Origin of the sequence: Microcoleus sp. MOSTC5 (assembly GCF_036701825.1) — a bacterium.
GTDB classification, from domain to species: domain Bacteria; phylum Cyanobacteriota; class Cyanobacteriia; order Cyanobacteriales; family Microcoleaceae; genus Microcoleus; species Microcoleus asticus.
This window is the reverse complement of the sequence record NZ_JAUBRK010000055.1, coordinates 5678-52836: the sequence shown is the minus strand read 5'-3', so window position 1 is coordinate 52836 and position 47159 is coordinate 5678. Positions and strand designations below refer to the sequence as shown.

Annotated in this window: 47 protein-coding genes and 2 pseudogenes; 29 read left to right on the top strand and 20 right to left on the bottom strand. The window is 45.9% G+C overall.

Features of this window, described 5'->3' with window-relative positions:
* Positions 1-492: pseudogene (locus QUA54_RS25710) on the top strand (ISKra4 family transposase); the annotation flags it as partial.
* Between the two features lie 10 nt (positions 493-502).
* Here the strand turns inward: QUA54_RS25710 and QUA54_RS25705 are convergent.
* Together QUA54_RS25705 and QUA54_RS25700 are read right to left on the bottom strand one after the other, a co-directional pair.
* Positions 503-1609 carry an AAA family ATPase gene (locus QUA54_RS25705; protein WP_333416902.1) on the bottom strand — a complete coding sequence of 369 codons (1107 nt, stop codon included), beginning with the start codon at positions 1607-1609 and terminating at the stop codon, positions 503-505.
* Between the two features lie 154 nt (positions 1610-1763).
* A complete protein-coding gene (locus QUA54_RS25700) occupies positions 1764-1913 on the bottom strand; it encodes a hypothetical protein (RefSeq protein ID WP_333416900.1) in 150 nt (49 codons plus the stop codon).
* A gap of 208 nt (positions 1914-2121) precedes the next feature.
* Here QUA54_RS25700 and QUA54_RS25695 point away from each other — a divergent pair, with 208 nt between their 5' ends.
* Complete coding sequence (locus QUA54_RS25695; RefSeq protein WP_333416898.1) at positions 2122-2484, top strand: TRADD-N-associated membrane domain-containing protein; 363 nt, start codon at positions 2122-2124, stop codon at positions 2482-2484.
* 102 nt (positions 2485-2586) lie between these two features.
* Here QUA54_RS25695 and QUA54_RS25690 read toward each other — a convergent pair whose 3' ends face one another.
* Complete coding sequence (locus QUA54_RS25690; RefSeq protein ID WP_333416906.1) at positions 2587-3549, bottom strand: glycosyltransferase family 9 protein; 963 nt, start codon at positions 3547-3549, stop codon at positions 2587-2589.
* 172 nt (positions 3550-3721) lie between these two features.
* Here QUA54_RS25690 and ispD point away from each other — a divergent pair, with 172 nt between their 5' ends.
* Both ispD and QUA54_RS25680 read left to right on the top strand, forming a co-directional pair.
* Positions 3722-4405: a 2-C-methyl-D-erythritol 4-phosphate cytidylyltransferase gene (gene ispD / locus QUA54_RS25685; RefSeq protein ID WP_333416896.1), complete on the top strand. Its 684-nt coding sequence runs from the start codon at positions 3722-3724 to the stop codon at positions 4403-4405.
* A gap of 282 nt (positions 4406-4687) precedes the next feature.
* Positions 4688-5338, top strand: a complete 651-nt coding sequence (locus tag QUA54_RS25680; RefSeq protein WP_333416894.1) for a Uma2 family endonuclease — start codon at positions 4688-4690, stop codon at positions 5336-5338.
* A 75-nt stretch (positions 5339-5413) separates the two neighbouring features.
* Here QUA54_RS25680 and QUA54_RS25675 read toward each other — a convergent pair whose 3' ends face one another.
* Both QUA54_RS25675 and QUA54_RS25670 read right to left on the bottom strand, forming a co-directional pair.
* Entirely contained in the window at positions 5414-6151 is a 738-nt protein-coding gene (locus tag QUA54_RS25675) for an SDR family oxidoreductase (RefSeq protein ID WP_333189486.1), read from the bottom strand.
* A 33-nt stretch (positions 6152-6184) separates the two neighbouring features.
* On the bottom strand, positions 6185-6952 hold the full coding sequence (locus QUA54_RS25670) for an SDR family oxidoreductase (protein WP_333416892.1): 768 nt from the start codon (positions 6950-6952) through the stop codon (positions 6185-6187).
* A 176-nt stretch (positions 6953-7128) separates the two neighbouring features.
* Between QUA54_RS25670 and QUA54_RS25665 the strand changes: the two genes are divergently transcribed.
* Both QUA54_RS25665 and QUA54_RS25660 read left to right on the top strand, forming a co-directional pair.
* Positions 7129-8064, top strand: a complete 936-nt coding sequence (locus QUA54_RS25665; protein ID WP_333416890.1) for an AraC family transcriptional regulator — start codon at positions 7129-7131, stop codon at positions 8062-8064.
* A gap of 59 nt (positions 8065-8123) precedes the next feature.
* Positions 8124-8453 carry a hypothetical protein gene (locus QUA54_RS25660; RefSeq protein ID WP_333028516.1) on the top strand — a complete coding sequence of 110 codons (330 nt, stop codon included), beginning with the start codon at positions 8124-8126 and terminating at the stop codon, positions 8451-8453.
* A gap of 239 nt (positions 8454-8692) precedes the next feature.
* Here the strand turns inward: QUA54_RS25660 and QUA54_RS25655 are convergent, their stop codons facing one another.
* Positions 8693-9625 (bottom strand): LysR family transcriptional regulator, encoded by a 933-nt coding sequence (locus tag QUA54_RS25655; RefSeq protein ID WP_333197640.1) that lies wholly within the window; start codon positions 9623-9625, stop codon positions 8693-8695.
* A 261-nt stretch (positions 9626-9886) separates the two neighbouring features.
* Between QUA54_RS25655 and QUA54_RS25650 the strand changes: the two genes are divergently transcribed.
* From QUA54_RS25650 to QUA54_RS25625, 6 genes are all read left to right on the top strand, one after another.
* A complete protein-coding gene (locus tag QUA54_RS25650; protein WP_333302517.1) occupies positions 9887-10180 on the top strand; it encodes a hypothetical protein in 294 nt (97 codons plus the stop codon).
* Positions 10181-10343: 163 nt separating this feature from the next.
* Positions 10344-10628, top strand: coding sequence for a hypothetical protein (locus tag QUA54_RS25645; RefSeq protein WP_333416888.1), 285 nt, complete (start codon positions 10344-10346; stop codon positions 10626-10628).
* 81 nt (positions 10629-10709) lie between these two features.
* A complete protein-coding gene (locus tag QUA54_RS25640; RefSeq protein ID WP_333416887.1) occupies positions 10710-11774 on the top strand; it encodes a tetratricopeptide repeat protein in 1065 nt (354 codons plus the stop codon).
* Between the two features lie 175 nt (positions 11775-11949).
* Entirely contained in the window at positions 11950-12225 is a 276-nt protein-coding gene (locus tag QUA54_RS25635) for a hypothetical protein (protein WP_333189477.1), read from the top strand.
* The gene (locus QUA54_RS25630) at positions 12222-12587 is read left to right on the top strand and encodes a clan AA aspartic protease (RefSeq protein ID WP_172185093.1); all 366 of its coding nucleotides are present in this window, start codon (positions 12222-12224) and stop codon (positions 12585-12587) included. The genes QUA54_RS25635 and QUA54_RS25630 overlap by 4 nt, the downstream gene beginning before the upstream one ends.
* Positions 12588-12615: 28 nt before the next feature.
* Positions 12616-13125 (top strand): N-acetyltransferase, encoded by a 510-nt coding sequence (locus QUA54_RS25625; protein WP_333416885.1) that lies wholly within the window; start codon positions 12616-12618, stop codon positions 13123-13125.
* A gap of 140 nt (positions 13126-13265) precedes the next feature.
* Here the strand turns inward: QUA54_RS25625 and QUA54_RS25620 are convergent, their stop codons facing one another.
* On the bottom strand, positions 13266-14843 hold the full coding sequence (locus QUA54_RS25620) for an adenylate/guanylate cyclase domain-containing protein (RefSeq protein WP_333416883.1): 1578 nt from the start codon (positions 14841-14843) through the stop codon (positions 13266-13268).
* A gap of 88 nt (positions 14844-14931) precedes the next feature.
* Between QUA54_RS25620 and QUA54_RS25615 the strand changes: the two genes are divergently transcribed.
* The 10 genes from QUA54_RS25615 (at position 14932) to QUA54_RS25570 (ending at position 22900) form a co-directional block, all read left to right on the top strand.
* The gene (locus QUA54_RS25615) at positions 14932-15192 is read left to right on the top strand and encodes a hypothetical protein (protein WP_172185099.1); all 261 of its coding nucleotides are present in this window, start codon (positions 14932-14934) and stop codon (positions 15190-15192) included.
* A gap of 234 nt (positions 15193-15426) precedes the next feature.
* The gene (locus tag QUA54_RS25610; RefSeq protein WP_333416881.1) at positions 15427-16257 is read left to right on the top strand and encodes a prepilin peptidase; all 831 of its coding nucleotides are present in this window, start codon (positions 15427-15429) and stop codon (positions 16255-16257) included.
* Positions 16258-16319: 62 nt separating this feature from the next.
* Positions 16320-16541 (top strand): hypothetical protein, encoded by a 222-nt coding sequence (locus tag QUA54_RS25605; RefSeq protein WP_172185103.1) that lies wholly within the window; start codon positions 16320-16322, stop codon positions 16539-16541.
* A gap of 129 nt (positions 16542-16670) precedes the next feature.
* Entirely contained in the window at positions 16671-17621 is a 951-nt protein-coding gene (gene accD, locus QUA54_RS25600; protein WP_333189473.1) for an acetyl-CoA carboxylase, carboxyltransferase subunit beta, read from the top strand.
* A 381-nt stretch (positions 17622-18002) separates the two neighbouring features.
* Positions 18003-18194, top strand: coding sequence for a hypothetical protein (locus QUA54_RS25595; protein ID WP_006633443.1), 192 nt, complete (start codon positions 18003-18005; stop codon positions 18192-18194).
* Positions 18195-18339: 145 nt separating this feature from the next.
* Positions 18340-18828: a photosystem II cytochrome c-550 gene (gene psbV / locus QUA54_RS25590; RefSeq protein WP_172185108.1), complete on the top strand. Its 489-nt coding sequence runs from the start codon at positions 18340-18342 to the stop codon at positions 18826-18828.
* Between the two features lie 249 nt (positions 18829-19077).
* Positions 19078-19578, top strand: a complete 501-nt coding sequence (psbV2, locus tag QUA54_RS25585) for a photosystem II cytochrome PsbV2 (protein WP_333416879.1) — start codon at positions 19078-19080, stop codon at positions 19576-19578.
* A 125-nt stretch (positions 19579-19703) separates the two neighbouring features.
* Entirely contained in the window at positions 19704-20042 is a 339-nt protein-coding gene (gene petJ, locus QUA54_RS25580; protein ID WP_333189471.1) for a cytochrome c6 PetJ, read from the top strand.
* A 531-nt stretch (positions 20043-20573) separates the two neighbouring features.
* Positions 20574-21578: a CHAD domain-containing protein gene (locus QUA54_RS25575; protein ID WP_333416877.1), complete on the top strand. Its 1005-nt coding sequence runs from the start codon at positions 20574-20576 to the stop codon at positions 21576-21578.
* Positions 21579-22000: 422 nt separating this feature from the next.
* Entirely contained in the window at positions 22001-22900 is a 900-nt protein-coding gene (locus QUA54_RS25570; RefSeq protein ID WP_333416875.1) for a hypothetical protein, read from the top strand.
* Between the two features lie 189 nt (positions 22901-23089).
* Here the strand turns inward: QUA54_RS25570 and QUA54_RS25565 are convergent, their stop codons facing one another.
* Both QUA54_RS25565 and QUA54_RS25560 read right to left on the bottom strand, forming a co-directional pair.
* Positions 23090-23734 (bottom strand): 2TM domain-containing protein, encoded by a 645-nt coding sequence (locus QUA54_RS25565; RefSeq protein WP_333416873.1) that lies wholly within the window; start codon positions 23732-23734, stop codon positions 23090-23092.
* Positions 23731-25305, bottom strand: coding sequence for an outer membrane protein assembly factor BamB family protein (locus QUA54_RS25560; RefSeq protein WP_333416871.1), 1575 nt, complete (start codon positions 25303-25305; stop codon positions 23731-23733). Before QUA54_RS25560 ends, QUA54_RS25565 begins: the two co-directional genes overlap by 4 nt.
* A 127-nt stretch (positions 25306-25432) precedes the next feature.
* Here QUA54_RS25560 and QUA54_RS25555 point away from each other — a divergent pair, with 127 nt between their 5' ends.
* Positions 25433-27520 (top strand): thioredoxin domain-containing protein, encoded by a 2088-nt coding sequence (locus QUA54_RS25555; RefSeq protein WP_333416904.1) that lies wholly within the window; start codon positions 25433-25435, stop codon positions 27518-27520.
* 146 nt (positions 27521-27666) lie between these two features.
* Here QUA54_RS25555 and QUA54_RS25550 read toward each other — a convergent pair whose 3' ends face one another.
* Positions 27667-27879 carry a helix-turn-helix domain-containing protein gene (locus tag QUA54_RS25550; RefSeq protein WP_293334244.1) on the bottom strand — a complete coding sequence of 71 codons (213 nt, stop codon included), beginning with the start codon at positions 27877-27879 and terminating at the stop codon, positions 27667-27669.
* Between the two features lie 135 nt (positions 27880-28014).
* Here QUA54_RS25550 and QUA54_RS25545 point away from each other — a divergent pair, with 135 nt between their 5' ends.
* The 5 genes from QUA54_RS25545 to QUA54_RS25525 all read left to right on the top strand — a co-directional run bounded on the left by QUA54_RS25545 (position 28015) and on the right by QUA54_RS25525 (position 32620).
* Positions 28015-28233, top strand: a complete 219-nt coding sequence (locus QUA54_RS25545) for a hypothetical protein (RefSeq protein WP_333203956.1) — start codon at positions 28015-28017, stop codon at positions 28231-28233.
* A gap of 454 nt (positions 28234-28687) precedes the next feature.
* Positions 28688-30598 (top strand): 1-deoxy-D-xylulose-5-phosphate synthase, encoded by a 1911-nt coding sequence (gene dxs / locus QUA54_RS25540; protein ID WP_333416868.1) that lies wholly within the window; start codon positions 28688-28690, stop codon positions 30596-30598.
* 108 nt (positions 30599-30706) lie between these two features.
* Positions 30707-31024 carry a hypothetical protein gene (locus QUA54_RS25535; protein ID WP_333416866.1) on the top strand — a complete coding sequence of 106 codons (318 nt, stop codon included), beginning with the start codon at positions 30707-30709 and terminating at the stop codon, positions 31022-31024.
* Entirely contained in the window at positions 31021-31389 is a 369-nt protein-coding gene (locus tag QUA54_RS25530) for an aspartyl protease (RefSeq protein WP_333416864.1), read from the top strand. The genes QUA54_RS25535 and QUA54_RS25530 overlap by 4 nt, the downstream gene beginning before the upstream one ends.
* A gap of 7 nt (positions 31390-31396) precedes the next feature.
* Positions 31397-32620: an NAD(P)/FAD-dependent oxidoreductase gene (locus tag QUA54_RS25525; protein WP_333416862.1), complete on the top strand. Its 1224-nt coding sequence runs from the start codon at positions 31397-31399 to the stop codon at positions 32618-32620.
* Positions 32621-32676: 56 nt separating this feature from the next.
* Here QUA54_RS25525 and QUA54_RS25520 read toward each other — a convergent pair whose 3' ends face one another.
* The 8 genes and pseudogenes from QUA54_RS25520 to QUA54_RS25485 all read right to left on the bottom strand — a co-directional run bounded on the left by QUA54_RS25520 (position 32677) and on the right by QUA54_RS25485 (position 42841).
* Positions 32677-35103, bottom strand: coding sequence for a sulfotransferase (locus tag QUA54_RS25520; RefSeq protein WP_333416860.1), 2427 nt, complete (start codon positions 35101-35103; stop codon positions 32677-32679).
* A gap of 167 nt (positions 35104-35270) precedes the next feature.
* A complete protein-coding gene (locus QUA54_RS25515; RefSeq protein WP_333416858.1) occupies positions 35271-37343 on the bottom strand; it encodes a Wzt carbohydrate-binding domain-containing protein in 2073 nt (690 codons plus the stop codon).
* Complete coding sequence (locus tag QUA54_RS25510) at positions 37344-38135, bottom strand: ABC transporter permease (RefSeq protein WP_333189458.1); 792 nt, start codon at positions 38133-38135, stop codon at positions 37344-37346. It abuts the gene before it with no gap.
* Positions 38132-38662: a hypothetical protein gene (locus QUA54_RS25505; RefSeq protein ID WP_333416856.1), complete on the bottom strand. Its 531-nt coding sequence runs from the start codon at positions 38660-38662 to the stop codon at positions 38132-38134. The genes QUA54_RS25510 and QUA54_RS25505 overlap by 4 nt, the downstream gene beginning before the upstream one ends.
* A 30-nt stretch (positions 38663-38692) precedes the next feature.
* Positions 38693-40111 carry a glycosyltransferase family 2 protein gene (locus tag QUA54_RS25500; protein ID WP_333416855.1) on the bottom strand — a complete coding sequence of 473 codons (1419 nt, stop codon included), beginning with the start codon at positions 40109-40111 and terminating at the stop codon, positions 38693-38695.
* Positions 40112-40185: 74 nt separating this feature from the next.
* On the bottom strand, positions 40186-41376 hold the full coding sequence (locus tag QUA54_RS25495; protein ID WP_333416853.1) for a glycosyltransferase: 1191 nt from the start codon (positions 41374-41376) through the stop codon (positions 40186-40188).
* Between the two features lie 415 nt (positions 41377-41791).
* Positions 41792-42298 (bottom strand): annotated as a pseudogene (locus QUA54_RS25490) (transposase); the annotation flags it as partial.
* A gap of 213 nt (positions 42299-42511) precedes the next feature.
* Entirely contained in the window at positions 42512-42841 is a 330-nt protein-coding gene (locus QUA54_RS25485) for an IS110 family transposase (RefSeq protein ID WP_333416851.1), read from the bottom strand.
* A 1388-nt stretch (positions 42842-44229) separates the two neighbouring features.
* Here QUA54_RS25485 and QUA54_RS25480 point away from each other — a divergent pair.
* On the top strand, positions 44230-45852 hold the full coding sequence (locus QUA54_RS25480; protein ID WP_172185184.1) for an MBL fold metallo-hydrolase: 1623 nt from the start codon (positions 44230-44232) through the stop codon (positions 45850-45852).
* 323 nt (positions 45853-46175) lie between these two features.
* Here the strand turns inward: QUA54_RS25480 and QUA54_RS25475 are convergent, their stop codons facing one another.
* Both QUA54_RS25475 and QUA54_RS25470 read right to left on the bottom strand, forming a co-directional pair.
* On the bottom strand, positions 46176-46487 hold the full coding sequence (locus QUA54_RS25475; RefSeq protein ID WP_006633466.1) for a DUF6679 family protein: 312 nt from the start codon (positions 46485-46487) through the stop codon (positions 46176-46178).
* 189 nt (positions 46488-46676) lie between these two features.
* Positions 46677-46886, bottom strand: a complete 210-nt coding sequence (locus tag QUA54_RS25470; protein ID WP_333204355.1) for a hypothetical protein — start codon at positions 46884-46886, stop codon at positions 46677-46679.
* Between the last annotated feature and the right edge of the window lie 273 nt (positions 46887-47159).

The window sequence follows — 47159 nt, the reverse complement described above, 5'->3', positions numbered from 1 at the left end:
AATTGGGCAAATAAACAACCGCTAGCAAAACCTATAACTTGCTTGGGCGATGGACATGATGGAGTGTGGAATATATTTAAGGAAATCAGTTGTGAACAGAACAGAAGAGAAATTCTCGATTGGTATCATCTAAATCAAAATCTTCAGAAAGTAGGTGGTTCAATGAAGAGACTTAAGCAAGCAGAAGCATATTTGTGGAAAGGGAACGTAGAGAGCGCGGCAGCTCTATTTAGAAAGCTCAAGAAAAAATCAGCAGTGAATTTTTGCAAATATCTAGAAAAGCACAAAAAAAGGATTATCAACTATGAAATTTTCTCTATTGATGGCATCTGTTCAATTGGTTCAGGAGCGGTAGAATCAGGGATTAAGCAAATAGCCAGACGAATTAAAATATCAGGAGCTAGTTGGAAATCAGAACATGTGGGGCAAGTATTAGCTCATCGTTGTGCTTACTTGAACGGGTTAATTGGAAATCAGGGGAAAACTTCATAAGTATAATTACTCACTGCAAAAGTGACATGCTCCCTGGCTGAGCTTCCATCCTCATCCGCACCCAATGGTTTTGATAATACTCTTGCAGCCCGTCTGGTAATTCCTTTAAACTGAGGTCGTTGTAATCGCCATTAGCAATTGCTGGCAAAACATACCGCAAATACATAAAATTGTTTTCGCTTTTGTCGGCCAATTGCTCGACAAAAGTTGTATCGGGAATGCTACGGGTTTGAATCCAGTTTCTCAGTTTCTCTTTATACTGAGAATCGGTATATAGCAGATACCGAATATACTCTTTGATATCATCCTGATTGAAATTAACATACTTTCTGTCTCTTAAATCTAATTCTTTTACCGGAACTCCCGGAGATAAAGACAGCCTCTTTTGACCGAGGTTATGCGGTCGCCTCGTCAGCAAGAAATAAACCCCATCTGGCAGAGTGGTCGGTAAATGTAAAAGATTTTCTCCCGCTTCTTGTTCGACTTCATCCAGTGCATCTACTGCTATTACCAAACGCTCGCCCAAAGGGAGTTTTCCCGCCACCTTTGCCAGTAAAGTTGGTAAATCGGCATTTTCTGAATTTGGCAATTGATAGCGGTCAATTAATTGCTGGCGAATGCTCTTCAAAAACAATTCTGGTCTGTTGCGGCGTTCGACAAGAATATTGAAATAGCAGGGAGATTTATGTTCAGAGACGTATTTGGCAACGATCGAACTTTTGCCCATTCCCGCATCCCCGATAATTGTAAAATAACCGTGAGGCTTTTCCTTGATAAAGTCCTGAAAAGCCTTAAAAACAAATCGTCGGCCGCAAAAGGTTTTAATTTTTTCTGCTATGAGTGATTCAAACTCTGGCGGCAGCTTATTTTCGGCATTCCAATCTTTTGGGTCAACAATATCTGTGGGTTCTATTCCTAATGCTTTAGCTATCTTGGTAACTTGCCGTCTTTGTACACCCTTACTACATTTTTTTGTATCGAGTAAGCGCTTAATTGTGTCCTGGGAAACATTAGCTTTTGCTGCGAGTGTTTCTATCGTCAGGCTAGCTTGTTGGTATGAGTCTCTGAGCTTAATTTGTCCAGTTGCACTCGATTGAACTATATCGGATGGGCGCATAGTAGGTTTTTAGGTGGGGTTATTAGTTTTTTAGTTAATTCGATAATTCGATAATCCGACAGTCCGACAGTCCGACAGTCCGACAGGGAATGAATTCCCTGTCTCATAGCGAAAGTCCTCTTAAGAGGACTGAAAATTAGTATTTTAGTCGGTTTTAACCGAGTTTTGCTATTAGCCAGGGAATGAATTCCCTGGCGGATTTCGGGAGAGTCCGACAGTCCGACAGGGAATGAATTCCCTGGCGGATTTCGGGGGAATGAAACAGCATGGTGGCTAGCGGGAGCGAGATTTCATGATTATTCATCCGTAACTCCGATCGCACTCACATTCTATATTTAAATATTTCTGTCTGTCTAGGGCAGATAGGTTGTAATCTCCTGCCCTATCTGCCCCAAAAATTAGGGCATATCGCAAATTAAAACTCGCCCTATCTGCCCTCGACTCTCGCTGTTTGCTTCGGTAGAGTAATTGTAGAAACAACAAATTATCACTATTTTGGAGAGAAAACAGTTATGAATTTTAACTTATTCGGCAACTCGCAGCCTGATGAAGATTATAGCGACATTGCAGAAGAAATACTGGGAGAATCGGTGCGACAAGCTCGCCAAAGCCACAATGTCGCCCTTACGGTCATCGGTACATCGGCAATTCTTGCTTTCGCAGGTGTGGGACTTGTTTATTCTAATAAAGTTCAGGAAGGTGCTATCACTACTACTGCGGGAGGAGTAACAACTGTTGCCGCCACTCGGTTTGCAAACCAAAAGAAGAAGGAATTACAGCAGATGATGGAGCTTGTTGAAAAACGAAGAGCGAAAGAGGAATTACGGAAAATGATTCCTCGTCCCCAGGCTCCGCTTCCTGTGAAGCCCCGATAAGCGAGGCAGAGCCTCTAGATATGGGTTCCCAGGCTTTGCCTGGAAAGCAGCTAAATTGTAGGGACACGGCACTGCCGTGTCCTGACTTAGATATCCTAGTTTTTAGCCGCCCCAAACCTTCTTTAAAACCTCTTGAGGAGAGATGTCTGCCATTTTGCCAGTAGGAGATTTAATGCCCAAAAATCGATCGCTCTTTGGCAACAATTTTGCAGGTTCAGTCGGGCCGAACAAAGCTATTGTATAAGTTTGAACCGCCACAGCTAAGTGCATCGGCGCACTGTCAGTACATATCATCAAATTAGCAGCAGCAATAGTCGCCGCCAACTTGCCGACATCATCCGGCGAGATAACTTTTACATTCGGACATAACTCGACTAACTTTGTCACGAAGTCTGCATCTTCGGGGCCTTTCACAACAACAACGGGCAAATTCGGCTGCCGCTGCTGACAATCTTCAATTATTTGCTTCCATTTGTCTGTAGGGTAAATTTTGTCAATACCTTTAGACACAGCTAATTGACTGGAACCGCCGTGAATTAGAATGTAACCGCTTTCTTTTACGCCCAACCGCTGCTGTTCGGCTTCCGCCCACTGAATGTCCTGTTTTGGTACATTAATTGCGATCGCCGGACAAGGATTTGTAATGTTAAATCCTTGCAGCAAATCGTGGTACATTGAAGCCGCGTACTGTTCAGTTTTCAGCGGTACGGCAGCGGTGAGAAATCGAGCGCCATTGGTTCCCGAATAGCCAACTCTCTGAGGAATGCCCGTCAGCCACAGCAGCAGCCCTACAGTCCACCGCTGGCCTAGGGAAATAACTGCTTCGTATTCGCGATCGCGAATTACGCCCAGTAAATTGCCCCAATCTGCCATAGCGTTGCGGTCTTTGAAATTGTACGTCAAGACTTCTTTGACCGACTTGCAGACTCGGTAAGCACTTTTTGCCCTCGGTTCGACAATGACATCAATTTGCGCGTCGGGATAAGACTGCTTGAGGTCATCAAGAGTGGGGAAAAATAAAATTTGGTCGCCAATCCCGCCAGGGACAAGTGCTAGTATTCGCATCATAAACGATCGGGCTATTATTGATCGAGGTAGCTCTCAGAGATCGGCTCTCAACTATCAGCTTATAGTATTTCTAGACTTTAAAAGCTACTGGCTGACAGCTAAACAACTGACTCAAAAGTACAGGACGCTCTTATTATATATATCTAGTTGGGTTAAAAACGGTTAGTAAATGCACTTATTGATTCCTGCCGCGGGTTCGGGGCGACGGATGGGGAGTCAGCGGAACAAACTGCTGCTGACTTTGCTGGGAAAACCTTTGCTGAGTTGGACTTTGGCTGCTGCTGAAGCTTCGCAGCACATTAGCTGGATTGGCATTATGGGTCAGCCAGACGATTTTCCTGATTTTAAAGCAATTCTGAGCGATTTATCTTTGGTTAAGCCCGTGGAACTGATTCAAGGAGGCGCCACCCGCCAAGAGTCAGTTTACAACGGTTTGCAGGCTTTGCCACCAAATGCCGATCGAGTCTTGATTCACGACGGCGCCCGATGTTTGGCTACTGCTGAATTGTTCGATCGATCAGCAGAGGCCCTCTTGAGCTGTCCGGGCTTGATTGTCGCCGTCCCGGTCAAGGATACGATTAAGGTTGTAGATGAGCGCCGGATCGTGCGAGAAACGCCGGAAAGGAGCAATTTATGGGCTGCCCAGACTCCCCAAGGATTTGAAGTGCAATTGTTAAAGCAGTGTCACGAAGAAGGGCGACAGAAAGGTTGGGAAGTTACAGACGATGCAGCTTTGTTTGAAAAATGCGGTTTGCCAGTACGAATTGTGGAGGGAGAAGAGACGAATTTGAAAGTCACAACCCCCGTTGATTTAGCACTAGCTGAATTTATTTTGCGGCAGAGAACAGAGTAGAGTAAATAGAATTTGTTGACTATTTTTAAGAACGGGCAAGATGCCCGTTCCACTATCCATAATTTTATTAATTGTGGAACAGGCATCTTGCCTGTTCCTTTTCACGGGCTCTGGGGCCGGTTCCACAATCCATAATTTTATTAATTGTGGAACAGGCAAGATGCCTGTTCCTTTTCACGGGCTCTGGAGCCGGTTCCACAATCAATAATTTGTTAGTTGTGGAACAGGCATCTTGCCTGTTCCTTATGTTATCTTAGAAATCTCATAGCTGGAAGTAAACATATGATTTCTGTTGCGCCGATCGCACCACCGTTACTCATAGGCGAAAAGCGAGTGGTGTTGAGAAATATTACTTGGCAAGGTTATCAACAACTGCTCAAGATTTTGGGCGATAAACGAGCGGCTACATTGATATTCGATCGAGGGACTTTAGAAATTACCAGCCCTTTAGAAGAACACGAATTTTCAGCACGCTTAATCGAACGACTGATTCAGATTTTGGTGGTAGAGCTAGGTTTGAAGATTAAAACAATGGGTTCGACAACCCTCGATCGATCGGACTTAGAGCGCGGCGCAGAACCAGATAATGCCTATTACATCCAAAATCAGCCCCTCGTCGCCGGTCGTACAGTAGATTTAGCAACAGATCCGCCACCCGATTTAGTCGTAGAAGTAGATATCACCCATACTGATATTGATAAGCCAGCTCTCTATGCCAGTATGGGAGTACCGGAGTTTTGGCGGTACAATGGTAGAGAATGGCGAATTTATAAGCTAGAGAACGATGAGTATTTGGAAGTATCGGTCAGCCCCACTTTTCCGATACTTCCGAAGTCCAAGCTCTACGAATTTTTGGCAGCAGCGCAGCTAGATGAGGTAGAAGCAGAGGTGAATTTACGCAACTGGGTGAGAGAGATGGCGCAATCTAACTAGCGAATTGGGCATTGGCGGTCGCCAGATTACGAGCTTCATCACACCGTAAGTTCAAGAGAGAAGTTTCCTGTTTCGTTAGTAAGGGCTTGCTGTTGGTCGGACAATAATTTCGCTAACATCAACATCGTCAGGTTGTTCGATCGCAAATACAATCGATCGCGCGATCGCAGCCGCAGGAATAGCTATTTTGCGGAATTCTTGCATTCCCAATATTGCAGTTTCATCAGTAATGCTCTCGGCTAACTCAGACTCCGTTACTCCAGGAGAAATCACCGTCACCCGAATGTCGCCCCCAACTTCTTGTCTCAAGCCTTCTGAGATTGCTCTAACGGCGAATTTAGTAGCACAGTAAACAGCAGCAGTAGGAGAAACCGCGTGTCCGCCGATCGAGGAAATATTAATAATCTGACCAGATTTTTGTGCTTTCATGACAGGAAGTGCCGCCGCGATGCCGTACAAAACACCTTTGATATTGACATCAATCATGCGATCCCATTCCTCAACTTTCAGTTGTTCGAGTGCAGATAGGGGCATGATGCCAGCATTGTTAATCAGGACATCTACGCGATCGAACTTGCTTTGGGCAAATTGAACGAGATCCTCCATTTGACTGCGTTGCGTCACATCTAGAGCCTGGTATTCGACTGTTCCACCCTCCGCACGAATGTCCTTGGCGATCGCTTCTAGGCGATCGGTGCGACGTGCGCCTAAAACAACTTTTGCACCTTTTTTGGACAGCAACTTAGCGGTGGCTTCACCGATTCCGCTACTGGCTCCAGTGATCAGAACAACTTTATTTTCTACGTTCAACATGGTTATTTTTCCTGTTATTGAGGTTGATTTGAATTAAATAAACTGACCGCCAGAGACTTCGATTCTCTGTGCATTCACCCATCTGTTGTCTTCGGATAGCAAAGCCGCGATCGCACCGCCGATATCATCAGGAAGACCGACGCGGCCCAAGGCAGTTTGCGAAGCGATAAAGCTGTTAATCTCAGGATTGTCACGCACCGCACCGCCATTGAAATCCGTTTCAATTGCGCCTGGGGCTATCACATTCACAGCAATCTGTCTGTGTCCCAGTTCTTTCGCCATGTATCGGGTCAAAACTTCGATCGCTCCCTTCATGCTTGCGTAAGCTGCATAGCCAGGTAAAGCAAAACGGGCAAGCCCAGAGGAAATATTGACTATCCGTCCTCCATCATTGATTAAAGGAAGAAGTTTCTGCGTGAGGAAAAAAACGCCCTTCAGATGAATATTCATCAAGCGATCGAAATCATCTTCCGTCGTATCAGCAAAAGACGCATAAACACCAACACCAGCATTATTGACGAGGAAATCAAAATGCTCTGTCTGCCATTTGTCTTGAAGTGACTGCTTGACTTGTTCCGCGAAACCGTCAAAGGTTTTAATGTTTGAAGTATCCAGTTGCAGCGCAACGGCTTGAGATCCGATATCGGCGATCGCAGATACGACATTTTGGGCATCCTCATCGCTGTTGTGATATGTCACGATGACATCGACTCCTTTTTTGGCAAGGGTCAAAGCCGTATTTTTGCCAAGTCCTCGGCTCCCCCCTGTTACCAATGCGATTTTTGTCTTGTTTTGGGTCATTGCCTTATCCTTTTACTGTTTCATTCAGATGTGTTCATCATATGAGTAAAAGCAAGGGTTTTGAATACACAGACCTCGCAATTTATTGCCTAATCCTCCAAAGCCCTATTTCAGGAATGGCTCAAGATGCTCTATGATGAGCAAAAGGAAATGGTTAAATCAATCAAAAAATTAGCATGACGATTGAAATGCTCAACCAAGTAATAAACCAAGATGCGATCGCAAATCAGTGTCAAGAACTGGCGGGATTGCTAACTCGGCACACCGACGGCAAAGGGAACGGTTTTCATAAAACAGCTATAGATAAGCTGGAATTTACGCGAGAATCTGCTGTTCCCGCCGCACTGTACGGTGTCTATCAACCTATTTTCTGCATCGTCGTTCAGGGCAAAAAAGAAGCGTTGCTGGGTGATGAAACTTATCGTTATGGTGAGGCTCAATGTCTTGCGATCTCAGTTGATTTACCTCTGAGTGGATTTGTTGTAGAGGCCACTCCAGACAAGCCGTATTTAGGATTCAAGCTGAATTTAGACCCACGCCAACTCTGCGATATTATCACTGCCCAAACCAAGCCAAGCGCGAGCAAGAAAGAAAACTCTGTCAGAGGCTTATTCGTCAGCAATGCCGATGCGCCGTTGCTCGATTGCGCCCTCAGATTGACACGACTTTTGGATACGCCGCAGGATATCCCGATGCTGGCACCGATGATTATCCGCGAAATCTATTATCGTCTTTTAATGGGTGAACAAGGCGAAGCTGTCCGCCAAATCGCCACATCTGGCAGCAATATGCAGCGCATCGCCGAGGTACTCAAACTGATTAAAACTGATTTTGCAAAACCGATGCGGGTTGAGGATTTGGCAGGACAAGCCAATATGTCTCCTTCATCTTTCCATCACCATTTCAAGGAAGTTACATCGATGAGTCCACTTCAATATCAAAAGCAATTAAGACTATTAGAAGCACGTCGCCTGATGCTTGCCGAAAACTCCGATGCGGCAAATGCTGCCTATCAGGTGGGTTATGAAAGCCCCTCACAGTTCAGCCGCGAATATTCTCGTATGTTTGGTGCGCCGCCGATCCGGGATATTGAGCGTTTGCGTACTGCTTGAGCGTAACTGTTTCGACTATATTGGTTTTGTTCCGTTAATACAAGTGGAGGATGAGAGAAATGCAATATAGCGGTAAATGGCGGATCGCGGAGATGGCAATGTGGGATAGTGATTACTTGGACATGGAAGTTGAAGCCTATATCGAGATCGATCAAACAGGTTCAGGAGAATTTCAATTCGGTTTAGTATCAGGTCAAATTGACGGCGAAGTCGTAAAAGATGGAAAGGATCAGCGATTTGAATTTACATGGGACGGTAATGATGAAAACGATCCTGCATCTGGTAGCGGTTGGCTCAAATTAAAGGATAAAAACTCGGTAGACGGTCGAATCAAATTCCACCAAGGGGACAGTTCTAGTCTTGTGGCTAAGCGCATTAGCACTAAATAAGCGATCGCACTATTGGTTATGCGATTTTTTTTGATCGCAGAGGAGCGCAGATAAAATCCCATCCGCGTTCATCTGTGTTCCGAAGCTGATACAGCCTATTTCAGGTTTATGAAGTGTAGGGACACGGCTTGGCCGTGTCCCTACAATTAATCGCGGTAGGGACACGGCCAAGCCGTGTCCTCTATATGATTCCGCTGCAACCGGAAACGATATAACCAATAACAACTGACTTAGGTTTCTCATGAAGGATTAATCGCAAACTCGCCCTCACTATCAACCTGTGCCGCACTTGTAACTACATCCAAAAACGCAAAAACGGCCGGAACTAACAGCGCATCCCTCAAAACAGCCACCCCAATTACCCTCTCAAAATCCGCCGGCAAACTGCAAACTTTCACCGAAGCAGGTATCGGTTCTGCGGCCAAACGGGGCAGAATTGCTGTACCCAAACCTTGCATCACCATGCTGACAATAGTTGAATCTTCGCTGAGTTCGTAACCGATATTTAAGGGAAACCCCGAAGTTGTCAAATATTTGCGAAGCGGTATCGAACAAGGATTTTCTGCGGGCTGCAAAATCAGGGGATAGTTCGCTAATTCTTCCCAGGTAATCTTAGCACTTTTACATTGTCCGTTCGGCGGCAGCAACACAACATATTTATCCCGCAAAATTTCTCTAGTTTCAAATTCATCAGAGATGGGAAGAGAGACAAAGCCGATGTCTGCTTTGCCCGATCGCAAAGCTTCTTCCACAGCTTGAGTATAATAAACTTCGGTAATGATGACCGCAATTTTGGGAAAGCAACTGCGAAATTTAGCAATAATACCCGGTAGGATATGAGTTGCGACACTCCGAAAAGTAACTATCCGTACCTGGCCTCCCTGCAAACCTTTTTCTAAATCCGCTTCTTTGACCATCATTTCTAAGGCGCAGGCTATTTGACGCCCGTGAAGCAGCACCCTTTCCCCCACCGGCGTCAGTTGAGCACCGTGTCGCCCCCGATGGAACAGTTGCACTCCCAATTCTGTTTCTAAAGAGGCGATGGCGTGGCTGACTGCGGATTGGGACAGTTCCAATTGCAAAGCCGCCTCGCTAAAGTTTTCACAGTCTGCTACTGCTAGCAAAGCCTGAATTTGAGAGAATTTCATCCGCCGCGTATTGATTTCGTTCATAGCGTTTGTGCCAGTAGTACCCAAATTGTCACAAGGGCTTCGATCTATCGATTTTATTCATACAACCTATGCAAGCAATGCTTTGATTGTCAATGGTCGCAGAGTTAAAGTTAATTTATCAGGCAACAGATAGACTTCAACCAAACTTGCACGACAACAATATTGTGCTGTATTTGCGATGAAAACATGGCATTTTTCAGCTATTATTGGTAATTTTAATGGTGCAATTTTTGGAGTATTTATAACTAAAAGGTGTTGGCTATGTCTACTTGCAAAAATCAGATCGATACCCCAAAAATGAAAGCTTTTTCGATTGCCGATCGAGCAAAACCTTCCGAAAAACAGAAAGGGCAATCATTCTTTTGGGTTATGAATCAAATTTGGCAGTTTTTCATAGTCGCCACTGCTGGCCCAGACGAGCTAAGAATTTGGCAAACCTCAGATAATGATGGTAACACTTGGTGGCACGGTTGCGATCGAGCTACAGGTCGCTCTACTTGTGTGGCAACTGAGGATGAAATGCGCGCTTGGCTCGATCGGCGTTACTGCCAATAGTCGATTGTCGGTTGTATGGAACCGGGTTTATTTAGGTTGTTTGCCGTCATCAAAGAAATTGGTGAATCCGCCGCTACAAAATTTGGCAAATGCAAAGATTTCAGTGATGAGGCAATAATGGTGAATTTTTGATTTTTGATGATTTAATTTCAAAGGAGATACTATGCTTCAAAGAATTTCCGAGTTAGCAGCGCCCGTTAGCGGAGCCCTCGAAGAGGATCGCATTATTCTAATGGAAAACGAGGTATACAGATTGCCTCAAAATCATCGAGAACTTCAAGTTTTGTCAGGAACTGCTTGGATCACGCTTGACCAACAGGACATCATCTTGCAAAGCCAGGAAAAAGCATCGCTTCCACCTAGCAAAAACTTTGCTGTCATATCCGCTCTCAACAATATGCCGCTGATTCTGACAGTCTGGCAAGACAAAAACCCAGTCAGAACCTAGGGATTGAGAAAAAATTCGGCAGGAGCACCCCAAAAAGCTCTATCTTAATAGTTATCACTTGGCTATTGGAGGACTCGATCGGTGCACTGCCGCTCTTACCACTTCAGCTATCTCGCAGCTATAAGTATTGTTTTATGGCCGGCACTCAGCTTGCTGGCAATTTCAGACGCTCGGGCTTATGCCCCAATTATAAATGCGAGGCGCGCCCAAGCGAGCGATTACGCCCAAGCAACAGACCCTAAAACGCAAGCAGACAAACTCTTTGAAACAGGAGTAAAACAGTACCGCGAGGGTTTGTTTCGAGAAGCAATTCAGACTTTTGAGCAAGTTTTGGCAATTCGCAAGCAACTAGGCGACAAACCGGGAACCGGAGAAACCCTCAATAATATGGGGGAAGTTTATGCCGAAATGGGTTCGCAGCCCAAAGCTTTGGAAGTTTTGCGGCAAGCTTTAGTCATTCACCGAGAAATTGGCGAAGGGCTTCGTATCGCGCGGACTCTAAATCTCATAGGTTTCGTCAACCGGGTTGCGGACAATTTTTCCGAAGCGATGAAACTGCACCAAGAAGCTTTGGAACTTGCCAAAACTGCCAACGATCAAATTGGAATTGGAGAATCCCTCCACAACATCGCGGCCGTGTACGCAGAACAGGCAGATTACGCCAAGGCGATCGAATTTTACCAACAAGCCCGCACGATTCGCACGACCTCCGGCGATCGCCGCGATTTAGGCCGTACCCTCAATAACATGGGCGGCGTCTATTACAACATCGGCGACTTTAATAGAGCGATGGAATTTTACCACCAAGCTTTAGCAATTCGCCGGGAAATCGGAGATAGGGCTGGCGTCGGCCGCCTCCTCAACAACATGGCACTTACCTCTCGCAAACTCGGCAAAGATACTCAAGCGCTGATCTATTTTCAGCAAGCGATACCAATGTTAGAAGCAATCGGCGACAAGACAAGTATGGGACGCTTGCTCAACAATATGGGCGCGATTTATGAGAGTCTCGCTCAATATGACAAAGCTCTCGAATCCTACGAGCGAGCTTTGAAACTTGCTCGCGAGGGCGGTGACAAAGCCGGAGAAACTACAGCGATGGAGGGTATTAAGCGATTGTCTTCCAGTCAGCTTGTGCCGCAATAATGACAGTTAAGCGGTTCGGCTTCTCGGGTGAAGATTGGAAGAGATAGACTTTGGCGATTGGGCAGTAATCTGTCGGTTGTTGCATCATGTGTTGCCAAAAATACATGGCTCAAAAAGAGGAAAAAGGCTTGAGGGGCGCTATAATTTGATTACTATCGCGATCGAAAGGTGGAATATGCAAAGCTCCATTCTCCTGAGCAGCGAAGAAGTTGCAAGGCGTGCCGAGAAGCTCTACGATGAGAAAATCCGTCAAGAAGTAGAGCGAGAAGAGAATATCGGCAAAATGGTTATTATTGATATCGAAACAGGCGATTACGCAGTAGACAAAATGGGTTTAGAATCAGCACGGCAGTTGCGGAAAAAGAATCCGAACGGTCGGTTATTTGGGATTCGGATTGGGTACAAGGTGGCGGCTGCAATTGGTGGAGTGATGGAGCGGGTTTCAAAGTGATTTCCGGAATCGTAACGGATAGGCACGCGACGGTTTCTGTAGTATTTCGTCTGCCCGATCGACCCGACATTACAATTGAATTTGTGATAGACACAGGATTTACCGACTTTCTCTGCTTACCTCTGGAAGTTGTATCCATCTTGGGGTTGCCTTTTGAGTACAATATGCGTGCGAATCTGGCTGACAATAGCAATGTAGTGCTTCCGGTACATACCGCTACGATTCTTTGGAATGCAGAGGAGAGAGATGTTCGCGTACTTGCAACAGGAGCAAGACCGCTACTTGGAACTGCTTTGCTGGATGGATATGAACTGGTTGTACAGTTTACAGAAGGTGGACTGGTTACTATTGAAGAGTTGTAAGTTTTTACTAATTTAATAAATTTAAACTATGGATATCCGTACCGAAAAGCCAGAAGATATAGAGGCCGTTCGCCAAGTTAATATTGGGGCATTCGAGCGAGAAAATGAGGCCAACTTAGTCGATCGATTGCGGGGAATAGCAGCTACATTTTCATTCGTTGCCGTGAAATCCGATCGCATTGTCGGACACATTTTCTTCAGTCCGGTTGTCGTCGAAGGAAAATGTTCTAGCAATTTGTCGATTCTGGGGTTGGCACCAGTCGCAGTTCTTCCCGAATACCAGCGCCAAGGTATAGGAACGCTGCTGATCCAGCAGGGTTTAGAAGAGTGCAGGCGATCGGGATTTCAGGCAGTGGTTGTGCTGGGCGATCCAGATTTCTATTCGCGTTTTGGGTTCGTTCCTGCTAGTAGCAAGAGCTTGAAATGTGAATATGATGTGCCCGATGAGGCTTTTATGGTTTTGGAGTTAGAAAGTGGAGCTTTGCAGGATTGCAGCGGAACGGTGAAGTATCGATCGGAGTTTAGTCTATGCGAGTGACGAAGCGGCGGTTTTTATGATGATGTATCGTACAATTAACATTACACAATTGACATTTAGAAGTCAGAGTGGAAAGCGGTTGTGCTGTACTTGCCTTTGTGAAGCATAAAACTTGCACAACTATTGCCCAGCAAACTTATTTAAACGCCCCCTTTTCCCCTCTCCACCTTTACACCCTGCAATCCAAAAATCGGAGTTTGAGCAGATTTCCCCTTCAGAGAAACAGTTCCCAAAGCCTCGCAAATAAAGTTTAGCTCGATCGACTCACACACCCTTTCAGCAATTAAAATTTGGTTTTCCCCCGCCTTGCTCATCAACCGAGCCGCCGTATTCACCGTATCGCCGAGGATATTAAACTCCCTGCGCCCTCGGGGTTCCCCAACCTCAGCAGCAAACACCGGCCCCAGGGATAGCCCAATTTGACAGCTTACTTTTATTTCTTGACCCCCGATAATTACCGGAGGCAAAGCTGCAATCATATCTCGGATTGCAATCGCCGCACTAGCGGCGCGGCTGGTGTCATCCGTGTGAGCGTCGGGCACGCCAAAATAAATCAGCATATCCGAACCCTCTAAGTGCGCCGTTACTTTTTGCAACACGCCCCCTTTAGCTGACACTACAGCATCAATCGACGCAAACACCCGAGAAAAACTTACTACCAGATTGACTTCTTCCTCCGGCGAAGCTTTGTCCACAGACTCCGGTAAACCAATCAAGTTGACAAACATCACCGTCGGTTCAGGAAAATCCGGCGGGATTTTCCGCCTGTCAGCATTTTCCACCAGCAGCCTCAGAATGGCTTTGGGAATATAACTAGCAAGGGGTTCAAGCCGCTTGACAGATTCCCCGATTTCTTTTACCAAGCCCGAAACGCTGCGATCGAGCAATACCGAACTCGGCATCCGCCGCCGAGTCAAAGTGATATCATACTCTCCGAGTCGATCGTCCGTTAAATCGTCCGCCACCAAAAAATAACCCGGTTTCCCGGGTTCAAAACGAAATTCCTCTCCCAAAGACTCTTTAGCAGTTTCAGTCAAACACACCCGCCCCACAGTCCCAGAACCCTCAGCTTGCTTGGCTTGCTGGACTGAATGCCCCAGCAGTACGTAAGCCATCCGCTGCGGGGTACCAATGTCAGCACTAATGTAGCGGCCGCAGTGGATGCCCACCCGCATCTTCAAAGACAAAACACCCCGCGCCGTTTCAATATTGGCAAATTCAGCCATAGCCCGCTGCATCCGCAAACCGGCCCGCACCGCCCTCGCTGTATCCTCTTGGTGAATTCCTGACAGAAACTGCACCAGCATCGCATCTCCGGTAAACTCCAGCAAGTCCCCGCCCGATTTGCTGACAATTTCAATCATCGAGGCAAAATAGTCGTTAATCACCCCCAGCAGCGTTTCAGCTCCCTTGCGCCCCTCGGCCGCATTCGCTTCCAACAGCGACGTAAACCCGGCCAAATCCGTGAACAACAAGGTGCCTGTTTGCCACTGGTAGCGTACCTCGCCCGGGTTGGGCGGAGATTCGGACACGGGTCTGGGTACGTAGTCGTGGAGGATGTAGCGGAGAGTGCGCAGGTGATCGAAAACCGCCATTAGCGTTGCGGGGGACGGATCTACCCACGCAGCAGCGTACAGTTGGGCGGAAAGGAGCGATCGCAGCCGCAGTTCGATCGCAGCTAAGGGAGGATTGTAGGTTAATCTATTAATAATTTCCACCTAGTCTATTCTTAAAAAATAAGGTAAGTTCGATCGCTCTAGAGGCAACACAAATAGCTCGACTTAATACCATTATGATAAGTTTCCAGTGAACCCATACCAACCTAACCCAGAACCCACGATAGAAACTTCCGAAAGTCACAGTTTGCTAGCTCCCGATTTGATCAAAGCTGCTCGATCGGCCTATGGTATGTATTTAAAAGTGCATTCCGACCAGATGCAGCGTCCGGCCGGTGTAGTTGTCAGTCAAGGCAGCGATCGAGGTCAGCTAATTTTTGCTTCGCAGCCCGTTTTGTTGCCCGGTGAACGTTTTGTTACTTTTGACGAAATAGAATCTCAAATGTATTAATGGGTAATTGGTAATTGGTCATTAATCATTGGTAACTAATATTATGTCCGCTCAAACGCTCGCAATAAAATAGGTTTCTAGTGCAGGCCTAAGTTTTCAGGATTTTATGAAAACTTGCATTCTTGACTATTAACACCTTTTATGATGGGTAATTGACCGGACACGATCTAAAAACTAACAACTAACAAGTGACACATAATCACAGTCAACAATGAACAGTCAACAGACAACTTAATGGAAATAATCTTTAATTGCCTTGTCACGGCGATCGTCTTTATTGTCGGATCTGCTATTGGCAGCTTTCTAAATGTGGTAGTCTATCGGTTGCCTGCGGGTTTGTCGGTGATACACCCTCCTTCTCGCTGTCCCAAATGTTTAAATCAACTCAGAAGTTACGAAAATATACCCGTTTTCGGTTGGCTGTGGCTGCGGGGACGCTGCAATCACTGCCGCAGTCGCATTTCTGCCCGTTATCCGCTGGTGGAAGCAGCTACGGGTTTGCTGTTTTTGCTCATCTTTTGGCGGTTTGGCGTAACAGTGCAAACTCTGGGTTTTTGGGCTTTGTTTAGCTGGCTGTTGGCTTTGTCTTTGATTGATTGCGATACAATGACTTTGCCTAATTCTTTAACTCGATCGGGTTTGGTGCTGGGATTGGTTTTCCAGGTGGCGAAAGGTTGGTGGCCGACATTTAGTCCGATCGACTCGGTACACTATCTGGTACTCGACGGGCTCGCGGGAGCAGTTGTGGGGTTGTGGCTGTTTGACGCGATCGGACTCGCCGGGACGATCGGCCTGGGGCAGAATGCTATGGGCGCTGGAGATACCAAATTGGCAGCCTTGATGGGAGCTTGGCTGGGCTGGAAATACTTGCTGCTAGCGGGATTCATCGCCTGTGTAGCCGGGGCTTTTGTCGGTGGCGGGGCGATCGCTCTGGGGTTGCTCGATCGGCGTCAACCCATGCCTTTCGGCCCGTTTCTGGCTCTCGGTGCAGCAATTACTGCTCTGTGGGGCGAAGCCATCTTATCTACTTACTTGCAGTTGTTTTTCCCTAATTTTAGTTTCTGATCGGCCGGTAGTCTAGCGATCGAACTTAATAATATCGGTTCATAAATTGGTAAAATTGTCCCGTGTCTTGGATTACACTTAAAACCACTAGCTTTCGCTGGGAAGCGGAATTAATGCAGCAGCTCCTGGCTGCTCATCAAATCCCCGCCCGGATTGTAGACTTGGGCATAGCATCTTATTTGGGTGCTGGAAGTGCTACAGCCCTGCAAGTTCTTCCAGAACACCAGCGAACAGCATCGCTCCTCATCAGTCCAGTTGAAGATGAGCCAGAATCTGGTGATTAGTCATTAGTCATTAGTCATTAGTCATTAGTCACTAAACAACTAGCAATTGACAACTAGCAACTGACAACTAACAATTACTAATTACCAATTCCCAATTACCAATTACCAATTACCAATTACCAAGTTTTAATGTCTCTATTTGATTGGTTTGCAAATCGACGAAAATCAGTACCGAACTCCCAAGAACGGCCGGAACGAGAAATTGCGGACGGACTTTGGAATAAATGCGAAGCTTGCGATGCCCTGAGTTATACCAAAGACCTGCGAGCAAATCAAATGGTTTGCTTGGAATGCGGGCATCATATCAGAGTTTACAGTGACGATCGCATCGAGCAGTTGATCGATCCCAATACCTGGATGCCCATTAACGAAGGACTGCACGCCACAGATCCCCTAAAATTTCGCGATCGAAAAAAATATAGCGATCGACTGCGAGAATTTCAAGAAAAAACAGGCCACCTAGACGCCGTAGAAACAGGCATCGGCAAACTCGAAAATTTGCCAGTCGCCCTCGGAGTCATGGAATTTCAGTTCATCGGCGGCAGCATGGGCTCAGTAGTCGGAGAAAAACTGACTCGCCTCATCGAACACGCCACGCGGGAACGCTTGTCCGTACTCATTGTCTGCGCTTCTGGCGGTGCGAGAATGCAAGAAGGAATGCTCAGCTTGATGCAAATGGCTAAAATTTCCGGGGCTCTGGAACGCCACCGGGAAGCGAGACTGCTTTACATCCCGATTTTGACCCACCCGACCACCGGCGGCGTCACCGCCAGTTTTGCCATGCTGGGAGACATTATAATTGCAGAGCCAAAAGCTACTGTAGCCTTTACGGGCGGCCGGGTAATCGAGCAAACTCTGCGCGAAAAGCTGCCGGAAAATTATCAAACTTCCGAATACTCCTTCGCCCACGGTTTTGTAGACTTGATCGTACCCCGGACTCAATTAAAGAAAACTCTCGGTCAGCTTATCAGCCTCCACCAGCCCCAGCCGTTCTTGGCAGGCTCGGAATTGTCAGCCCTCAATGGCAGCGACGGCCACGCTGTGCCCCCGCAGACTCACGCTTTCAAGCTTTCTCCCTAAGCAGCAACGCCGGATGATTGTCTGTTGGTAAGTCCGGGGGAGAGACGAAAAATCTCTGAGCAATTGCTCAAAACCCGGTTTCTCGCAAAAATATTGAGTTTGGTAGCGAGACGTTCACGCAGACACTAGGTTTTGAGTCCCGCGCGCGCAAGTCCTATTGGTAATAACGACGCAGCAGTGGGATGATATTGATCGGAAGTTGATTGGCCCTGAAGTTGGGCTGGGCAAAAATGCCTAGTCGCAGTTAGCGGTTAGTTAGCTGGCGATCGAACAAGATCTCAGAACAAACTAACAGAACAAGCTAACAGCCCTTTCTGAAATTGTCCGGCTTTCAGTTAATAGCCGTCAACTCAATTTTGACCTGTCAGCGACCTAAAAATTATGGGTTTTGCAGACCTGTCCATCGCAGAAATAGCAGAGGACTTCAACGTCCCTGTTGAAGACGTGATCCGCTTGTGTGACGAGTTGGAAATTGCCTACAAGCACCCTCAAACCCGTTTGGCTTTGGAGGATGTTAAGGCAATTATGTCTACTCTCGAAAAAAGGCGCGACTCCAAACTTCTTGCAGATTAGATCGCAAAATTCCTCTACCTTTAAAGGTATGGCTGCACTAACTTTCGCCAGTTGTTGCAGAAAGAGGGAATTTTGAACAGAAATCTGTTTGCCAGCTATGCTCTCTTAGCGTTCAATAATTTGCCGGATTTTTTTAAGGAGAACCATGCTTAAAAGATACTTAATTGCTCTGACCGCTGTATTCTTGACATTTCAGTTATTTGTCAGCAGTGCGATGGCTGTCGAACTGAGTCCTGAACTTCGCACTGTGACTTTGAATGACAAGGGTGCTCCGGTAGTGCTGAGCCTCAAACAAGTTCAGCAAGGCAAACGCCTGTTCAATTCGGCTTGCGCTCAATGTCACGCTGCGGGCATGACAAAAACTGACCCCAACTTGAATTTGAGCCCGGAAACTCTGGCTTTGGCCAACCCGCCCCGGAATAATATTGAGTCGCTGGTGGACTTTATGAAAAATCCCACCACTTATGACGGGTTTGAGGAAATTTCGGAAGTGCATCCGAGTATGAAGAGCGCGGATATTTTCGCTGAGATGAGAAATCTCTCGGATGACGATTTGTACGCGATTGCCGGTCACATTCTGTTGCAGCCGAAAATTGTTGCCAAGCAGTGGGCTGGTGGCAAAGGCGCTCGCTAATCGATTTTAGATTTTAGATTTTGGATTTTGGATTTGGGATGCGGCTGGGGTTTGGCAAGGATTGCTGGCTGGCTGTTTTTCTATCTAAAATCTGAAATCTAAAATTTACCCCCTGCTCATTGATTCTCGCCAGTCGAACCCGCCGACTTAAGCTTGTGGACTGGTTGAGGGCGACGAAAGCCAGAGTGAAACAAGAAAATTCGATTTTGTGAGCAAATGTTAGTGAATTATTGACAGTTCTACGCCCTTATGCTGCATCGTGGTGTTTTTGTCTGCTTTCTGTTGGGGATGTTAATTATTTTGCCGCTCGTGCTGTTGGCTCCTCAACCTGTTTTGGCTGCTGGCGATTCTTACGTGAATAGGTATTTAGAAGCCAGCGAACCTGTGCCTTTGGAGTTGGACTCTCAGGGGAATACTCGGTTGTTTTCGGCTCAGGATTTGTCTGCGGGCAAGGTGTTGTTCGAGCAAAGTTGCATGAATTGTCACGTCGGAGGAGCTAATTTGCCAGATCCCACGATATCTCTGTCTTTGGCTGACCTGAAGGGGGCGACCCCTCCCCGCAACAACATCAATAGTTTGGTGGCGTTTCTGAGAGAACCGATGACTTATGACGGTACTGAGGAGAGTTTTTGGTGCCGCCAAGTCCCGGAAAGCTGGATGCCGCAGGCAGAAATCGAAAATTTGGCGGCTTTTGTGATCCGGGCCGCTCAGAAAGCTCCGGCCTGGGGCGTGGAGAATTTTGAGAGTTGAACTACCGCTGCAAAAAAGTGGTAAATTACTCGGGAGAACGCGATGCGACTGCGCGATCGCGCCTGTTTTAACAGGTAAAATATCTAAAGAATCACCCTTTCCGTGTCCATTAGAGGAGAACTGCGTTGAAAAGACTCTTATCGATCGCCCTGTTAGCGTTCGCAATTTTTACCGTCGGCTTTGGCCGCCCTGCTTTGGCAGGAGATGCTGCTAAAGGAGCTAAAATCTTTAGCTCGAACTGTGCTGCTTGTCACATCGGTGGCGGCAACGTGGTTATGGCCCAGAAAACCTTGAAATCGGCTGCTCTTGAGAAGTACGGTATGAATTCTCTCGAAGCTATTACCACTCAGGTAACTAAGGGCAAAAATGCTATGCCTGCTTTCGGCGCCAAGTTGAAGCCCGAACAAATTGAGGATGTAGCAACCTACGTGCTCGAACAATCTCAGAAAGACTGGAAAGGCTAAACTGCCTCTTTGAAGTCAAACAAGCTGGGCGGGCTTGATTTAATTTAAAACTTGTCCTCCCGATCGCACCCTCTCTCTCTCTTTGGCGAATAAATGTCGGTTTGCAGCGATCTTAACCTGTTTGGGAAATATCGCAAAAAATCGGATTTTTATTAGCCCAAGGGCGAGGGAGGGTAATTCGATTTTAGATTTTAGATTTTAGATTTTAGATTGAAGATTGAAGATTGAAGATTTTAGATTTGAAATTTGAGATTGCTAAATGCTGACTTTGGATAAATTGTCCAACACCTTACATTAACAATGCTTACGCATGGGGGCTAGAAACTCGGTTTCTACGAAAAATCCTGGGTTTAATTAGAGAAATATAGGAAGAAACCGGGTTTCTGAGGTCGCAAGTGCAATCGAGAATTAATTAAAATTTATAATTTATGCGGTTCATAAATTAAAGTGTGTGCTACAATATAACCCCTTATTAGCAAAGCTTTGAAATCGAGATTAAAGTCGATTGGCAAAGTGGACTCTATACCTGCCATGAATATAAAAACATCAGCAAAAGTTAAAACTCAAGTTAAAAATCTCGGAGACGCAGCCTCTGAGGCGATTGAGAAATATTTCCGCAAAAGTGTAGCGCACGAGGCTGAAGTTCTCAAAGACAAAGATGCCGAAGAACTTCATCAAATGCGCGTGGGATTGAGACGTTTGCGATCGGCTGTAACGGGTTTTGCTCCGGTTTTAGACTTGCCAAAAGAGGCTTCTGAACGCAAAATTGGTAAGGTGGGGCGGGTTCTGGGAACGCTCAGGGATTTGGATGTGATGCTCGAAAGTCTCCAAAACCGCTATTACCCGAATTTGCCGGCTGACGAACAGGAAGTTTTGGATAAGGCTTTGTTGAATTTGCTCAAACAGCGGCAGCGGGCTTTGAAAGGGGTGAGGGCTGTTTTGGATGGCAAAACTTACCAGTCGCTGAAGCAGTCGATCGAGGATTGGTTGGAAAAACCGCAGTATCGGGCGATCGAACATTTGCCAATTGCTGAGGTTTTGCCGGATTTACTGTTACCTCAAGTCAGTGAGTTTTTCCTGCATCCGGCTTGGCTGTTGGGCACGGAATATGAGGATGGCAAAGTTAAAGTTGCTGATGATTTGAATGCTGAGGCTGTTGAAGAGAAGTTAGCAGCGGAGGGAACTATTCTGCACGATTTGCGGAAGCAAGCGAAGCGGGTTCGCTATTTGATGAATCTGTTTGGGGATTTTTACGGCGAGACTTACGAAGTTTATGTCGAAGATGTGAAAGCTGTTCAGGAATGTTTGGGCGATATTCAAGACAGTGAAGTTTTAGGGGAGTTTCTGACAGATTTTGTCGATCGCGATCTGAAAAAAGAGTTGCCGAAATTGGCTGATATTTTGGCAAAAAATCGCTACGCAGCTTGGCAAAAATGGCAAGTTTTGCAGCGCAGGTATTTAAATTCGGAAATTCGGAAAGGTTTGCGATCGGTATTAATTCATCCTGTGGTTGAAGATGCTGTTAAGGTCGATTAGCAGTCGGAATTTTATTGGGTTTGGAGTTACGCTTGGGCGCGGTTTGGGCGCAACTGCAAGCAACACAGAAGTAGCTCGTTCTAATTAAACGTAAGACGCTCTAGATTCGCGTATTACTACCCCTTGCTCTTAAAATTTTGATTGCCTGCCTATGTTAAAATTCTTGCCGGCAGGGAAAGTCCCCCGCCTGTCAAGATTTTGGTTGAAAGTAAACAAAAACTTTAGTCATGGAAAAGAAAATGAGTAGCCAACTTAACAAACCTCTGGAAATATGGATCAATGAAGATTTACTACTTCCTGGTGTACGCCCAGCCCCACTGCTAATGCACCTCAGCCCGCCGGACACTAATCCAGAGTTAAAGTTTTGGAATTTGCTCAGGGATAAATTGCCAGATTTAGTCAAGATTCACCGATTTACAAACTTGGCAGATGCAGGCAAGATTGTGGTAACTCCACATTTTATTTCAAGCTATTATGGCCTTAAGAAGGAAGGTCAATTAAATAAATTCCGGCGTCAAGTATTAGGGTCAAAACGGACTATCGTCACCTTTTCAAACAGTATGGAGTTTAAGCCTTATCAAGGAGAAATATTTTTTGCATCGGCTACTTACAATGATAAGAAAGAAAAATCAATACCTACGCCCCAATGGCTTTACGAATTGGGAGAGAAGGTAAATATCTCAAAGCCATCAATTCCTACTGTCGGTTTTGTGGGAAATAGTGAATATCCATCCCGACTAAATTCCCTGATATTACGTTATATTAAATTTTCAGATTCTATGGTTAACTGGATGGCAGGCAACCTTTCTGTTAATCGTAATTTGAATTTGGGAAGGCGAATGTTGATTGCAGCATTAGTCCGAAAAAAAATCATTAATGAATTGCGAAAAGCGAAAAATCTACAAACATCTGTGATTGAAAGAAAGGGAGAGTTTTTTAGTCTGCCATTGGAAGAAAAAAAGCGCCAAAGAGCCGAGTATATCGAAAATATCGAGAATAATGCTTATATCTTGGCGATGAGGGGAGACGATAATGGCTGTTACCAGCTCTTGGAGGTGATGTCAGCAGGAAGAATTCCGGTTTTCATTGATACTAATAGATTGTTACCGGAGTTGAGAGGGATGAAATGGGAAGATTTTTGCGTTATCGTTCCTTTTTCGGAAGTTCATCGGATTGGAGATTATATCCAAGCTTTTCACGATAAACTTTCGGATGAGGATTTTGCTGAGGTTTGCCGGAAATCTCGCGCTGCTTTCGAGCAGCTACTCCCTCACAACTTTGTTGTCAGGATTTTGGAAATAATTGCCAAAAGTACCAACTAATGATGTATAAAAATGGCTAGAGAATAGCATCTAAGAATGTCGGAGCTAACTTAAATATCGGATAAAATTACAGCAGTTATTAATCATTTGCCCAATTTCTCTCCGGCAGACGTGTTAGACTTGGCTAGTTATTTGTATTGGCGGGAGTTGATCTGAAGAAAAAGCGATAGCTTTTTTATTAAGAGAAAATCACGATTGCAACCACTTCATAAACTTATTCGTCGCAGTGCCGATCGACTGTCCTACCTGTTTCTTCAAACGCCACCGCTGAAAGGCTTGTTCGTAATCTTCCCCTTCAGTTTGATAAACATTCCAAGCATTCAGCGACAATCCCAATCCCCACGTTAGTAAAATAAAAAGCGACCAAGAAAGCTCGTGCGCTGCTGCTAGATTAAACAAAACTAAAAAAGTATTGATAATGCCGTACTTTGTCACATTTTTCTGCAATTTGCGACGACGGTAAGTGTTAAAAACCAGCTTTTCTTGAACTTCTCCTCTAGTTGCTAACCATTGCTGTTCCGCCGCCAGAATATCCTGTTCGGAAATGCCCAATTCCGCCGCAATCTCAAAAAGCTGGACTCTGGATAATTCCCCTTCATCCTGGCGCCGCGCGATCGCAAGCTGTAAAATACCTTGAGCATCCTCTGATCCGTAAATTTGATTTATTTGACTTTCATTTGTCGCCATAACAAGTTTCCTATAATTCCTGACATCATTTCTATGATAGAGATAACCGCAGTTAAACGGCAGGTAGTGACATTGGCGGATTTCAACACCCGGAAAATGAGGAGGCGATCGCACTTCGCACAGTCGCCAACCGTGTAGGTAGTTCACCCCAAAGTATACATCCAGCCATCCCTCGCACAAATCCTCACAATTCCGTCCCAAACTACAGGCGTCGCCTCAAATGACAAACCCGGTTTAAATCTTCCTGATTCTATTACTTTCAAACGGTAAAACTCGCCTTTAGCATTTCTCAAAGCATTCTCATCCCCAGACTTCGCTCGTTCCCAATTCAAATTGAACAAATAAACACCGTTGTATCCTGCACTTATCAGCTTATTGCCATCGGTAAAAATCGGAGTAGAAATTGAAGAACCAATGGCTTTTTTAAACACTATTACCGGAGTATCGTAAGACTGCTTCCGCCAAGGTACAGCAATTTTTTTACCTGTAACCATATCTTGGGAACCGATGTACAAATTGCCGTCGATCGCATTTGTGGCAAACAGGGCCGGAAACTCCCCTGAATTGTACTCGTCATTCAATGCCACCGAGCCAATTATTCCGCCTTCCCAGCTAGAAAGTCGGCGATTTCCCGTCGGCAAAAACCATTCAACACAGGCATTCGGTTCCTTGTTTGGATTCAGCTTCAGCACTCCGCCGTTGCCCTGAATGTATTGTTTTTCAATCGCACAAAACAGTTTACCCGATTTAGAAATTACAGCACTTCCGTCCAAATCTGAACCCGTATAGAAATCCCAGACTATCTTTTTAGTTTCAATGCTAATACCGTAAATATGACCGGAACCAGCAGCTATAAATATTCTATCTTTCAGCCTCGATGGGGATGATTCCGCTACCAAGTTTCCGCCGTGCTTGCTGATATCTCCTGCTGCATAAAGCTGTACTTCCGACAAGATATTGGGCTGCTTGATTCCTTGTTTGATTTTTGCCTGGCTTGTGGAACTATCGAGAAAATAGGCGATCGCATTTTCCCCCGCATTGAACAAAACGCCACCGCCGATGTCCAAAGCGCTGCTGTCATTATCGCGGCTGTAGCTGGGCGTTCTCCTGATATCCAATTTCCAAAGTTCCTTGCCAGTTCTAAAAGATATTGCCCTAAAACTCGGCACGACATTTTTGCCACCACCGCCACTGCGGCTTCCCTGCAAAATCACAATTCTGTTTTCGGCGCTGGCTTTTTCATCGATATAAATCGTTGATGAACCTTTAATTATATCATCAAATTTATAGCGCCAAACTTCTTTATTTGTAGCAATATCTATTTTGCGCAAATTGTGGTCATAAGCACCTATAATTAAATAAATTTTTCCCCCGTCTCTGGTAATTGTCGGCTGTCCAGTCCAACCGGCGCCGCTCCAAACTACAGACCGCCTTCCCAGAAAAGTCCGGCCGCTGCCGAGTTGAAATTTGTCGATTAACTTCAAACTTTTCGGAACACCTCTGCCGTAGAAACGGCGCTTGTCGTTACCTAAAAATGTCGGGACTAATAATTCTATTTCTGGCTCTGCTTTTGCCAGAGAATTGTTAAGATTAGTTTCTAATAAACCTTGTTCCGAAGAGGTAGTTTGGTACAGTTTGAGAACAGCAGGAGGAACAGCGGCGCTCAGCAAAAATTGTCCTAGCTGTTGATTGAAGGTTCTCCGAGATGATAAACTCATGTTAGATCGAGATAATCAGCCATAACATTAAAACACAATTATCAGCAACAACTCAATTAAAACATCTCGCGCTAAACTGCTAGAGAACTGACAAGCTTACCCAGTACGAGTGAAAGTGGATTTGATTATGGTCAACCGTCTTGCTCAATCCCAAAGCCTTTACCTGCGGAAACACGCCGAAAATCCGATCGACTGGTGGCCCTGGTGCGACGAAGCTTTGGAAGCGGCCCGGAGCGAAAATAAACCGATTTTCCTGTCAATTGGCTACTCTAGCTGCCACTGGTGTACGGTGATGGAAGGAGAAGCATTTTCCGATGGCGCGATCGCTCAATACATGAATTCGCACTTTATACCGATAAAAGTCGATCGCGAAGAACGGCCGGATATTGACAGCATTTATATGCAAACCTTGCAAATGATGACCGGTCAAGGCGGTTGGCCGCTCAACGTTTTTCTCACTCCAGACGAGCGAGTTCCCTTCTACGGAGGCACTTATTTCCCCGTAGAACCGCGCTACGGACGACCGGGATTTTTAGAAGTTTTGCAAGCAATTCGCCGCTTTTACGACACGGAAAAAGGCAAAGTAGAAGCCTTCAAAGCAGAGATTTTAGGCAACCTCCAACAGTCGGCAGCGCTGTCAGGGGTAACCGCCGAATTAAATCGCGAAATTTTTCAAAAAGGCTTAGAAACTACCACCGGAATTATTGCCGGCAGCAACCCCGGCCCCAGCTTTCCGATGATACCTTATGCTGAGCTAGCACTGCGGGGAACGCGATTTAATTTTGAATCAAAATACGACAGCAAACAAGTCTGCACTCAGCGCGGATTAGACTTAGCATTGGGCGGCATTTACGACCACGTAGGAGGCGGATTTCACCGCTACACCGTTGATGCGACTTGGACTGTGCCGCACTTTGAAAAAATGCTCTACGACAACGGTCAAATTGTTGAATATTTAGCAAATTTGTGGAGCGCGGGAATACAAGAACCCGCTTTTGAAACTGCGATCGCGGGGACAGTAGAATGGTTGAAGCGAGAAATGACCGCGCCGACAGGCTATTTTTATGCTGCACAGGATGCGGACAGCTTTAACACTTCTGAAGAAGTTGAACCGGAAGAAGGAGCATTTTATGTCTGGACTTATGCCGAACTGGAACAACTGTTAACTGCTGAGGAATTGGCGGAAATTAAAGCACAGTTTACTGTTAGTCGCAGCGGCAATTTTGAGGGTCAAAATGTATTGCAGCGCCGCCATCCGGGAAAACTGAGCGACACGGTAGAAACGGCTTTGGCTAAACTCTTTGCTGTTCGCTACGGTGGCAATCCCGATACTGTAAAAACTTTTCCCCCAGCCCGCAACAATCAAGAAGCTAAAAACGACAGTTGGCCGGGTAGAATTCCCGCAGTTACTGACACGAAAATGATTGCTGCTTGGAATAGCTTAATGATTTCGGGTTTAGCCCGCGCTGCGGCTGTTTTTGGAAATTGGGAATATCTGGAATTAGCTGCGACAACGGCTAATTTTATTTTAGAGAATCAGTGGACGGATGGGCGGTTTCAGCGGTTGAATTATGACGGACAATCTGCTGTAACCGCGCAGTCGGAAGATTATGCTTTGTTTGTGAAAGCATTGTTGGATTTGCATCAAGCGAGTTTGACTTTAGGAAACGGGGAAGAAGCAAAACAGTTGCCAAATTCTCAGTTTTGGTTGGAGAAAGCTGTGCAGGTACAAGAAGAGTTTGATGAGTTTTTGTGGAGCGTGGAATTGGGAGGATATTACAATACTGCTAAGGATGCTAGCGGAGATTTGTTGGTGCGGGAACGCAGCTATATAGACAACGCAACTCCGGCGGCGAATGGAATTGCGATCGCATCTTTGGTTCGCCTCGCACTGCTGGCGCAAAATTTGGAATATCTCGATCGCGCGGAGCAAGGTTTGCAAGCTTTCAGCAGTATTGTACAAGATGCTCCGCAAGCTTGTCCGAGTTTGTTTTCTGCTCTCGATTGGTATCAGCATTCTACCCTAATTCGCACGACTCCCGACCAGATTTCGGGGTTGATTTCCCAGTATTATCCGACTGCTGTCTGTCAAATTGAGGCTGATTTGCCTGAAGGGGTTATCGGGTTAGTTTGCGAGTGTTTGACTTGCAAAGAACCGGCGAAAAGTCAAGAGCGGCTGTTGGCAGAAATTTGGCAAAGTCAAACCCGAGTTTAGCACGGGGAGCGGGTTTACGAGATTCTTAGTTTTCAGGCGACGCATTTTGTCTGGTGCGTCGCCGATAAGATTATCGAGCTTATTTTGATATGTTTTCAGGCGACGTACCCTACGGTAGTTGTTAGATGAGCGCCATTTGTGATCCCTCAATCTTCCAAAACCTCAACTAAATCTTCCATTGTCACGTCGAAGGCGCGGGCTATTTTGTAGACAGCAGAAATATCGGCCGTGTTCAAAGCATCGCGCTGAACGTAGCTTCTAACAGTGTTGTAATTCACTCCCGATCGATCGGCAACTTGCTTTAGAGTCCAACCCTTTTGCTCAGCTAGTTCTCGAATCCGCAGTCTAACGTATCCCATGCTTTAGCTTGATATTGATGCGTATGCAACATACAATAGCTATGTACACTGAAAACGATCGCCCTCCTAGCCTGGAAAACTTAAGGGCGATCGCCTTTTCTATCACTCTCCGCAAACGCGGGGAAGGATTACCCTATGATACCAACATCAAAGCCCAAATTAAACACTCATCCCTGGTGTATCGTGCGGCAACTGCCAAATATGCAGCGATTGGTTGTGGCAAGGTTCCACCGCCGAGGCGATGCAGAGGGATATCTCCAGATTTTACGGCGGTTGTTGCCGGGGGCTAAACACGCGATCGTTTTCGATACGACTGGGGCCGAGAAATTGCCAGAAGTTCGATCGGCTCAATGAGAGCAAATGTTGTAATTGATGAGAGCGAGATCCTTTTTTGTTTTAACTAGAAAACCGATTAATAGAAAAGGGAACTCGTCCTTTCCTGACAAAAAGGAAGTAAGTCGCTCTAATTAAACGTCAAACGTTTTTCTGTTAGATACCCGACTTCTTTAAAAAGTCGGGTATTTGAATATTCTATTTTTTTAGGTGGGGTTTTAGCTTTAAATGCTTAAGAATCCCCATGCAGCTAACAACTAGCCATTAGCAACTAACAACATAAGCTTTTTTTATATTGACGGCGCACAAGTTATTAACTATAATTACCAGACCAAAAATAACAAAAATCTTACGCCTAACAGTTTTTCTCAAATAACCGTTAAACTATTCTAACGTTTGCGCGTACCCAACGTCGCAAGCCAAACCTATATCTGTTAAGGATTCGTCCTGATTCACAGGAGCAAGATTTTAAAATATGCATCTGAGCGAACTGACTCACCCAAACCAATTACACGGTCTCTCGATTCATCAACTCGAACAAATTGCCCGACAAATTCGAGAAAAGCATTTAGAAACTGTAGCAGCCAGCGGCGGGCACCTCGGCCCCGGATTGGGTGTAGTGGAACTGACCTTAGCACTCTACCAAACACTTGACCTCGATCGCGACAAAGTTACCTGGGATGTCGGCCACCAAGCTTATCCTCACAAATTGATAACCGGCCGCTACAACCAATTCCACACCCTCCGCCAAAAAGACGGCGTTGCAGGCTATCTCAAGCGCTGCGAGAGCAAATTTGACCATTTTGGTGCTGGCCACGCTTCCACGAGCATCTCAGCAGCTTTAGGGATGGCGATGGCGCGCGACCTCAAGGGCGAAAACTTTAAAACAGTAGCAGTCATCGGCGACGGTGCATTGACTGGCGGCATGGCACTCGAAGCGATCAACCACGCGGGCCATATGCCGAAAACCAATCTGATGGTAGTGCTCAACGACAACGAGATGTCAATCTCGCCCAATGTCGGCGCGATTACCCGCTATTTGAACAAGATGCGACTCTCGCAGCCGGTGCAATTTCTCAAAGATAACTTAGAGGAACAATTCAAACATATTCCCTTTGTCGGCGAAACTTTTACCCCAGAAATGGAACGCCTCAAAGAAGGGATGAAACGCTTGGCAGTCTCGAAAGTTGGAGCCGTAATTGAAGAATTGGGCTTTACTTACATGGGCCCGGTAGACGGACACAATTTGGAAGAGTTAATTGCCACTTTCAAACAAGGTCATACCATCCAAGGCCCGGTGCTAGTTCACGTTGTGACTGTGAAGGGCAAAGGATATGCGATCGCCGAAAAAGACCAAGTAGGATATCACGCCCAAAATCCCTTTAACTTAGCCACCGGCAAAGGCATTCCCTCCACCAAACCCAAGCCTCCTGCTTACTCGAAAGTCTTTACCCACGCCCTGGTCAAGCTAGCAGAAAATAATCCAAAAATTGTCGGCATTACCGCTGCAATGGCAACCGGAACAGGTCTGGATAAACTTCAGGAAAAACTGCCGAAACAGTACATCGATGTCGGCATTGCCGAACAGCACGCCGTGACTTTATCGGCTGGTTTAGCCTGCGAAGGAATGCGCCCCGTTGTAGCAATTTACTCGACCTTTTTGCAGCGGGCATACGATCAAATAGTTCACGATGTCTGCATCCAAAATTTGCCCGTTTTCTTCTGTTTGGATCGAGCCGGCATTGTCGGTGCTGACGGCCCCACCCACCAAGGAATGTACGATATTTCCTACTTGCGCTGTCTGCCAAATATGACAATTATGGCACCCAAAGACGAGGCAGAATTGCAGCGGATGATAGTCACGGGAATCAACCACACAAGCGGCCCGATCGCCATGCGTTACCCGCGCGGTAACGGTTACGGCGTGCCTCTGATGGAGGAAGGTTGGGAAGAATTGCCGATCGGCAAAGCCGAAATTCTCCGCAACGGCGATGATTTGCTGATATTGGGTTACGGTTCAATGGTTTATCCGGCGATGCAAACTGCCGAGATGCTGAGCGAACACGGCATTGAAGCCACTGTAATCAATGCGCGTTTTGTCAAGCCTTTGGACACCGAATTAATCTTGCCTTTAGCACAGCGAATCGGGCGAGTTGTCACTTTAGAAGAAGGCTGTTTGATGGGTGGTTTTGGTTCAGCAGTAGCCGAATCTTTGCTCGACAATAATGTCCTCGTGTCGCTGATGCGGCTGGGCGTACCGGATACATTAGTAGATCATGCAACGCCAGAGCAATCATTTGCAAGTTTAGGGCTAACTCCACCGCAAATGGTCGATCGCATCTTAGCAACATTCAGCCGCAAACAGTCACCTGTTAGCGTGAAATAGCTAGAATTGTAGGGTGCGCCTAGCGCACCTTACTCTTCGATATCCGATCTATGACAGTGAAAGAGCAGCATGATTGAAGGAAGATTTGAGGATAAGGGAGAAAAAACAATGACTAACGTGAAACCAAATCGTACCGTGCGGCGGGGAAGACTGTTCCCAGAAATTCAATGGTCAGAAGAAAAAAAAGCCCAGTGGCGAGCCGAAAGAGAAACATTTTATCAGCGCTGCAAACCAATTTTCGATCGCCTTAAACCAGAATTAATCGACACTCACTACAACTGGTACATGGCCGTTGAACCCGACAGCGGGGAATATTTTATCGACAAAGATGATATGCAAGTTGCAAACCTAGCCCATGAGAAATACCCGAAAGCTAAATTGCACGTTTTTCGGATCAATGAAACCGGAGTTTGTGGCACAATATGATTCAAGGAAGATTTGGTGATGAGGACGAGCTATTTTTTGAACTTGAACTGATTGCTGATAACGGCTTAGAATTACCTGTTGATGCTCTGCTTGATACAGGTTTTTCTGGCTGGTTAGCAATGGACAGTCAGGATTTAGAGGGACTTGATTCGACATATGTGAAACAAGAAAAAATGCGAACAGCTAAGGGAGAATTTGATTTTGAACTTTATGTAGGAAAAGTGCGTATTGAGTACCTAGAATTTGACATTCCCGTTCATGTGGGTGAGGGAGTACCGGAAATTTTAATCGGCCGCCAGTGGCTGAAAAATCGGCGGTTAGTAGTTGATATCCCTGCGGGTGTTTTGACATTGGGAGCGAGTTAAAATCAAAATGAATTTAAAAAGTTTTGACATAGTAATAGTAGGAGCAGGCCCAGCAGGCGGTCACTGCGCGAGAATCCTAGCCCAATCTGGCCACAAAGTATTGCTGGCAGAGCAAAACGACAATTTTAATAAAAATGACTTTTCTAGCGCCGCTACACCTCTAGAAACCCTCTCTAAATTTGATTTACCTGAATTCGTAATCGGCAGTTTTTGGCACAAACTTACTATTGAAACTAGCAAAGTCAGTCAAAGTTGGGAGTCTCCAGAAAGGTTGGGAGTTGTTCTCAACTTTGCTAAATTTAGAGAATTTCTAGCCAGCGAAGTTGAGCGATTTGGCGGTGAAGTTTGGCTTGGTTATCGTTACACCGGACATTCACAAGCCAAGGGCGAAACAACAGTAGAATTTAAACAGTTATCCGACGGTCAAGTTATCAAAGTTAGCACGAAAGTATTGGTTGATGCTACTGGCTTTGCTAGGGCGATTATGTACGAAAAAGAGAAGGATAAGCCCGATTTTTTGTCGGGAACCGGCATCGAATATTTAATTGAAGTAGAGCCAGAAGTTTACAATAAATACAGCGGTGATTTAATCTTTTTTTTGGGCGATAAATGGATGCCGAAGGGTTATTCCTGGATATTCCCAATGGAACAGAACAGGCTGAAAGTTGGTGCGGGTCGCATTTTTTTAGATGCGAAAACGGTGAGGCATTTGTCACCGCTGAAAAAATATATTGATTTACTGATTGATGAATATCTGAAGTCTAAAACTTATAAAATTATTGACAAACACGGTTCGACTCTGAAGTACAGTCCTGGTTTGAAAGATATTTATTGCAAGCATAATAATATAATTGCGATCGGCGATAGTGTCTCGACAGTAAATTTTTTGGGTGGCGAAGGAATTAGACACGGGATGGATGGTGCGGAAATAGCGGGGAAATATATTCAAAGGTATTTGGAGGGTAAAATCTCAGATTTTCGGGATTATGAGACAGAAATGCACCGCAAGTTTGATAAAAAATGGAATATTTCGGAAAGGTTGGCTGTGAGAAAATATATCGATGATGTTAATGATGAACTCACAGATAAAATGATTTCTTATTTAAAGTATATGAAAACAGAAGATGTTATGGATATTTTATTTTATTATAAGTTTGAGAAGATTTCCAGAGGGCTAGGCGGTTATTTGCAGCGGAAAATCAAGGGATTGATTAAGCGATTTCACTTGTAAGGTGCGCCAGTTGAGAAATTTTTAGTTGAGGCAAAAATCTCGCTGGCTGACGCGCCCTACAAACCTAATTGCCATAAAAAATTTTCTGCTGTGACTTGAATGCGCGGCAGCGACAGTAAATCATCGTCAAAACTGCTAAAATTTGACCTATATGATACACCAAAAGTATACCCAGTCGCTCCAATTAAATGCGCTACAATTGGATCGACATCCCCGTAAGGATAGGCAAAACATTTAACAGATTTCTCTAATCCCCTTTCCAAGATAGCACGGGATTTCGCCCCCTCCCGCACAATTTCTGTCGGCGACAATGCAGTTAGAGGTTGATAAGTAGCAGACATAGAACCGAATTTAATCCCTGCATCCCGCAGTTGGCGAATTTCCGGCCATCCCATTAACTGCACTTCTTCAAATTCGGCTTTTTCCCAACTACTTGTCTTTCCTATCGACTCCGCTACCAGAAAAACAGTCGCTGTAAAATCAAAGCGTTTTAGCACAGGCCAAGCATATTGGAAAAAGTCGAGATAGCCACCATCAAAAGTGATCGATACAGCTTTACCGGGTAAAGGAGTTTTATCCAGTTTCGCACTTCGCCAATCTTCCCAACTCGCACTATAATAAGCACGATCTTTAAGATACTGCAACTGTTGTTCCAAAACCTGGGGGGTAACTGCGTCTAAACCGTCAGGAGAAATGCGACGGTAGGCGAGAATCGGCAGCCTTTGTGTAACGCTATGATTGTCAAAAACTTGAGGTTTCACCGAGTGAGAAACTTCCCCATACGGCGATTTTCGCCCAATAATTTCCGGTGCGTAAAATACTTGCTTTGGAAACTCGTTTTCTGAGGCAATTTCCATTGTAGTTTCCCCCGCAATTGCCGCCGCTGACGCGATTTCCCGCAGCGCCGCGGCTGGGAGTGCGGCCCGGCGGCTGACACTCGTCCCGATCGCACCCGATCGCCTGCCGAACATTACCGCATTTGGCGGGTAAATGCCCTCAGCACCCGGTGCATTCAACGAGTCGGGCAAATCCGACCTTTGTTTAGCACAAGAGGCTAAGCGCGATCGCAGCGATTGCTTGCCGTTGAGCGGTTTTCCCAGCAAAGCTTCTCGCACCGTGGCGACGCACAACTCAAAACCACTAATTCGAGTAATAGTCGATCGCAATTTTTGAGCAGAAACAAAATTATTTTCCACAGCAACACTGACAATACCGACAGCAACGCCGCCTACTTTCACCAGCACGTCAATTTCACAAATATCAACTTGTATATTAGGAAAATCCTCGCTAACTTCTAAGGCAATCAATTTTTTTTCGCTCGTAATTGTTGGGACTTCCTCTGCTATTTCTGGCTTGTAGAAATCCTCCAAATGCCAATGCGGACGCCCCCATAATTCTTGCAAAAATAGCGTCCAGTCATTTTTATTGTGCAATGATCCCAGCAAAGTTTGCCACAATCTCTTGCCTTTTTCGCTGCGATTGCGTTGAAAGAAGCGATCGAGAATGGGCCAAGCAAACTGGGCTGCTATCGCATCCGCCAAAACCGAAGCCGCAACCATGCCATCGCAAATCGGCAATTCAATAATACCGAGTTTAATTCCTTCTAGTTCGATCGTACAGCACAGGCGATCGCATATTTGCGGAATATCGCAAATATTGGAAATTGGTTCGCTCACTTCTACCGTAACTTTCCAGGCAACTTGACCCTTGACTCGCTTAATTTTATCTAAAATATATTTAATTTCATTTTTCGTAAAATTTTTATGATATTTGTGATTTTTATTACTTTCAACTTCTCTCTCAATCCCTTGGTGCCAAGGTAGATTTAAACTGAGGTTAACGGCTTTTTCTTGATAAAGTTCCAGCATTTTTTCATCATAGGCAACGCCCATAAAATCACATATGTTTTTTATTTTTTTTACTTTATTATCTACAATTTCTTCATAGTTGACTAATATATGATTAGATTTTTTAGCATATTTGTGACTAATTAAAATCGCCTCTTTCCAGCGAGTAATACAGTGGTTTAAATCCCAACCTGGCCCCCACAAATCATGAGAACTCCTAGTAGCCTCATGCAGAGAAGCTATTGTATCTATACTGTTTCGCAAAATGTGTATAAATTTAGCATCCGGCAAAAAGCGCTGTATATCCTCAATAAAATATATGTGTTCCGGGGTTTTTTCCAACCAAATACTTTTGTTTTGTTCCGCAGCCAAACCATCCAAAACTCCGACAAACCAACTAACTTTAGTTGCCACAGTTTGACTATCATCAAAATTTTGTAAAAGTTCAGGGCGATTAATCTCATCCTTAAAAAAAGCTTCCATCCTACCTGGCAACTTTCCCGCAAACTTATTGTACAGTAAATAGTGAAAAAACTTAGATTCAGGAAAAGAAATAACTTCAGGATGAGCGGCTAATAAACTTTGAAGCATGGTTGTGCCGCTTCTCGGACAGCCTAGTAAAAATATCCGTTTCATTTTTATAGCTGATAAATGGTTTGTGAATTAGATTTTTTTTTATTAACAGCAAAGAGCGCTAACTGCACAGATGAAGAGAAGAAACAGCTATGATTCATGTATCATTTATTAGAAATCATTGGTAAATCTCTGTCTTTTTTGTTCCTATGTGGGCAAAAACTTTTTTCCTAACTCCAATTAAAGTTTTCTTTCAACAAATCCGAAAGTTCTTGATTGTAAGGTTTGAAATAATTTATCAATTTTTGTTCGATTTCGGGCGGCAGTTGGCTGTAGCGATCGATATGATTTATTTGATATTCTTTAATTGCACTCGCACTAATATCCAAAAAACTCAATACTTCCGAAAATACTTTGTCGGTATTTGCGTAAAAATCTTCGCTTTTGAGAATTAGCAACTGTTCCCTCGGAAAATAGTCGAGCCAGTTTTTGATTTGTTCTACATAAATTCCCCGCGACAAATAGGAATAATGCTGGTGATTAAAACTGTAATAATTTTCATCAGCTTGGATTTTTTCAATCTCACCTTTGAGTCTATCAGGTTCAGAAGCGATCGCTTTTTCAAAATCCAACTTTTCGCAGCCACTCGCCACTTCTAAATGATAGTGCATCCATGCTCGTTTGACTGGGTTTTGCAGCATCACAATCAGCTTAACATCCGGGAAACACTTGTAAACTCGCTCCGCCACCAAAGGATGATAAATATAGTAAGGAGTCATCTCCCACAGCAGCACCTTGTCACCCGCGACACTCCGCGTCAACTGCTTGCTGTACCACTCAACACCACGCTCAAAATTCAAATCAAAAAAGTGAATGTCCCGGGAACCTTCTTTAATAATTTGCAAATGATTTTCGAGATTGCTGTATAGATATTCCGTGCCGCAGTTTTGAGCGCCAACAATTAAAAAGTCAGGTTTTTGCTTATTTTCCAACTGAGTCAAAATCTTGGCGTAGCCGGGATTATTCTTATCCAAATCGTAAGTAAGAGAGGCTAGTTCAGGTAAATCCCGAAGCGGCATTTTGCCCTCAAATTCCCAACGGTAGGGCGGACAAAGAATCGTTTTTTGGTTGACAGTCGATCGCACGTACAGCGGATAAACCTGCCAATGATAATCGTAGGCGTAAGCCAAAGTTTCCTCGTAAACCCCAGCATTCACGTAATACTGACCGTTTCCTAAATCCAGCCTGTCGATTTGCAGCCGGATTTTGCCTTTCCCTTTCACCAGCGGCAGCAGTCTGCCCATTTGATTAGTATTAGTCTCAAAACAGCTTTGACCATCTTCCCTGCTGATTGTTACGGCAAAAATAGCAGCAGAAATTTCCTGCGATACCGAATAATGAATTTCAATGCTAATAGCTTCACCGCTATCTATTTCCGTATTTGGTGACACTTTGACATCGGTAATTTCTACTTCCATAGAACCGAAGCGATTCTGATTACCTCGCTGTGACGAGCCGCTACTTGTAGCTTCAGCAGCACGCAGAGGAGTGCTATTTGATGTGGACGATCGCATTTCTGACAAATACTGACCGACTACCACTTCTGGTTCGCCATAAGCAACGATTTCACCTGATTTTAGCCACAAAGCCCGATCGCACATTTTCTGAATTTGCGACGCGGTGTGAGAAATCAAAACAATCGCACATCCTTGATTCTTAAACTCAGTTATCTTATTCAAACATTTAGTTTGAAAAGCCACATCACCAACCGACAAATGTTCATCAACTAACAGCACTTCGGGATCGGTATGCACCGCCACCGAAAAAGCCAGCCGCATTTTCATCCCCGTACTGTAAGTCCGCGTCGGGCTGTCAATAAACTGTTTTAACTCTGCAAATTCCACAATATCGTCAAACCTGCGCGCCACTTCCCGGCGAGTCAAACCGGCCACCACCGCACCCACAAATACGTTTTCTCTGCCCGTTAGATCCGAGTGAAAACTCGCACCCAAATCCAACAAGCCGCCAATTCTGCCGTTAACTTTAATAGATCCTTCCTCAGCCCGGCAAATACCGCCGACAACTTGCAGCAGCGTTGATTTTCCCGCGCCATTCTTGCCAAGAATTCCCAGCATTTCGCCAGGAGAAACAGTAAAATTTATATTCCGCAGCGCCCAAAAACTCGCCTCCGGCTTCAGCTTCCACCAACCGGACAAAGCGGCTTCCATAATCGTATTAGGTTTCGCGGTAGAGTAGCGATTAAAACGCTTACCCAAACCTTTGACAATAATTGCTTCACGCATTTACACTTCCTCCACAAAATGAGCGCTTTGCCGTCTAAAAATTCCCAGTCCGATGGGTAAAAGAGCCGCCACAGCCAAGCTCAAAATTAACAGAGCCGACCAATCCGGCTGCATACCTTTAAGAAGTATGGCGCGGTAAGCTTCAATCAGGGGCACCATTGGATTTAAGTAATAAAAAATCTTAAATTTTTCCGGGACGCTGCTGATGTCGTAGAAAATCGGAGTCAGGTAAAAGAGCATCTGCAAAACTACTCCCAAAGTGTGCTGAGTGTCGCGGAAAGTGACATTCAAAGCGGCAAGGGGATAAGCAAAACTAACTGTTAGGAAAAACTGAATAATCATCAGCAGTGGCAACAAAAATAGCACTGCATTCAGAGGAACGCCATCAATTGCCAGAAAGATAAGTAACACCGGCAATGCTAAGAAAAAGTGAATGAGCCCCGTCGTCGTCGCGACTACCGGCAAAATTGCCGGGGGGAAATTTGGCTGCCTGATTAGTGGCTTATGATTGGTAATTAATGCCGTTGATTTAAACAATACCGTTTGAGACCAATTCCAGATTAACAAGCCGCTGAAAGCAAAGGAAGAAAATTTTGGAATATTAAGGGGTACGACAGAGCGAAACAAAAAGGAAAATACAGCCAACTGTAACAGCGGACTGATTAAAGTCCAAGCAATCCCCAAGGTCGATCGCTTGTAAAGTAATTTCATATCGCGATCGACCAACACCCGCAGTAAATCGAACCAATGAGCAATTTTGCGCCGATAAACCAGCGTTCCCGCATTTCTCACCGCACACCTCCGGCACATACCAGCGGTTCAACCCCAAGAACAGCAGCCAAACACTGGGCTTGCAAGTGCGCTTCCCTGTAAGCAAAAGGACTTTGCAGAACTCCCAGCAACTCAGTCACTACCAATTTGCAGGTCAACCGGCCAGGAATCATCAAGCGACGCAATAGCAACCTGTTCAGCCACTGAGAGCAAACAAAATTCCAAATTTCCAGCCGCGGCACAGTGCGGTTGCGGGTGCAGATGACAACGCTCTTTGACGGCAGGTGGCGATGGGAAACTGCTGCTGGTTCCTGGCCTAAGAACTCTACCAAAGTCGATCGCACCAACTCTTTGCCTAACTGATCCACAATTGTTTGTCGCACTCGATCGGTCGCAATTGTTTGTTCCCAGGGACTGTTACTAACATAAGCCCAGCCCAGAGGTCGTCCCCGGTAGCGAACTAAAATGCGAAATCTTTCATATTTTCCGAGCTTTTGAATCGGATTAATCTGTTCTGCCAACTCAATTTCCATCACTTTTATTGCCATAAGTTGCTCCTAAAAATAGTGCAGCGGGAACTAGAGAGAAAAGTTCTGAGTTTTGAGTTGGGAGTTTTGAGTTGCAATTTCCCAATTTTCCAATTTCCCAACTTTTGAAGTTGGAGTTTTGAGTTTAAAGTCCCCGACATACTTATTAATTGCTAATTCGTACATTTTAAAAGCAACTAAAGGCTTTTCTTCGATCGTTTCAGCCTTGCAGGGCATACCGTTAACCCCGATCGCCCGAGCCAGGGGTTCGGCAAAGTGAAGCGCCAGAATCGATCGCAAGTGAGCGCCCCGCAGCGGTTCCGCGCCCGCTTGCGGAAAAATGTGGCCTACTTTCTGTTGACCGTAATACAGGTAAGCCCCAGCCGGTCGTTCCGCGTCCAGCAGGCTTTCTGCGGCTTCCCAACCTTGCTCCAAATCGATGTTAATTTCATGTCCGCCTAAATCGCCGCGGGCCGGGGTTCCTTGCATAAAACTACAAATTGCCGATCTACTTTTCAACTCATCGATAACACCCCGCAAATACCAATAACCGCGCAATTTTGCCCGCAACCAGCGCCAAGTTCCCCGCATCCGCAAGCTTTCGAGTAAATCAAGGGATTTCCTCAGTCCCAGAACCAGCCAATCCACAGCAGCCGGGCAGAAAAACGTGACAGCTACCAGAATTTTATCTACCAGCGAGTAAGCAGTTTCGTAGGCTGCTATCGGCAGTGTCGGTTTAAGTTCCGGGTGTCGGTGGCCGATCAAAACATCCGAGCGCCCTTCCTGACGAAATCGGCGGAAAGAGCGATCGATATTGTTGGTTTCGTGTTCGTAATGATAGCCCACTGCTTCAGCAGCCACAACAACAGGTACATCAGCTTTCAGCAAACGCACCCCAAACTCGTAATCTTCCCCGCCGCAGTTCCCGAAAGCCGAATCAAAGCCATCGAGACGAGCAAACAGTTCTGCATCCAAAGAAAGGTTGCCGCTGAGCAAATCTTTATAAGTAAATCGGTGACCGGGCTGGCTCATCTGATAAAACTTGTCTTCCCACCACGATCGCACTTCCACGTCAAAAAGTCTAGTTCCTCCGTGCAACTTAGGCGGATATGGGCCCATGACAGCAGATCCCGGACGCTCTCGGTGAGCGCGCGCGTGGCTTTCCACCAAAGGCGGCAGGGCTTCGATATCGTCGTCGAGAAACAGCAGCAATTGCCCCGTAGCCGAAGCCGCTCCCGTATTGCGGGCGATGGCAGCACTCCGGCAATTTACCTCGTTCGCGTGCAGTTTAAACGGAGCTTTGTAGTCTTGTAGCATTGCCAAAGTATCGTCAATGCAGCTATCTGCCACTACAATAACTTCGATCAGCTCGATCGGATAAGTTTGCGAGTGCAAAGCATCCAAAGCCCGCCGCAGCGAAGAACTTCGATTGTGAGTGGGAATAATTACGCTAACAGTCAAATTTTCCATATTTACATTACCAAAATTAACTTCATCTACATTTCATCTGCTTTCATCTGCGGTTAAAAATAATCTAAAACTCCCTATTCATTGCTCCCCTTAATTTCTTGCAACCACTTGCGAGAAGCAAAATAAGCCATCGGCCCACTGACACAGCCCCGCAGTTGAGCCAACAGCAAATCGCTCGGAATCGACTCGGGTTGCTTTCGCAAAGAAGCAAATAATTCAGGAATTTGCTTGGAATGCAACCATCCCCAAGCTAACCGCAGCACACTGAATTCTCTGTTGATTACAAACATCCGCGTCCAGAAAGCATAGACTCCGATGCCGTAGCCTTGGAGCGTTTTTTGCAATTCTTCCCAGGTGCGCCGATGGCGGTGCCAGCTCAAAGCTCTCGGCTCGTAGACGATGCAGTAGCCCGCGCGCAAAATGCGGGCAAAGAGTTCACAGTCTTCCCCTCCGACAGTGGGCGTTCCCGCCCCTAAAGCCTCGTCAAACAAGCCGATACAGTCGATCGAACTTTTCCGCAAAGCCATACTCGCCGAAACCCCCACAGGAGCGACAACCAGCGGGTTGCAGTGCGCCCCGTCAAAAATTCGGCGATCGAAGCCCCGCCCGTGGGGGCTATAGCGCTCGAACCATTCTTGCGCTTCGGTTTCTAGTTCCAAGGGCATCACCAGCCCCGTGACGCACATCACTCGCGGATCGCTAAAATTCCACAAGAGCGATCGCAGCCAGTTGGGATCGGGGGCCGCGTCGTCATCTGTAAAGGCTACGAATTCGTGTTTAGCTTCGCGTAAAGCTCGGTTGCGGGCAGCGCTGGAACCCGGTACGTCTTCGCGAACATAGCGGACTTTTGGGTAATTTTTGACCAGTTCCTCGGTAGCGTCCGTGGCGGGACAATTGTCAATTACTAAGTATTCCTGACCGTCGTCTGGGAGCTGCATAAACGCTTCAAGAGTGCGCCGCAAATCTTCCGGGCGATCGCGCGTGCAAACCGCTACTGTGGCGATCGGCATTGCCTGCAGGGGCCCGCGTTCGTCCCATGCGAGGGAATCGTAGAGCCAATTTTTCCAAAGATTCTCCCCCGCAGCATTCATCAGTGTTTCCTGCAATTGAGATCCCTCAATGCTACCTCTGACTACCGAAAGTAGAGCTTGGCCGATCGGTTTTCCGTGCAGTCGAATTAAAACCAAGGCTTTGCTGTAACGCTCCTCAACCGTAATTTCGGGCGGAAGTTTGGAGATTTCCAGGTCAAGAATAGCTGTTGCCATGAGTTATGCCATCTTAAGATTGTAGATTTTAGATTCTAAATTTTAGATTGTGAAAAACTCATAAATAATCCGTATTTTCCCGGATGTTTTTTAGCCAAAATTGTTTTAGAAGATAGCAATTTATTAATGCTATACTTGTCGCTCCCGGCTTGCGAATCAAACATAAAGCCTCATTTTTGTTATTGCTGTTATTCATATTTTAACTTTCGATGACCTGCTGATGTCAAGTTTTTTTCGTACATTATATTTGCCGTCAAAAACGAGCGCTCGTTGAGGCTTGTGTCAATTGCAGGTGCTATTGGCAGCCGTTGCGCTAGCAAGCCTCGCCATTAATGCCACATTTAAAAACCAGATTTTTTGAGAAAACCGGGTTTGTGGGCTCGCTCCTCATTTCAGCTTTAATTGCGATCGGGTACTATGCTCGACAAAATACCAAACAATTAAAAACTCTCCCCATTCCAACTTTCGCGAGTAGTAGTTTTCTAGCAATCCCAAGTCCGTTGCGATAATATAGAGGCAACAAATAAAATACTAATTTTTGGGAATAAATCCCCATGCCAAGTAGAACAGCACAAAAAACAATAATATTTTCTAGGGTCTTGTAGATACTGTTTTGACCTGTCAAGCGGTAGCGATCGCATAATTGGGATCGAAAGGCTTTTGGGATTTTAAAATCCCAAAAGCCAAATGCACCAACTTCGGATATCATTGCACCAATCACCTGCATTTTGACCTTTGCACAACCCAATAATCGCTCACTCATTGCTTTGAGTAACGGATTGCAGGGCATCGCCACCACAGCCAGCAAATACAAAGCTTTTCGCAGTCGGATATTGCCGGCGTATGACAAACGAGTTTTGCCTTTAATAGAAGTCCCAGAATTGCATTTGCAGGGAGTGAAGCCTCCTGCATAAGCTGCTAATTTACAGGCATTCTCTTAATCAAAAACCTCACCAATTTACGGTAATAATATGGATGCCGTTTGTTCACCAATTCCGGAATTGAGGTCAAGATTTCACCCTTTTTTAAAAAATGGGGGTGTTGGTCAAAATGGTCACTAATCAGTTATTTGATCGGTTGTTATTACTGTTTAAGATACTCCAAATATGCTCGCGTAAGGGAAGCAACAGTTGATCTAGCTGTTTCCCGACGGTTCTGTTATTGAGTTGACATTTCGCTCGCAGATTCGACCGATCGCAAAGCCAGCTTGTAATTCCTTAACTTCAGGTGCAGTAGGTGTCGAGAATGAGGGTTTAACAGATGCACAAAAACGAGCAATCAGTGTCGCATCTACGGAATCGGCTTGGGTTCGCAAAAGTTCGCTTTTAGCAAACCCTTTAATCCTGGCAGGATTGACGATACTAACCTGATAACGAGCCAAATGGAGGAATTCGGCTAAAGCTTCCCCGTAAATGCTAGTAGCTTCCATGCAATCAGGGAGTTTGAGTACACGAAGTTGTTTCAAACGGAACTTACCCCGCACACGGGGTAAGTTCCGGTTAAAACTGGTAGATCGACTAGGTTAAGCCGGTTATTTATAATCTGCGCAAAGCGCAGCAGTCGTTTGCTGGCTGCCGTCAAAAAACTGGAATATCACAGAAATGCAAGGATACATATTGGAGAACTACGATCTGGTATTTGACTCCGCACAAAACTATTCCACAAAGTTCAACCAGGCACTAATTAGCTGAAAAAAACTCAAAAACGCAACCCTAAATAAGACCCAGCAATGATAAAAAAAACAGCATATTACAGACGGGTTGGACACTCACCGAGCCGAGATTACTTCTGGCAAGTTAGTGGTATTTTTACAGGATGAATATCATTTATTGTCGGAATTGATGTGGCTGTGTTGGGGGTAAAACAAAAGAACGTATCGTTTTGTCCCCTAGTCAATGAGCGGAGTAAACAAACCTATTATGGGGCAGTCAGGCGATTTGAGATTTGAGGTTTGAGACTTCGGCGTGAGACTTCGCCGAAACGTTCGACGCTCAGTCGAGCCATGCTCCAACGTTAGGCGAGCACTGAGCCGAGTCGCGCTGAGTCGAACGATTTGAGATTTACTCCCGATGAATCTGGGAACTAGAACAAGAGTCTACAACTTTGGGTGGCTGGCGACTACTGTCGGAAACTTGTATCCGTTTTTGGGCGGGGTCAAAAATCCATTTAAACTCTCTCCAGGATAGCCACAAGGTTTGCTTAGAAAAATGTATCAAACTTTTACAAAGAAACCGATCGAACTCATAAAGCCTCTCTCTGCCCTGACCAAAGCAGTTAGCTAGCACGATTCTTGTTCTCCAAGTTTTTCAGATTGGACTATACACCGCCCTCAAAACCCAAAAAATGAAGATTTGTAAAGTTTTATCAAGATGTTTGGGCATCTGATTTAAAATCTTCTCATAAAAAAGACCAGCTTTTAGCAAGCGCAAATTGTGGAAAAAGGTTTAAAACTCAGAATATGAGATCGAGTTCGCTGGTCTTACATGGTGCAATAAAATGTAACTTTTGATGCCAGAACCAGTAACATGAACTTTGTCGAAGGCCGAATGCCCGTCAGGTCAAGGCCTTGGGAAAATCGCTTTCCTGGCACTGCATCAAATCTTAAGTGCAATTACTTTCCTTGCACGGGAGCCGGAGCCTTCGAGCAAACATTTAACTCCAGGGCTTACGCACCAAAACTTTACAGAAACCGGGTTTATTTACCCGGAGCGAGGGCGGCAACAAAGTGTTTTCGTCCATCAAACCCGGTTTCTGTGTCCGGGAGTGAACTCGATCGAATGAATGCAGTCGCAACCGATGTTTAAATGTGGCGATACTGCAAGTTGCGTGCAAAGCAGGGAGCTAACCGCAGTGATGGATCTCGATTGTTTACCTTACGGCGCAGGCCACGCACAGGAAGGGGTCTGTCTGCTAGTCCGAATGGGGCCGCACCGCATTTTACTCGACTGCGGTATAGAGGATATTGCACCCCTGTCAGCGACACTAAATCGATCGCTGCCAGCCGATTTTGTGGTGTGCACCCACGCCCACTCTGACCACGCCAGAGGTTTGCTAGCACTCCATCAATCTTTCCCCCACTTGCCAATTTACGCCAGCGAAGTGACAACGCGGCTGCTACCGCTCAACTGGCCATCCCGGTCTCAGCAGCCAGAGTCTCGGTTCTGTCAGGCACTGCCCTGGCAGTCGCCGATCGAACTGCGCCCGGGACTTAGCGTGCAGTTGTTCCCGTCTGGCCATTTGCCCGGAGCGGCGACTGTGATCCTGACTTATGCCGCCCCCCACCGCACCTACACCCTGGTTTACACCGGCGACTTTTTCCTGTCCAATTCTCGTTTGGTGGAAGGTTTGCCGCTGGGAGAACTCAGGGGCATGAAACCCGATGTTTTAATTTTGGAAGGCAGTTACGGCACGGCGCGCCACCCTCACCGCCGACAACTGGAAAATCAGTTAGCCGATCGCATCCACCGCGCCATCGCCGACGGGTACTCGGTACTGCTGCCCGCGCCGGCACTCGGTTTGGGCCAAGAACTGCTGATGCTGCTCCGCAGTCACCACTACTTTACTGGCCGCGACTTGGATATTTGGGTGGACGGCACTGTCGCCGACGGGTGCGACGCTTATCTGGAACTGTTGCCCCAATTTCCCACCGCCGTCCAAAATTTTGCTCTGCACCAACCTTTGTTTTGGGACGAAAGGGTGAAACCCCGCGTCCGCCGGCTGTCTGCCGAACAGCGCCTCGGATTGGGTTCCACGCCGTGTATTGTGATTACTGACCAAATTGCTGATTTGGCTTTGTATGTTGCCGATCGCACAAATCCTTGGATTTTGCTCGCACCTCAAAAACCCGGATATCCCGTCAGCAACTGGCCCGAATCTGGAGTCAGAAGCGTCGAAACTTATCTGCTAGCCGAACACTGCGACGGCCCAGGGACTACCCAGCTCATCCACAATTTGCGTCCCCAGCACGTAATTTTACTCCACGGTTCCCCTGCATATTTGGCTGACTTGGCTAACTTGGACGAGCTGCGAAACCGCTACCAGTTGCACACTCCGGCGGTCGGAACACTTGTAGAACTGCCGATCGGGGAAATGTTTTTGCAGCCCGCTATCCCGGAAACTAACTATGAGGGAGAACTCAGCGAATTGGGGACAGAGGTAGCAATTAGCTTGCCGAGTCCGATTACAGCCGACCCTCGATGGGCCAATTTTGCCGATACCGGTTTGGTAGAAGCGCGGTGGCAAGGCGAAGAACTGGTACTGCGGGGCATCTCCCAGCGGGAACTGCTTTTTCAAGGCAGCGCCGTTCAGGCAAACCTCGAATGCTGCGGCAATTGCCAGCACTACCGGGGCCAGCGCTGTTGGAACCAATTATCTGCTTTGTTTGGCTTTAAAGTTACCCCCGACGGTTTCTGTCCGGTGTTTAAAGCGATACCGGAGTCCGAACTTTTCCTAGATGGGGAAACAGACGGCGAATAAGCTGTCGGGCACCTCGAAACCAGCCAGCAGGCAAAGAAAAAAAAAACAGTCCTAGACGTACCCAGACAAAAAACCCCGTTTAACCAGGGGTAAGGTATCGCGCATTGAATAATTTTTCAACTACTGTGTACTTAAGCTCTTGTGGGGTGGGCAGGAGAGCCCGCCATAAAGCTTAAATTTAAAGGCAAAATACCTTATTTGGTCACAACCGAGAATATTTTTGGTCTAAACCGGGTTTTTTGCGTAATTCCTCCAGGAAAAAGGGAGAAAAGTCGTTTTCTTTTCTCTCAAGTTTTCCTTGTGCCTCAAGCGCGAGCTCAAAACTATTCCAAATTCGAGTCCGGGTAGTGATTGCGAATTTGTTCGGCTTCGGGACAATCGTCAGAAACTAGGGGCTCGCAGTTAGTTCTGGACACCGAAGCCAACTTCTGGGACACAGCTCCAATACTTTCGAGACGCACCATTTCTTCCCAAGAGCTGATTTCGTCTTCTTCGTCGGTTTCGTAGCGCAGCGTGACTAGATCCCCTTCAATATCTAGGATACGAGCGCGCTCTATCCAACGTTGCTGATCTCGAAGAAAAATAGAAACCTCACGACCATCACAACAGAGTTGATAGATTTTGCGCTGTAGCATTTGTCAGTTCTCCTGCGCAGTTTAACTTGCTTAAAATATGACCTGTTTACCGTAACGTACTTTGGGTTTTACATCGGAAGGCACAGCCGTATGGACTGGCCATTTTCACGTTTTCCGAAACTTTTGTACCGATGGGAGTTACCAAACTTGATTTTACCACCAAATCTATCTAGTACGCCATTTATCCAATTACAGGTTGTGCAGCCAGTGGCATCCCTCGCGGGAGGCATTTGCCAGCACAGATCGGAGCATCAAAACTTGACTCCCGCGATCGCGATTAACAGCGACAATAAAAACAGACTCTGCCTCAGAAATCTCCCTCTCTTGTGCCTCAATTCCCCCAGAAACCTCTTGTTTCGACGTTTGTTCGATCGCGCCCACTAACGTTTCTTGACTCAATCTCAAATCTCAAAGCTCCAAAGCTCCAAAGCCACACTCAAACAGCGACAATAAAAACAGACTCTGCCTCAGAAATCTCCCTCTCTTGTGCCTCAATTGGCTCAGAAACCTGTTGCTTGGAGGTTTGTTCGATCGCCCGCTAACCCCTCTTGGCTCAATCTCAAATCTCAAATGTCAAAGCGAAAGCTCCAAAGCGACACTCAAACAGCGACAATAAAAACAGACTCTGCCTCAGAAATCTCCCTCTCTTGTGCCTCAATTGGCTCAGAAACC

Excerpts from the sequence above, each read along its gene's own strand:
- QUA54_RS25705 (WP_333416902.1), bottom strand. The coding sequence starts at position 1,609 with ATGCGCCCATCCGATATAGTTCAATCGAGTGCAACTGGACAAATTAAG.
- QUA54_RS25700 (WP_333416900.1), bottom strand. The coding sequence starts at position 1,913 with ATGAATAATCATGAAATCTCGCTCCCGCTAGCCACCATGCTGTTTCAT.
- QUA54_RS25695 (WP_333416898.1), top strand. The coding sequence starts at position 2,122 with ATGAATTTTAACTTATTCGGCAACTCGCAGCCTGATGAAGATTATAGC.
- QUA54_RS25690 (WP_333416906.1), bottom strand. The coding sequence starts at position 3,549 with ATGCGAATACTAGCACTTGTCCCTGGCGGGATTGGCGACCAAATTTTA.
- ispD (WP_333416896.1), top strand. The coding sequence starts at position 3,722 with ATGCACTTATTGATTCCTGCCGCGGGTTCGGGGCGACGGATGGGGAGT.
- QUA54_RS25680 (WP_333416894.1), top strand. The coding sequence starts at position 4,688 with ATGATTTCTGTTGCGCCGATCGCACCACCGTTACTCATAGGCGAAAAG.
- QUA54_RS25675 (WP_333189486.1), bottom strand. The coding sequence starts at position 6,151 with ATGTTGAACGTAGAAAATAAAGTTGTTCTGATCACTGGAGCCAGTAGC.
- QUA54_RS25670 (WP_333416892.1), bottom strand. The coding sequence starts at position 6,952 with ATGACCCAAAACAAGACAAAAATCGCATTGGTAACAGGGGGGAGCCGA.
- QUA54_RS25665 (WP_333416890.1), top strand. The coding sequence starts at position 7,129 with ATGACGATTGAAATGCTCAACCAAGTAATAAACCAAGATGCGATCGCA.
- QUA54_RS25660 (WP_333028516.1), top strand. The coding sequence starts at position 8,124 with ATGCAATATAGCGGTAAATGGCGGATCGCGGAGATGGCAATGTGGGAT.
- QUA54_RS25655 (WP_333197640.1), bottom strand. The coding sequence starts at position 9,625 with ATGAACGAAATCAATACGCGGCGGATGAAATTCTCTCAAATTCAGGCT.
- QUA54_RS25650 (WP_333302517.1), top strand. The coding sequence starts at position 9,887 with ATGTCTACTTGCAAAAATCAGATCGATACCCCAAAAATGAAAGCTTTT.
- QUA54_RS25645 (WP_333416888.1), top strand. The coding sequence starts at position 10,344 with ATGCTTCAAAGAATTTCCGAGTTAGCAGCGCCCGTTAGCGGAGCCCTC.
- QUA54_RS25635 (WP_333189477.1), top strand. The coding sequence starts at position 11,950 with ATGCAAAGCTCCATTCTCCTGAGCAGCGAAGAAGTTGCAAGGCGTGCC.
- QUA54_RS25625 (WP_333416885.1), top strand. The coding sequence starts at position 12,616 with ATGGATATCCGTACCGAAAAGCCAGAAGATATAGAGGCCGTTCGCCAA.
- QUA54_RS25610 (WP_333416881.1), top strand. The coding sequence starts at position 15,427 with ATGGAAATAATCTTTAATTGCCTTGTCACGGCGATCGTCTTTATTGTC.
- accD (WP_333189473.1), top strand. The coding sequence starts at position 16,671 with ATGTCTCTATTTGATTGGTTTGCAAATCGACGAAAATCAGTACCGAAC.
- QUA54_RS25595 (WP_006633443.1), top strand. The coding sequence starts at position 18,003 with ATGGGTTTTGCAGACCTGTCCATCGCAGAAATAGCAGAGGACTTCAAC.
- psbV (WP_172185108.1), top strand. The coding sequence starts at position 18,340 with ATGCTTAAAAGATACTTAATTGCTCTGACCGCTGTATTCTTGACATTT.
- psbV2 (WP_333416879.1), top strand. The coding sequence starts at position 19,078 with ATGCTGCATCGTGGTGTTTTTGTCTGCTTTCTGTTGGGGATGTTAATT.
- QUA54_RS25575 (WP_333416877.1), top strand. The coding sequence starts at position 20,574 with ATGAATATAAAAACATCAGCAAAAGTTAAAACTCAAGTTAAAAATCTC.
- QUA54_RS25560 (WP_333416871.1), bottom strand. The coding sequence starts at position 25,305 with ATGAGTTTATCATCTCGGAGAACCTTCAATCAACAGCTAGGACAATTT.
- QUA54_RS25555 (WP_333416904.1), top strand. The coding sequence starts at position 25,433 with ATGGTCAACCGTCTTGCTCAATCCCAAAGCCTTTACCTGCGGAAACAC.
- QUA54_RS25550 (WP_293334244.1), bottom strand. The coding sequence starts at position 27,879 with ATGGGATACGTTAGACTGCGGATTCGAGAACTAGCTGAGCAAAAGGGT.
- QUA54_RS25545 (WP_333203956.1), top strand. The coding sequence starts at position 28,015 with ATGATACCAACATCAAAGCCCAAATTAAACACTCATCCCTGGTGTATC.
- dxs (WP_333416868.1), top strand. The coding sequence starts at position 28,688 with ATGCATCTGAGCGAACTGACTCACCCAAACCAATTACACGGTCTCTCG.
- QUA54_RS25535 (WP_333416866.1), top strand. The coding sequence starts at position 30,707 with ATGACTAACGTGAAACCAAATCGTACCGTGCGGCGGGGAAGACTGTTC.
- QUA54_RS25530 (WP_333416864.1), top strand. The coding sequence starts at position 31,021 with ATGATTCAAGGAAGATTTGGTGATGAGGACGAGCTATTTTTTGAACTT.
- QUA54_RS25525 (WP_333416862.1), top strand. The coding sequence starts at position 31,397 with ATGAATTTAAAAAGTTTTGACATAGTAATAGTAGGAGCAGGCCCAGCA.
- QUA54_RS25520 (WP_333416860.1), bottom strand. The coding sequence starts at position 35,103 with ATGAAACGGATATTTTTACTAGGCTGTCCGAGAAGCGGCACAACCATG.
- QUA54_RS25515 (WP_333416858.1), bottom strand. The coding sequence starts at position 37,343 with ATGCGTGAAGCAATTATTGTCAAAGGTTTGGGTAAGCGTTTTAATCGC.
- QUA54_RS25505 (WP_333416856.1), bottom strand. The coding sequence starts at position 38,662 with ATGGCAATAAAAGTGATGGAAATTGAGTTGGCAGAACAGATTAATCCG.
- QUA54_RS25500 (WP_333416855.1), bottom strand. The coding sequence starts at position 40,111 with ATGGAAAATTTGACTGTTAGCGTAATTATTCCCACTCACAATCGAAGT.
- QUA54_RS25495 (WP_333416853.1), bottom strand. The coding sequence starts at position 41,376 with ATGGCAACAGCTATTCTTGACCTGGAAATCTCCAAACTTCCGCCCGAA.
- QUA54_RS25480 (WP_172185184.1), top strand. The coding sequence starts at position 44,230 with ATGGATCTCGATTGTTTACCTTACGGCGCAGGCCACGCACAGGAAGGG.
- QUA54_RS25475 (WP_006633466.1), bottom strand. The coding sequence starts at position 46,487 with ATGCTACAGCGCAAAATCTATCAACTCTGTTGTGATGGTCGTGAGGTT.